The organism is Erysipelothrix larvae (assembly GCF_001545095.1).
Taxonomy (GTDB): Bacteria; Bacillota_I; Bacilli_A; order Erysipelotrichales; family Erysipelotrichaceae; genus Erysipelothrix; species Erysipelothrix larvae.
This window is the reverse complement of sequence record NZ_CP013213.1, coordinates 2,246,656-2,304,084: the sequence shown is the minus strand read 5'-3', so window position 1 is coordinate 2,304,084 and position 57,429 is coordinate 2,246,656. Positions and strand designations below refer to the sequence as shown.

Here is a 57,429-nt window from a genome sequence, read left to right as displayed (position 1 = left end):
TATTGCATTTTTCATGATGATCATTTCTCCAATTTTTGATGCAGACGGCAACATGATTGTTCAATTTGGAAATTTAGGATCTGGAGGGATGATTGCTTCATTGGTATCAGGTGTCTTTGTATCATTGGTTATGAATATATTTTCAAATCTTTCATTTTTCAAAGAAGACTCTTCATTACCAGACTTCATTACAGTATGGTTTGATACATTAATTCCTATCGCACTCATTATTTTATTTGGTTGGGCACTAACAGAGTTAGCGGGATTAAACATATTTGATCTAATTTACCAAATGTTCTCACCATTTATCAAAGTTGGTCAGTCATTCTGGGGCTTTGTAATATTAAACTTCTTGGGATACTCCTTCCTTTACACTTTTGGTATCTCAACTTGGCTTCTCTATCCGATTATGTATGCAATCACAAATCAGGCATTTAGTGCAAATCAAGCACTAATCGCTGCCGGGGGTAGTGCTCAATACATTCATACATTAGGAACTACAACGTTCTTTAGTATTGGTGGAGGAGGAATGACTTTAGCACTTAACATAATGATGCTAAGAGCGAAGTCAAAAAAGGTTAAAACAATTGGACGATCCACAATCGTGCCATCAATTTGTAATATTAATGAACCAATTATCTTTGGAGCTCCAGTGGCATTTAATCCAATTCTAATGATTCCAATGTGGATAAATGGATTAATTGCACCGGTACTCACTTATATTCTGATGAGTTTAAATATAGTCCCAATTCCGACTCGGTTGTTTGGCTTTTGGTACTTGCCTGGATTTATCAGTGCTTACTTTGAATCCGGTTCATTTGTATCAGTAATTTATTGGTTTGTACTATTTGCGATTTCGTGGGTGGTATACTATCCATTCTTTAAGGTATTTGATAATCAATCGCTTGCTGAAGAAACAGCAAAAGCTAATTAATAGAATCGGGGGTAAGTTATGTTAACAAATGAGAAATTAAACCAAACAGCGATGGAAATCATTCTCCATGCTGGGAATGGTAGAAATAAGATTCATCAAGCACTTAAACTTGCGATTAGTGATACTGATGCAAGTCATAAAGACAGCGTTCAAACGCTTTTAAAAGAGGCAGGTGAGGATATCAATAAGGCACATCGAGTACAAACGCAAATCATGCAAGATTATATCGAACAAGATGTTTCGCCAACAATTTTATTCTCGCATGCACAAGACACACTAATGACAATCATTGCAGAAAAAAATATGGCAAAATACATGATGGAAATAAATTACAAGATCGGGGTGAAATAATATGTCAAAATCACAGTTTCCTAATGGATTTTTATGGGGAGGTGCAATTGCTGCAAACCAAGCAGAAGGTGCATGGAATATTGACGGAAAAGGTCCATCAATAATGGATATAGAAATACTTCCAGAAAAATATTCACTTACATCGATTTTAGGATATTCGCATGATGATGATTCAATAGAATTTGCACTAAAAGATGACGATAGCTTGTATCCAAGAAGGCGAGGAATCGACTTTTATCACACATATGAAAGTGACCTTGAGCTAATGAAGGAAATGGGTTTCACAACATTTAGGACATCGATAAATTGGCCGAGGATTTTCCCAAAAGGAATAGAACAAGAACCCAACAAAAAAGGATTGGAATTTTATGATCGATTAATCGGGAAAATTGTAGATTTAGGCATGGAACCAATCATCACAATCTCTCACTACGAGATGCCTGTGTACCTAGTGAAAGAATATAATGGATTTGCTTCTCGCGAAGTAATTGATTTCTATCTTAACTTTGCTACAACGATTGTAGATAGATACCATGACAAAGTAAAATATTGGATTCCGTTCAATCAAGTAAATTGTTTAGACGGTTGGGGAGAGTATGGGTCACTTGGATTAAAAAGAGGCTATGACATTCAGACAGTATATCAAGCAGTTCATCATCAGTTTGTGGCTGCAGCAAAGCTAACAAAATATATCCATGAGAAATGTCCAGAATCTAAAGTCTCAGTGATGTTAGGTGATAATACTGCATACCCTGCAACTTCTAAACCAGAGGATGTCTTTGCTACAACTCAGAGAAATCAAATGCAACAATACTTCTTCTCAGACGTAATGATAAGAGGTTCATATCCAGGGTATGCGAAGCGCTATTTTAGTGAAAAAGGGATTAGTTTATGCATAACACAAGAAGATGCTGAATTGTTGAAACAAAACCCTGTAGACTTTCTCACATTCTCTTATTACTTTACCGGGACTATTGCTTATGAAAATGGTGATATTGTTTCAAAATCCAACCCATATCTAGAAAAGAATAAATGGGGATGGGCAATTGACCCTTTAGGTTTGAGAAATGCATTAAATCACTATTGGGACCGATACGAAAAACCGATATTTATTTCAGAAAATGGATTTGGTCATGAGGATATTATAGAAGATGGTAGAATTCATGATACTTATCGAATCAATTATTTACGAGAGCACATCAAGTCTATGAGAGATGCTATTGGAGATGGTGTTGAAGTGTTTGGATACACATCCTGGGGACCGATTGACATCGTGAGTGCTTCTCAGGGTGAAATGAGTAAAAGATATGGGTACATATACGTTGATCTTGATGACCGTGGATTAGGGACTGCAAAAAGAATTAGAAAAGACAGTTTCTATTGGTATAAAGGTGTTATAAAATCAAATGGGAAAAACCTATAAGTACCTGTGATAAATAGAAATTAGTTAAACCCTATGGAAATGGAACTGGTAGAATAATCTAGTGTTCATGCCATGGGGTTTTTATAGATTTTAGTATAGGGTTTCTAATAAATCAGAATACTATACAGAATATTTTCTACTAAGTAAAAAAAGACGAAAACCATAGACATATATATATTCAAAGAATATATTTTTCTGTTTATGATAATACGTCTTTTTTCTTTAAACTGAGTGGTATTTATATCGTAAAGTTGATGCCTTGATTACTCTACGTTTATGAAAATCGATGATTCTAAGATAAGATTTTCATTCGATATTCGTGAAATTACCACGGTTCCTTTCTTTAAAGCAGTTACCACCCCTGAAGCGTCAACTTCCGCAACACTTGGATCACTTGTTACCCAATGATATGAGTAATCGGTAGCGTTCGTTGGATAGCTAATTGTTTCAAGAGTTTGTGATTCTCCAATTTTCATTTGGTGGGATCCCTTAACGGTTAACATTTGTGTTTTTACTGTTTCTGACAATTCAGCAGATTTAAGGAATAGTTGCCCTTCGGAATTTGAGAACTCGATGCTAATAATGACTAAATTCACATTAGGAGCGGTTACAAATGTTGTTAGGAATGTTTCGTAATTTTCGTTAATTAAAAGATTGTTTTTAAGCTGTGTTGAATACGTTTTTATTTGTGCACCAAGACGATCAAACTGCTGGATCCGCAGTGTAAATTCACTGGAATCAACATTATTTCCCTTAACATCAAATGCTAGTTTGTAAGTTTTATTTCCTTCTAGTTGAAGGAGTTGATTCAGTCTTGCATAACCATTTCCCATCAAGTTGGAAATTGATATAGCATCATTTTCTTGAATCGCTGACACAGCAGGGTTATTGCTTACAACACTCCATCCAGGTTTAATTCCTCCGTAAGCATCTGTATTAAGCGTGCTCGTGAGCAGGTTTGAGCTGTTCTTAATTGTTGTATTAGCGGGTTCACCATAGACCATGACTTCACTCAATACAATTTCACTTGAAGATTCGATGGATACTTTCACAAATTTAGCATATTGATTACACTCAATTTCAACCAGATCAGCCATATCAAAGGCAGTGTTATCAGTATAGTTTTCACCATCTAGAGAGAATGAAAGGGCAGATGCATCGACCTTTTTGTTGTTAGTATAAAGCTTAACATCAGATAAGTGATAGATTCTGTCGAGTTCAAGTGTAATTTCCACTTCTCCTACAGTCTTCCAATTGTTATTTGTAATACCATCAACAAGTATATAGTTATCTTGTTCTGATTCAGGTAAAACAGTTACGAGTTGTGCAAGTGCGATATTTCGATCTTTAGGTGCTACGGTTTCGACTGTAGCATCGTCAAGTAATTTAAGATCACTGTATAACATTTCATGATCAGATAAATCACTGGAAATAGATTTAAATCCATCAATTTGAATGTTTTTTGTGACGAGAATATTATCTATTGAATATGACTTCATTGCAGGGTCAGCTTCTTTATCTGGGAAGGTTTCGATCCAACGATCTTTATATCCGTTAACATAAGTAAACTGTTCTGCAAACATTTTATATTCTCTGTTATTCTGATCAGCATTAAAGTCACCAACGATAATCTTGTATTCATTTTCATCGTTGTTTACACGGTCAATTAGTTCTTGAAATTGACGTTTTCGCAAACTTTCATTTTCCCAACTTAAATGAACGTTATAGAATGATACAACTTTTCCTTCTTTTTCAAACACTACTTTTTCAATAACTTTTGTAGCATTGCTACTTGTTGATTCAACTGGAATAGATGCAGATTGAAGAAAAGCGAAAGAAGATACAATACCGAGTCCAAAATATCCATTCGCATAGTCCCTTCCTTTAGCCCAGTGTAAATGCTCGTAAGTCTCGCTTTTGAATTCAGAAAGCATATCATAATCATTTCGATCATTATTGATATCCACCTCCTGCAAACCTACGATTTCAATATTGTTTGAAGTAATCTGGTCGAGCATATCAGGTACGCTGCTATCAGGGTTTGCTCCAATATTCCACGTTGCGACTCTTAAGGTCGTTCCTTTATTATCAGATGAATCGTGAGACTGACAACCTACTAGTAATAGGCAGCAACTCAATAGAAATAATGCGTATCTCTTCATAATTATCCTCCCTTGCTTATGAAAGCGCTACGATTAATTTTATACTAACACATAAGAAACGATATTACAACATCAGAATATAAAACTATAAATATGAAATATCGTTTCGTAAGTTATATATAATAGGGTATTATCTTAATTTTTTCTGGGTCAATCACTTTTTATGTGGGATTGCCTGTGAATGACATTTGTAAAATAATAACAACTTGAATGAAAAAAGACCTTACTGTAGAATTTATTTTGCAGAATAAACAAACAGGAAGGTCCATACATGAATTATACACAGACACTAACCCAATCACAAGAACTATGTTTAAATCATTTCTTAATCCCTAATACACTCCGTGGATTTCATAACACCAACACCACAATCGAAACAACAAGATCCCAAAGAGATGCTTATTGCATGCATGGTATTTTAGAAGTTCAAGAAACAGATAAAGTATGCAGCGGTTGTGGTAAGGTGATGCATATAAACAATCGTAAACCGTGCACACTAAGGCATTTAAGTATTGGTGCAACACTGATGCATGTTCGTTTTGATAGACCCCAATTCTATTGTGTTTCTTGTAGGAATTCAAAGATGCAGAGTGTACCGTTTAAGGCTGAAAACCACTTTATTACTATTGAACTTGAAAACTATACAAGAGACCTACTCAGTATTGGAACATATACCCTCAAGCAAGTCGCTGAGATTACAGGATTAGGGAAAAACACTGTTAAAGCCATCGACCTCAAACGCTTGAAAGAACTCTATACAATTGATGGCGAGGTACTAAAGAAACCAGAGGACTACACACGATACCTAGGCATTGATGAGTTTAAACTCCATGATGGACATAAGTATGCAACCCATATTATCGATATGGAAACGGGTCACATTTTATGGATTGCACACGGAAAGAAGAAGCAAGTCGTCTATGATTTTATAGAGCATGTTGGCCTAAAGTGGATGGATCACGTTGAAGCTGTTGCATGCGATATGAACTCAAATTACCAAGAAGCGTTTGAAGAAAAATGCGAACACATCCAAGTTGTATTTGATCATTTTCATATCATCAAAAACTTTAATGATAAGGTCATCAACGAGGTTCGCAAGGATGAGCAAAATCGTTTGAAGAATGAAGGGAATATAGAGGCTGCTGCGGCACTTAAGAAGACAAGATACATCTTAATGTCATCACGAGAAACGCTCATTAGAAAAGACAATGAAGCCAGAAATGGAAAGATTATCAAGGAAGGCAGTTCTTTATTTAATATACCCAACATTACGCGTAAAGAAGGTCATGAAGTACGTTACGATGAACTATTGAAAGAGAATGCATTAATCTTCACACTGGATGTGGTAAAAGAGAAATTGCGCTACGCATACACCCTTAATGATGAGAGTAAAATGGCAGATGAAATCAGTTCAATTGTCGAAATCTGTCAAGCTACAAAAAACAAACACTTTCAATGGTTTGGACGACTCTTAGACAATCACTTTGAAGGAATCATCGCTCATGCAACTATTAAGATTTCTGCGGGTAAAATAGAAGGTATCAATAATAAAATCAAGACTCTACGAAGACAAGGTTATGGTTACCCTGATGATGAATACTTCTTCTTAAAGTTAATTGATGCAAGTAGGAAAACCTATGTTAGGAATGTGCCATCCCACAAGATTTGTGATTGAACCTTTTTTCTACTATTTGCTTGGATATTTTAGTAAAGAGAAACTATTTTAGCAATTTAAAAAAATAATATTGAGTGAATTATTTTGGATGGAAAAGAAAATTTCTCAAAACAAGAAATTTGATTTCATATAAAAAAATATTGATAGACATATTGTAATGGCGTTTCATCTGTGTTATATTAGACATATAGTGAAAGCGCTACACTATAACATTAATAATGTTAAGGAGGAAAGTATGGGAGACTTAAATATCTTTATAATTGCAGTTCTCGTAATTTATGTTGGTATCGCTGTAATCGATCAAATATCAATTCAATCTGGACTGTATTCGCCACTATTTGCAGCAACATTTACAGGGTTTATGCTCGGAGATCTTCAAACAGGTCTAATAATAGGAGCTACATTGCAACTAATGACACTTGGTGTAGCAACTTATGGAGGAGCGACTGTACCGGATTATCTATCTGGGGCAATAATGGGAACCGCATATACAATAATATCTGGTAACGGGGCAGAATATGGCATTGGTTTAGCAATTCCTATTGGTCTTTTATTGACACAATTGGATGTACTTGGAAGAATGTCAAATACAATAGTTCAAAGAAAAGCGGATAAAGAAGCATTAAAAGGGAATGCAAGAGGTGTTGAGATTGCGAACTTACTAGGATCAATTCCATGGATGTTATCTCGTATGATACCCGTATTCGTTGGATTAGCATTTGGTGAAACTGTAGTAGTTGCGATTAATAGTTATATCCCAGCATGGTTTATGACTGGTTTAAAAGCAGCGGGTCAAATCTTGCCAGCAATGGGTATGGCAATCTTACTACATTACTTACCAGTAAAACGTTATTGGGCTTATTTGGTTATTGGATTTGTAGTCATTGCTTATGGATCAAGTATGTTCTCACTATTAGCGGTTGCATTACTTGGTTTAGCACTAGCAGGAATTCATTTATCGAGACAAGGAACACTTGTTGGACAAACAGGATTTGGTGGAGATGATGAGGAGATTGAAATCGATGGCTAATCAACATAATAAACTTACTAAAAGTGATATAAATAAAGTATACGTTCGAAATCTATTTGGTCTACAATTAGGATGGAACTATGGAAAAATGCAAGGTCTTGGTTATGCTTATGTAATCATGCCAGCATTGAAACGGCTCTATGGTGATGATCCTGAAGCAATGAAAAAAGCATTGGATATGCATCTTGCATACTTCAATACAACACCTGCAATGTCCCATCTAATTATTGGGGCAGATATGGCAATTGAAGAAGAAATGGGTATGGAATCTGAAGAAGTTGTTCGCGGTCTAAAAGCCGGGCTCATGGGACCATTTGCTGGTGTAGGGGATACATTATTTATTGCCATCTACCGAGCAATAATATTCTCAATTGCATCATATATGGCACTTGATGGAAATGCATTTGGACTTGTAATTCCTTTAATTGGTGTTATCGCTGTCATGTTTGTAAGATATAGATTTACTTATCTTGGTTATGAACAAGGACGTAAAATTGCTACAGAATTTGGCAATAAGCTACGTTCACTTACTGAAGGAGCATCCATATTAGGGTTAACGGTTGTAGGTGGTTTAGTTGCATCAGTTATTACCTATAAAATTGACCTAACATTTAATGTTGGGGAAGTATCGATGGTAGTATCAGAAATGCTTGATAAAATCATGCCTGGGTTAATACCAGTGCTTATAGTTTTCATGTCATATAAATTGTTAGATAAAGAAAAAATGACTTCAACTAAACTAATCTTTGTACTTATTGGATTAGGAATGGTACTCGGAAATCTTCAGAATATCTTGAATATTATTGTTGGAATATTTAGTTGACTAATTTAGGAGGTAACTTATGAATATCGTAAATGCAAGAGTAGACGAAAGGCTAATACACGGTCAAGTCGCAATGGTATGGACTAATACGATTAAAGCAGATCGTATTGTGGTCGTGAATGATGAAATTATCGGAGATGAAATGCAGATTGCAGCATTGAAGATTGCAAAACCAGCAGGTGTCAAACTATCCCTTTTATCAAAAGAGAGGGCCTTAATACGCTTAAGTGACAATAGTTATGATGGACAGAATATATTTTTGATAACTAAAACTGTTGCGGATATGGTGTTCTTAGCAAAGAACCTCAACCTAAAATCAATCAATATTGGGAATGTTGCTGCTAAAGATGGAAGCAGATCAATCAAGAAGTCAGTAAGTCTGACTGAAGCAGAAATATCACAATTACAAGATTTGGTAAATGATGGTATAATAGTGACAGCTCAAATGTTACCAACAGAGACAGACTCATTAATTACAACAATGTTTTAGATATAGATAGAGGAGGTGGCCTAAATGAGTATATTATTTCAGGTTAGAAGTGAATACCAGAAATTAAGCAAGACTCAAAAGCAAATTGCCGATTTCATGTTCTTGCATGTTGATGATTTTGTGAAACTAACAGCGCAAGAGATTGGTGATAGAAGTTCCACTTCCTCTGCTTCAGTTGTACGCTTTGCCAAGTATTTTAATTTTGAAGGTCTAGAGGAGCTTAAACGACAATTAGTAATTGACTCGAATGTAGGCATTGTACCGATAGACCCTATAATCATGCAAAATGATAGCACCGAACAATTAGCAGAAAAACTAGGGGTTGTTATTGAAAATGGGACTAAAGATTTCTTTTATCAACTTGATGTTGAAGCGTTAGATAAAGCGATTGATATAATACAAAACTCTAATAGAATATTTATTTTTGGAGTTGGTGCATCATCGCTTCCTGCTTACGATCTATATCATAAGCTCAATAGAGTTAATAAGTCAGCAATTTTTAACTTCGATAGTCACATGACTTTGGAGTTTATTAATTATGCAAAGAAAGGTGACGTAATAATTGCATTTTCATACAGTGGAAGAACGCTTGAAGTTATTTACCCTGCTGAAGTTGCAATAAAGAACGGAGCAAGTGTCATTTCAGTTACTAGAGATGATAAATCACGTCTTGCTCAAAGCTCAAGTGTTGTCTTGAAGATACCTGATTCAGAAAACTTAGTAAGAATTGGTGCAATTACTTCAAAGATCAATGCAATGTTAATGGCTGATTTACTCTATTTCGGGTATATAAATCCACGTCTTAGCGAAATAGAGGAAGGAATCGTTTCTACAAGTAAACTAACATCACTCTTGAAATCAAAGGAGTAATGAATGAACAATAAAAATATGATTGCTGATCTATCTACAGAATCAGTAAATGAGGAATCGAAATCAATCGATGTTTTTAGTGCGCAAGAAATTGTAAAAATTATCAATGAACAGGATAAAGTTGTTGCAAATGCAATTCAACCAAGTATTGATAAAATCGCATGTGCCTCAATTGAAATATCAAAAAGATTTAATATGGGTGGAAGAATAATCTATATTGGTGCAGGTTCATCAGGACGTATTGGCGTACTCGATGCAGTTGAGTTACAACCAACATACAATGTTCCCAGTGAAAGAGCATTCGGAATAATTGCGGGCGGAATAGGTGCAATGTTCCAAGCAGTTGAAGGAATTGAAGACAATTATGAAGAGGGTGAGAATGACATTCTACAAGCAAATGTTTCCAAACTAGATGTAGTTATTGGAATTGCTGCAAGTGGAAGAACGCCATATACACTCGGTGCACTGAATAAAGCAAACGATTTAGGTGCATACACAATTGGAATAACAAATAATCTTAATAGTGAAATGTCAAAGATAGTTGAGTGTTCAATTGAAGTTCCCGTTGGATCAGAAGTAGTCTCTGGATCAACACGCATGAAAGCTGGAACATCTCAAAAGATGGTAGTTAATATGCTGTCCACAACAGCAATGATCTTATCTGGTAAGGTCTATGATAATTATATGGTTCATGTCCAAGCTACAAATGAGAAACTCGTATTGAGAGCAATAAATATGATACATGCGATTACTGGGCTATCCATTGAAGACTCAACTGTCCTGTTTAATAGTGCAAATTATTCAGTAGCCAACTCAATCGTTATGGAGCTTGGTGATGTAACTTTGGAAGTTGCAGAACAGGCATTAATAAAAGAAAATGGAAATGTTAGAAAAGCAATTCAATTTGTAACGGGGTTATCAAAATGAATAGACAACTTTTAATTATTAGTCATGGTTATCTTGCAGAACATTTTTTGAATGCTGCAAAAATGATTGTTGGAGACATATCGAATGCAGAAAGTATTTGCATGACACATGATATGGGACTTGATCAGACCTTAGAGAAAATAAGTGACTATTTCAATATACATAAGAATGAAGAAATATTAGTCCTAGCAGATTTGTTTGGAGGGACTCCTTTTAATGCAGCAGTAGTTGCAAAAAAAGACAGACAAGATATTGAAATTATTACCGGTGTTAATTTAGGGATGATCATAGAGTATGTTACTTCACAAAACCTAGGACTACAAGAAATCTCTGACCACTTAAAAGAAGTTGGGAGAAATGGTGTTCAAGGTCAAATGTATGACTTTGATGACGATGAGATAGATTTTTAGTTCATTCCAATTATAAATATTTATTCTGAAACTGATTAAACAGAAAAGGGGTGAATCATGACATTGATTTATGGTGTTGTTGTTTTGATTGCGACGACACTTGGAGCAATGAGTGGAATGGGTGGCGGGGTAATCATAAAACCTGCACTTGATCTTATTGGGTATCATGATGTCCAAAGTATTGGTTTTTATTCTTCTTGTGCAGTTTTGGCAATGGCAATAATAAATATGATTAAAAGCTTTAAACGTGAAAAAAACTTTGACTACAACACAGTAGCTTTAATATCAATGGGTTCGATAATTGGTGGTTTCCTTGGGTCGAAGATACTAAATCTTTTACTCATGAGATATGGAGAACGTACTGTACAGTTGTCCCAGTCAATACTTTTGATAATCATTCTACTACTGGTTGTAATACTAGTTTCTACCAGTATATTATCGTATAATTTCAAATCAAAGCTTCTTGTATTATCAATAGGAATCGTTTTAGGGATGCTTTCTGCATATATTGGGATTGGTGGAGGTCCTTTAAACGTTGCAATATTTTGCTTGTTCTTTTCTGTTGATTTTAAAACAGCTACATTTTACTCAATTGCGACGATTTTTTTTACTCAAATATCGACGCTTATTACCATCGCAACAACGAAGGGATTATCCAGTTTTGACCTAATATTTCTATTTTCAATTATCCCATCCGCATGCATTGGAGGGTTCTTAGGATCAAAACTTAATTCTTTATTATCAAGCAAGGTACTAAAAATAGTGTTCAATTGTATACTACTATTATTAATCGTATTAAACTTATTCAACATTATTAACAAATAGAATATATAGAATAATCAGATGTGTCTTTCACATCTTTTTAATATTAATTTCAAAGAATAATGAAGAACCATATATATGCACATCCTTTCTGAATATTTATGTTGTGATACAATAAATATAGTAGGAGGTATTGATATGAAACATATGAGCTATACATTAAGTGAAGATGGTAACAGTACTTTAGATGTCTATCTTCATAATCAATCAAAAGAAATGCGTCCTGTAAATAAAAGACCATTAGTACTCATTTTCCCTGGGGGAGGTTATAGTTTTTGTAGTGATAGAGAAGCAGATCCTGTAGCATTTAAGTACCTAGGTGAAGGGTTCCATAGTGCAGTACTTAGATATTGTGTAGGGGACCAAAGAAACTTCAAAACGGCATTAAATGAAGCATCCACATCAATTAATATGATTCGAACACATGCAAAAGCATGGAATGTTGACCCGGACCGGATATATGTACTCGGATTCTCCGCTGGAGGCCATCTTGCAGCCGCTGTGTCAAATTTAGGCGAACATAAACCAAACGGATGTCTATTAGGTTATCCTGCATTACTTGGCTCTTTCGCTTATCTTATGAACATTGATGCTCCATCATTAGAAACCTGTGTTACAGCACTTACTCCACCAACCTTTTTATTCACAACCTTTGGAGATGATTTAGTTCCGGTTGAAAATACAATAAAATATATGAATGCACTTGAGAAGCATGATGTGCCTTTTGAAGCACATATCTTTGAAAGAGGAGCACATGGATTGTCAGTGGCAGATGCTTCAATCATGAATGATGCAACACAAGTTGAAGCACATTTTGCACGGTGGTTTGATTTGAGCGTTGAATGGATTCGCCTTCAAAACGAACCTACACCAGCAATCCCAGATAACACACTACAAAAACTCATGGAAAATAGCGAAACTAAAGAAACACTCTTAGAACTAATTCCGCTTCTAAAGGATCCAGAGATGATCAAAATCGTTCGAAATTTCACCCTGCAACGTGTTCTTGAATTTTATTTTGGAACACTAGAAAAAGGAGATGCTAAGCGCGCACGTGACCTTATACACAAATCCGTATTAAGAGAATATTTATAAACTTACTGCAGGATCGACAAGCATGATTCACAAGTATCCCCATACTTCTTTATTAATCGATTCTTTTTAAGGTTTGAAATAAGGACTTTGTTGAGTAGTGGAGATTTATTTGCATATGAATTCAGAACTTGAAAACCAAGTGCAGGACATGCAGCAACAATAACACTCGGTGCAAACATAAGTCCTTTTTGGTATGCATCAAAGGCTAAATCTTTTTTGGTGAGTTGTTGTGAGACTATAAGGTACCGGTCAAAAGACTGTTTCAACAGATGGATTGCGAAATTGTGTTGATGCGATTCCTTCAGAATTTCTGGGTGTGCAGCGGTTGAGAGAAATGCGCGCAATTCTAATAGTGTAGGATGGTCATACGAAGCATACAAAGAAACAAACTGATTATAATCATGACGGGCAACGATTTTCAAACTTTCTTGAATGATTTCACGAACACGCCATCGTGGATCGTTCATTGCACATTGGAATACTGGATACACACGAGATCTATATTGATTATTAATGGCAAAATATCCAAACCCCCAAAGTCCAGATAAAACGAGAATTGTTTCTGCATCGTCTCCAGTTGAAGGTGTCTTCCATAGCTTAAATAGAAACTCAAAATGAGCATCATCTTGTTGGAGATTTGAGAACACGGTGGCAAATTCCTCAATTAATTCTAAGTTACCACGCGGTCCAGGGAGATTTGAATGAAGAAGCAGTGTTCCTATAATCTCATCGTGATTGCTAATATCAATGTTACTGTGAAAGTACTTCATGGTGGTTTCTCCTCTGATAATAAGTATTTCCTTTATAATAACAAAAAAGATTATCTAGTAAAATAAGCAAGATAATCAGTTGAAGAATTATTTGATATTATTAATTATTATTTGTCACTTGAAGACAATATTGAATGTAGCGTTGACGAATGTCAGTATATCTCCCTCTAGAAACGCTGATTAACTGATTGTTATTATATAAGTGTATCGTATTTTTACAGATTGATTTAATGTGCTTCATGTTTATGATTGTACTACTATTTGGTCTAATAAATTGTGTAGGATTGAGATGTTTATAGATTGATTTAAGAGAATGCCCACAGATATTTATCGTATCATTTTCTAGGTAAATGATTGGTTTGCGATTTACATATTGAATCAAAACAATATCTTCGCAGTTAATGTCGGCTGGACCATACTCGGTTCTTAAAGTAACCTTTTGGAATATCTTTGAGCACAGGTGTTTCAAAACATCTCCTAATACAATCGGTAAGTCAGCTTTTATCGATTCCTTGAGAATATAGTTTGATATATTATGTTCAAATGCCTCGTTAATATTTCGACAATTTGATGTTAAAAAGACAATATAGGTATCCGGATGCGATGTAAGAATTTTATTTGAAAATTCGAGTCCATTTATGTCCGGGAGATCAACCTCAAGTAGAATAAGATCTGGTTTCACTTGAGGGAAATCGTAAAAAAAATCATCGCTAGTATTGTAGGTATTTAAAGATAATCTTGTAGAACAAGTATAGTTTTGAGAGTTGAGGTAAGAATGCACAAACTCCTGTGTTTCTATATCCCTGTCGATCAGTGCTATGTTAATTGTCATTAAGCGATTCCCCTTTCGCTGTATTACTCATAATTTTACCATATTATTGTCCGAATCATTATGATAAAATTAATTTATAACTACTAATTAGTGGGTTTGATGATGTTTCTTTCCAACAAATCAATCTGCAATATGCTACAATTGTGGTAGGAAAATTAGTTTGTTTTTAGTGCATGATGGAAGTAAAAAAATGGAGGGGAAAGAATGAAAAGAGAAGTTTACTTAACACAAAATATGAGCGACTATACACGTGCTTGTGATAATTTATCAGCACAGGGTATCAAATATTCAACAAAAGTACGATCGCAAAACTCACAATCATTTAGTCTGTTTTCAAGTAGAAGAAGTACGCTGGGTACTGCATTTGAGAATTCAAACCTACAAAATATGTACTATATTTATGTAAACCGTAAGGATTATAAACAAGCTTGTTCTGTGCTAGGTGTGAATAAACCTTTCTAAATTAGCGAACTGTATTCTCAAATAAAAAATGTCTTCATATAACCTATTTGATTTTCAAGAGATTAATGGTATTATAATACAGCGCTTAAGTGATAAAATGTGCAAACGTCTACAGTTTATCTGTTATAATAATTCTATGGGGCTGTCATGGTTTCGACAGGTTCTCGTCTGATTCAGATTGCAGTGGAGTGGTTGCCTTACAACCAAACAAAATTAACTGGAAACAGTAGACTACAATTCGCTGCTTAATACGCTTTAAAGCTGCAGTGTGATCTTATAAGTTTTAGTCTTTGGGCAAGTAAGATCAACTAACCTACAAAGAATAAGCTGTGTGTCGCTCGAACGCATGGACGAAAATCTAAGAGCACATCAAAGATCGCTGTTTGTTCGTTTGCAGCCCTTTGATTATCTCAAACGGAATAAACTGTAGACATCTGAATGTGGGACATTGCTTGGACGCGGGTTCGACTCCCGCCAGCTCCACCATATGATTAAATTCAAAGCACTAGTAAGCGAATTTCGCAGGTTCTTGAAATTCTGGTGTTGGTGAGAAATCATCAACATCTTTTTTAATGTTAATCAGACAATAGAAAAAGACATAGATTTACCTTATACTTAAGTTACTACACACAAGAAAGGAACAAATCTATGTCCATCTCTAATTGTATACGTTCGCTCTTAAATATTAAAGACCCAAACATCATTTTTTCAGATAATTGTGTTTCTCAAGAAACAGTTAAGGGTAAAACCGCTCATATATGCAAAGCAATACTGTCTGTAAACACGCCTCCTCATTGTGTACACTGTGGGTGTATCAATGAGAATCACTCAATTTATAAAAATGGGATAAAGACTGTTTCTATTAAACTACCAAATGCATCAAATACTCCGACAATTCTCAGACTAAAGAAACCTCGGTTTTGTTGTAAGAAATGCAATAAAGGTACAATCGCTGAAACTACATGTGTAAAACCAAATCATTCAATATCAACAAATACTTTTCATGCAGCGATACTTGAATTGAAGTCCAAACGTTCTGTAAAAGATATTGCAAAGAGTTTAAATATCTCTCATACAACAGTCAATAATTGGCTGGGAAACATTCGTGAAGATTTTGTTGTCTCTCTATTGTCCCTTCCTGAACACCTTGCATTTGATGAGTTTAGATCCGTCAAATCTGTAAAAGGTAAAATGTCATTCATTTATATGGATGCAGACTCTGGGAACGTGCTCGACATCGTGCAAAACAGGCTGTTAGGCCATTTAAAGAGCTATTTCAACACATATCCAAAGGAAGTCCGTGATTAAGTTAAAACCATTTCAATTGATATGTATGAGCCGTATATTCAACTTATCAAATCATGTTTCCATAATGCTGAAATCATTACGGATCGTTTCCATATCGTTCAGCACTTGAATCGCGCACTCAATTCGACACGTGTATCGGTCATGAATGATACACCAGACTCAAAGACAAAACTGAAGAACTATTGGAAGCTTATATTAAAAGATAATCTCAAGCTTGATAGTAATGACTGCCGTCACTATCGATGTTATAAACACTTGATGAGTGAATCAATGATCGTCGATGATTTATTGAGAGTTGACAAGACGTTTGAGGAAACGTATTGGGTACATCAACGCTTAACTCAAGCAATCCGAAATAAAAATATAACTTCACTTTTAGAAATCCTGAATGACCCTCCAAAGAACATCTCAATCCAGATGAAAAAAGCAATTAAGACGCTAAAAAAATATGAGACATCAGTCTCAAATGCAATAAAGTATCCTCACTCTAACGGTCGTCTAGAAGGAACCAATAATTTAATCAAAGTAATTAAACGGATTGCCTTCGGTTATCGAAGCTTTGATAATTTTAGAACAAGAGTACTCTTAATTTGTAATACTATGGTAAGATTAGAAATGAAAAGTACTCACTAGAAATCATAGTGAGTACTGTAACTTAAGATTCTATGGATTGAACTCCACCAACACCAAATTTTAAAGAACCGATTTATTTCGGTTATAGGGTTACATTGACATTAGCCCGTTGAGAATCAGTGGTCTCAAAGAAGGCTTCTTTCTTGAACCTAAATAAGGTTGCAACAATGTTCGAAGGGAACATATCAATCTTATTGTTAAGTCTGTAAACAGAGTCATTGTAAAACTGACGCGAGTACGCAATTTTCTTCTCAGTATTTGATAATTCACTTTGCAAGTCAAGAAAGTTCTTATTTGCCTTCAGGTCAGGATAACTTTCTGATAGCGCAAATAATCTAGACAAAGCACCAGAAAGTGATGCATTTGACTGAAGTGCATCCGAAGTATTGTCTTTAGTATGTATGTAGTTGTTTCGTGCACTGATGACATCTTCTAATGTATTTTTCTCATAACCAGCATACCCTTTAACGACCTCAACAAGATTTGGAATGAGGTCAAAGCGTCTTTGTAGTTCAACATCAATTTGACTCTTTTGATTTTCAACCATATTTCTACGTTTCACAAGACTGTTGTACATAACCAAAACATAAATGGCAAGAGCGAATAGTATTGCCCCAATAATATAGCGTTCCATAGGTTTTCTCCTTTGTAGAAATACTAACACGAATACATATAAAAAACAATTTGAAGACCATTTTGTTCACCTTGCCGATAAAGACAAATGAAGGATTTTCATTTCATTTTTTGATGCCCTTAAAGTATAATGATAGTATTGAAACAGACGTGTTACTAAAAAGGGGCAGATGCATGAAACTATTAACAATACCAAAGGATCAATATGAGGATTATCGACTCGATGTTATTTTTGATGGCTACAAATGGGACCCTCAGTTCCTTGATAACAATACCATTGCACGACATGTTCTTGTTTTAAGTAAACAAGAGCATCAAGAACTTAAGTCCCTGACGGAAAGTCTGAGTAAAGAAACGATTGAAGCTGAAACAATCATCAATCAAAATCTGAATCTCACCAAGAAACTAGGGTTGTCGCGTAAGATAAAAAAAGACATTAAGAACATGACTAACTATGATCCACATCTGCACATTCGCTTAATGCGTTATGATTTTCATCCTGTTGTTCAAGGTGGGTGGGCACTGAGTGAAGTTAATAGTGATGTTCCAGGTGGTTTTGCAGAAGCGTCCCTGATGCCGCAAATTGCATCCAAATATTTCCCGTCTCATACATTCACAGTTCATAGTTTTGGTGAACGTATGGGAGAAGCTGTCAAAGAAAAGGTACGTCGAGGGGGTCGGATTATGATGGTCCATTGTACCTCTTATAGTGATGATCGCCAAGTCATGCAATTCTTAGGCGATCAACTTAAAGCCTCAGGCTATGACATTATCTATGGTGCGGCTGACCATTTAAAATTTGAGAATACCCAAGCTATGAGTATTCTTGATAATCATGAAGGGAAAATAGATGGGATAATACGGTTTACACCACTTGAATGGCTTATTGATATTAAACCCAAACATTGGGGTGGTTACTTTAATACACTGACACCTTCATGCAACCATCCAATTGCGGAATTTGCTCAATCCAAACAGTTTCCACTTATCTGGGATGATTTAGCCCAAGTAGGCGTGGATCTACCAACTTGGAAGAAATTACTTCCAGAAACTGTGACAGTTAGAGAGGCCAAAGGAAAAGAAGGGTTCATCTATAAACCCGTTTGGGGAAGAGTGGGTGAAGGCATTACCATAAAGGAAGCATGTCGTGGGGATGAGTATGATAAAATCATGAAAGACGTTAGAAGACATCCAAAGCGATATATTGCACAAAAGAAATTTGAAAGTAAAGCATTAATTGATGACGAAAACAAACCGTATCATGTCTGCCTTGGTGCTTATAGCATCAATGGGAAAGGTGCAGGGTATTATGCAAGAATCAGTGAGTCACCACGGATTGATTCACATGCCCAAGACATACCCGTCTTGGTTGAAGGGGAATAATCATGAACGATAAAGACTATTATAAACGATGGGCACCCTTTGGTATGCGATGGGTTGATTGGGTTCGTCCTGTTCTATTTATCGGATTGAGTGAACGAGCAAAGGACACACTTAACGTCAATTTTTCAATCCCAAAGATTCACTACATTGAAACGCTCAAAAAGGATACAGCAATACTCCTTGATATGCCAAGCTATGAAGGTGTTTTAGAAGGGTTGGCGTGCGCAACCCTAGGGTATCGGCCCATTGTACTTTATAATGGTACAACACAACAAGACCAAGCAATGTCACTGGTTGATAATGCGGATATCCAACATGCACTTATATGGGGAACACCCTACCTAGAAACTTTAACCATAAGGCATGATGCGCCACCTGTATTCATGATTGATACGAATCGAATGCTTCGTTACAAGATGAACGCTTCTATATTTGATAACAGTTGGGACTTATACAATCAAGACATCCCATCGCCGCAATATTTTAAGCAACAGGGTATTGATAAGATTATTATACGATCTGAGAAACTACAACGAGATCTTGCGAAGATATTCTATGAGTTTCAAAAGAAAGGAATCACGATATATATTACGGATGGTTATGATGCACCGAAAGTCATTGATATTCCCAAACCACCTAAGAAGGACAACTTCCATTAAAAAAACAAGGCTATAAACTGACCTTTCAAATCTTAAAAAAGATGGGTACAGGTCATTCGCCTTGTTTTTAAATTAGTTTTGAGTATTAGTGACCACCGCCACCGCCACCGCCTCCACGGCCTCCGCCACCATAACCACCATGGCCTCCGCTTCGGGCTGTGAATGAAGCAGAACGCGTTGCACTGCTGAATGAATTTCTACTTGTAGCATAGAATGCACGTGTTCTAAAGTGCGGGTTTCTAAGTATTGGACTTGAATTCATGACTGCTTCTGGACATCGTATCTCAAGAGCCTTCACGACTTTCTCAGAGATACCAAATGCTGTTGCATAGATTAAGTATTTTTCCCAAAGAGCAAGTTCCAATATCGTCCGTTCTTTCATCAAGGTTTCGCTGTTTAAGAACTTATACAGACCATGCCATTTTTCATATTCGTCTTGACCAAACTGGGTGAGAAGAATATAGTTACGGGATACAAATGCCATATACAAGCCAGATAGGATAAAGCCAAATCCGAGAATGAAGAAGGCACCATATGCTAACTCCAATCGTGTTTGATAGATTGAAAGGTTTCCGATAATCATCACAAGGATTCCAATTACCACAAAGGTAATTGCAAAGCCCAACATGGTATATTTCGGTGACTTGTAATTCTTGTTTTTAAAGTAACCGTCAACGATACCAATACGATCGGTTGATGTTTTCACATCCTGTACAAAACGATTGGTGTATTCATAGTCGCTAGAGATTTTATTTTGGAATGCTTGTTGTGTGATTTCTCCACTTTTTGCATGCCTTAATATTAAGTTGAAGTAGCGTTCTTCTACAGGTGAAAGCACCGGTTTTTGAACGGGGTTTATCTGTGATTCATTCGGTACGTCATTGCGAACATGAATCTTGACATTCTTTTGACTCCATCCCTTTGAAGGATTGATCTGTTCTACATCAACATACCCTTTATGCACGAGGCTTAACATAGCCGCTGCATAGCCATCACCAATGTTATCTTTAGTATAAGTTTTCGCAAAGACAAGCTTACGTGCGAAGTTTGCATCTAAATCATTCGGGATATCTCTGAAGTAATCAATATGCATTGAAGGTTTGTACATCGGATTTGTTTTCTTGACAATAAAGTTGATGAAGAGTGCAAGGATCATCACACCAAATGTCCCAATGATTGATCCAACAAAGAGCTTCATTCTATTTTGTGCCGCAACAATTGGTAATTGTTCAAACTCAGCTTGTGCTGCCCGAATACTTGGGAGCATGTCTTGGTCAAAGTAATTGTTTTGCGAAGCGAATTGAGTAAAGACATGACGGTCTTCACCAAAGGCTATAAGTGCAAACTCAATATATTGATTGAAAGATTTGAAAGTTAATTGCGATTCATCGAGTTCAAAGAAGAATGTATGATATCCTTCGTTTTTTGATGTGGATTCTTCAAATGGGAATTCATGTGCATTGGTACCATACGTAAATGCCTCATAGTTCCCCTCACGTGGCATCTTATCAAGCGGGAAAAGGATTTCCCCTTTTACTGAGTCCAGATAGTTGATTGAATCACCATAATACAGGGACAGGTATAGTTCAGAAGCATCGTTGTAACGAAGGGCTGCATTTGACATTTCATATTGAATTTCAAACACAGGTGTTTCGCGGTATAAACCATCTACATAGATTAAGAGGCATTCGAAGTTAGTATAGCCATCATATGGCCCCTTGCTGTGGAACCATTTTCCAGGTCCATACTTGCCGTCATAACCCACAAAGTCTTCATCATCCCAATAGAGCTTCGGACTTTCTTCAAAGACTTGAACTGAGCCATCCTCAAAGATTTGTTTCACGGATATCACATTGTACTCCACTTTAACACCATCAACATAGGACTCAGGCAGTTCACGCCAAAGTTCCCAAAATCCATTGTCTTCGTCTGCAGCATGAATATCAAAAGTGAGTTGTTCTGTGATGACAACTTTACCATTACTACCCGCTTCATCCACAACTACGGCGGAGTAATCGAGGCCAGTAATTCGGGCGAAGTCATACTCCGAGCTCGAACAACTTGTAATACCAACTAATACAACAACCGTAATCATTGCATAGATTAATTTTCTTAATCGTTTCATAGCATCCCCTTTAAGTGTATCTGTACTTACTTCCTTTAGTTACCAATCATTATACACTAAAATACTTGCTAAGTTGATAGTAAAGAAGTATCTGTATTGAAAACATTCAACCTATGCCAATTAACGGATTACATGAAAATGATTGCGGACAAACCCTTGACTTAGAGCAGACTCAAGGGTTTATACTAGTTACAACAGCCATACTCATTAAGAGTAACTTAAGGAGGTTTATGATGAAGTATATGGATAAAGACGTTTTTACTAAAGTGGATACCTTTGGAGTGGGTGCATACAATGAAGCCTATAAAGCATACTTTACGAAAGATTCATTCTTGAATCCCATCCATAACCATAAAGGTGAACCAACAGGTGTAAGCAATGTTACATTTGAGCCAGGATGTCGAAATAACTGGCATATCCACCATGCTCAATCAGGCGGAGGACAAATGTTAATCTGTACCTTTGGAGAAGGATGGTATCAAGAAGCGGGTAAAGAAGCAATAAGTTTACATGAAGGCATGATTATCACAATCGCAAGTGGTGTGAAGCATTGGCATGGTGCCAAAAAAGACAGTTGGTTCTCACACTTAGCGTATGCCATCCCAGGTGTTGAAGCATACAACGAATGGCTTGAAGTTGTTTCCCAAGAAGATTATGATGCACTTTAATTAGTGGTACCGACACGTTTGACGATAATTCATTATCTAATGCGTGTTTTTTTTATATTTTGCTTGACCCTCTAGGGACTATAACCTTTATAATGGATTAAGAGGTGATCGCATGAATATACAAGAGGTATCAAAACGAACACAGCTTTCAGACAAAACGATTCGTTATTACGAATCAATCGGGCTGATCCGTATCAAGCGTAAAGATAATAGGTATCGAGAGTACACCCAGTCAGATGTAAAAAAACTCAATGCGATCCGATTAATGCGATATGTATCAATCAGCATTGAAGATATTAAGCGTGTCATGGAAAATCCAGAGTTATGGCACACTGTTATGAATCAATATAAACATGAGTTTGAGAAAATGCAAAAAGAAGACGAGAAAAAAAGGTTGCTTTTTGATGTCCTTAACGAGTCTTCTTATGAAGCGCTCTTTGATCAATCAGAACACATTATTGAAACCCTTCATGATGAAGATTTGTTCGAATTGATAGATTACATCAAATCACCAAGTCTATTCTCAACAATCATCAGTACACTCATCCTCTCAGGTCCTGTTTTAGGGTTAATCTTAGTTACGTATACGGATGTGACCTTTTCTAACCAACAATTGCTTGTACCATTTGCACTCTTTACCACCATCTTGCTAACTGTAATCTGGGTGAATTATTATAAGAATCGAAATCCAAAACTTCAACGATCAAATTCATTGGTAAGTATTGTACTATTTGTGGTGGCACTGATTGTGGTTTTCGCTATTTTTATCATCGCAACATTGATTCAAGAAAAACTCATCTTAACGCCACAAAGTATCTTATATACACACAACATCCTGTATCTAAACCATGCATTTATTGGATTCACTGTGATTCAAGTGCTCGTGATTATCTTCGGGGTATACTACAGTCATAAAAAAGACATGGACTTTGAAATCTTCAACGAATGTTTTAAAGTCATATGTAAATATTGGACAATCGTGGTTAGTTTTAACCTTATATTTCTCTACATCTTTTTCACCAGCGTCAGTGTGGTAAACGTAGATGGATCGATTGTTCGCTTCTCTGCACTCAACCCACGTGGAACACACGTTGATGTGGCATCTGTCAATCGTGTTTCAGTTGGTTTTACGGACGGTTTCTTTAAACAGTATAAGCCTGAATTTAGTATGGTTCTCACAACGGATCAATTCTCAATCGATATTGGTGGTGCAAACTTTGTTTCAGGTACCTCTGATACCTATGTTGAATTAGAACTACTCGATACCCTCTACATGTCCAAAGGCATCCAAAAAATCGTGAAGAATCAAGACGTTTCTGCATGCACCATTGACATCCATTATTGCAATCGGTTCATGCGCATCATTAAGAACCAATAAGTGTAAATCTCACCTGTAATCATCGTCTCTCGCCGTTTGACTCTTATGCGTTATTAGTTCCTTCAATTTTACATTGAGTCATAATTTCGGTACAATTGAACAAAGATGTTGAATATTTAAGGTGGGGGAAATATATATGAGACACAAATCACGACGATTTTGGATGGTTGGTGGGTTTCTTGTTATCATACTGTCAATGACAATCTGGGTTGGTTCTCAAAAGATTATCGCGAATCAATCCATAAGAACAATGAATAAATGTGATATAACTCAAGTAGAAGCAAAGTACAATCTGTACCTTTCACACCAAGGCACACGCTGTGTAAATATGGAGAAAAAATCAGGAAAAGGCAAACCTTGGACACAATCAATCGTTATAAAAAATGCACACGAACCTTTGAAGCCTGATTCCTTTATACTGGAAATTCCCATTACTGGGGATTTTGGCGTCATAAAGGATCCGAATCCAAAACGAGTGCTTGAAACGTTCACATACAAAACTGCTTTATACAATGTATCGGTTCAGTTTGTTACAATTAAGTGGGATAAACACCATCTTGCCGTGTATTTTTCACTTGAAAAACCAGATCAGAACATCCACGGATTGTATGTCATTGAAAGTGATGACAATCGTGAAATAACTGATGTTCAAATTACAGAAGCAAAAGCAGTCATTACATCAATGCTTAAAGACAAAAAAACACCAAAGGTTCAAAAATGAACCTTTTTTACTGGTCTTGTGTATAATCACACCCATCGACGTCAAATCCATTAATGTTGAGAAATTCTTTTTTAAAGGCGTCAAAGTTCACAAGGTCTTTGAAATTCTCGGGTGTAATGCGGCTCAAAATATCGTGAACTTTTGATTGAACCTGAGGATCCATTTCAAATTGATCCAAGCGATAAAAACCATCATCATCAATCTCAGGTGAATCGCCATAAATCATCTCCTTAAACAACCGATACGTGTGTTCCACTGTGGTTTCGTGTGTGCCTCTTTCTTTCATGACCTGAAAGAGTGCACTTGCATAAAGAGCCATCGTTGGAATAAACACAGAAGCCTTAGTAACCACCGCTTTAGATGCACTAATAACTGCCTTTCCGTGAAGTGGTGCTAAGATATCGTTGACATCTTGATTGGCGCGATTTAAATCCTTTTTCGCAGCACCAATGGTTCCGTTTTTATAGATCGCATGGGTACTTTGTGCTCCAAGATAGGTATAGGTTACAAAGGTGCACCCTTCACTGAGTACCTGTGCTTTGGATAAGGCCTGTGCCCACAATGCATAATCTGCACCTCCCATGACCGTTACTGTATCCTCAATTTCCTGAGGCGTTGCCGGTTCAACGGATTCATATTTCAAAGTTTCACGGGCAATGTCAACGGTGTACCCACTGTAAGTTTGTTGAATGGGTTTTAATGAAGATACTGTTTTTACGTGGGTATCAGGATCAATCCGAATCCCGCTTGCGACGGAATACACCACTAGATCAATGGTTTTATTGCAGGATTTAAAATGGTTGATGACTGCATCTTTGGTTTCATGTGAAAAGCAATCAGCATTTAAGTCATCACACAACAATCCCTTTTCTTGAGCGATTTCATGAAAGAAAAGATTGTTGTAGTATCCAGCTGAACCCGATGATTTACCTTTAGGTCCGCGTTCAAAGCTCACATTGAACGTATACGCATGGGCTTTAAACGCAAGCACAATCCGTGTTGCCAAACCATAGCCAGAACTACCTCCTAATATCAATACATTCAATGGCCGATCAAGGATTTGTGGCATATCATTTAATGATTCAATTTGGTTTAAAATGTTTTGTTTACACCCCATTGGATGGGCGTTTAATGCGATGTTATCGCGAATAATCGGTGTGTGACTCATGATTCATCTCCTTAACAAAAGTATTGCAATAACTATTATAATATGATTTACTTTGAATATCAAACTATTTTACTTGGAGGTTGATATGGATTTAAAAGCAATAAAAAAACTCGTAGAAGTTTTAGAGGATTCATCGCTCGAATCCCTCACATATAAAGACGAAACATTTGAAGTAGAGATCAAAAAACCCAAAGCACACAATGTGTATGTGGAAAAACCACCACTCACACAAACCCTTCCACAACACTATCCTGAGGATACAGCTGAGGCTAACGTAAAAGAAATGGTTCCATTGGGTCATGTAATACGTTCACCATTAGTGGGTGTGTATTATTCCAAGCCAACGCCTGAATCCAGTGAGTTTACAGCTGTAGGCAAACGGGTCAACAAAGGTGATGTGGTGTGCATTATTGAGGCCATGAAAGTAATGAATGAGATTAAGTCGGATGTAAGTGGGACACTTCTTGAAGTACACATTAAGGATGGAGATAGTGTTGACTTTGATCAACCGCTCTTTACGATACAAGAAGTATGATTCAAAAAGTACTCATTGCCAATCGTGGTGAAATCGCTGTCCGCATTATACGCGCATTGCGGGAACTGAATATCAAATCCGTAGCTGTGTACGCTACTGTTGATAAAGACTCCTTACATGTGATGCTTGCGGATGAAGCAGTATGTATTGGTGACCACAAACTTTCAAACTCTTATCTCAATCAAAATGCAATCTTACAAGCTGCAGTGAATACGCATGTTCAAGCCATCCATCCAGGGTATGGGTTCTTGAGTGAAAATGCACAGTTTGCGAAAGCGTGTAAACAACTTAATATCAAATTTATTGGTCCCAGCCATGAACTCATTGAAATAATGGGAGACAAACAAAGTGCACGCGAAACGATGCGCAAAGCAGGGGTGCCCATTGTTCCTGGATCAGATGGACTTGTTGATACGCTGGAAGATGCTTATTACGAATCCAGCAAAATTGGATATCCTGTGCTTATTAAAGCTACCGCGGGTGGTGGTGGTAAAGGGATGCGTGTGTGTCATACACAAAATGATCTTAAAGATGCATACAATCAAGCCCGACGTGAAGCACGAAATGCCTTTGGGGATGATTCGGTTTACCTTGAAAAATATGTAGCGAATCCACGCCATATCGAAGTTCAAATATTAGGAGATTCTCATGGTAATGCCATCCATCTGTTTGAACGAGAATGTTCTGTGCAGCGCAATAATCAAAAAATGATTGAAGAAGCGCCTGTACAAAACTTAAGCACGCAAACCAAAGAAAAGTTATACGCAGTATCCTTAAAAGCCGCGAAGGCAATTCGGTATGAGTCCTGCGGTACCTTAGAGTTTATTATGGACACAGATGAACGGTTCTATTTCATTGAAATGAACACGCGAATTCAAGTAGAACATCCCATCACAGAAGCAATCACAGGCATCGATATTATCAAAGAGCAGATTCACATAGCTGAAGGGAAAAAACTATCCTTTATGCAATCACACATCAAAGCGCTGGGACATGCAATCGAAGTGCGTGTTAATGCAGAAGATCCCTATGATGGCTTCAAACCCCAATCGGGACGCATCCAAGGCATTCATTTTCCTGGAGGGAATGGTGTCCGCATTGATTCCTATGTTTATCAAGGATATGCCATTCCACCCTTTTATGACTCAATGATTGCGAAAGTAATCGTGCACGCTTTTAACCGCGATGATGCAATTGAAAAAGCCATTCGCTGTATGGAAGAAATGGATGTGGAAGGCATCACGACCAATCAAGAATTCCAACTTGAAATCTTACTGAATGAAGCATTTCTGGATAACAAATACGATACGTCCCTGGTACGACATGTATTAGAAACGAGGGTAAAATGACAATGTTTAACAAGCTCAAAGGAAGAAAAGAGAAGGTAGATTCCTATAAAGGACACGAAATACTTGAAACTAAAGTCGAAGTGCCAGATGGTATGTTTGAAAAATGTCCCCACTGTGGCCATGTTGTGGAAACCTCAAAACTTCAACACAATGCATGGGTGTGTGATCAGTGTAATTATCACTACCGTTTACACATCGCACAACGCATCCACCTGATCTTTGACGAATTTAAAATATTTAATCATATCTTGAAATCAAAAGATCCACTCAACTTTCCAGGATATCAAACAAAACTCAATGGACTCAGTGAAAGCTTGGGAGTTTATGATGCAGTCGTTTGTGGTGAAGCAGTGTTGGATGGTAGAGCAGTGATTGGTGTTGTAATGGATACAAACTTTATGATGGGATCCATGGGAAGTGTAGTGGGTGAGAAAATCACACGAGCTTTTGAACGCGCACACCATCAAAAAAAGCCATTAATCCTCTTTAGTGCATCCGGAGGTGCACGGATGCAAGAAGGCATTATTAGCCTCATGCAAATGGCAAAAACAAGTGGTGCTGTAGGAAACTTCAGTAAAAAAGGGGGCCTATTCATTAACGTGCTTACCGATCCAACGACAGGAGGTGTCACTGCAAGTTTCGCAATGCTCGCAGATATCATCCTTGCTGAACCGGGTGCGCTAATTGGATTTGCAGGACCCCGTGTTATCAAACAAACCATGCAAAAAGACCTACCAGAAGGATTTCAACGGGCTGAGTTTCTCCAAGAAAAAGGCTTTGTGGATAAAATTGTGCCACGTCATGATTTAAAACGAACCCTATCACAGCTCTTAGCGTTTCATGAGGTGAAATCATGAGTCAACGCATTAAACACCTTGAAAAAGAAATCAAGGCCATTAAAAACGAAAACCTAGATACCTCACACCTCGAGCAGTCCCTTAAAATTCTCAAACAAGAAGTTCAATCCAAACTCAGTGCTTGGGATAAAGTACAACTGGCACGTTCTTTAGATAGACCCAGCAGTAAAGACATGATAGCCGCAATCTTTAGCGATTATATCGAACTGCATGGGGATCGATATTATGGTGATGATGGCGCGATAACGGGGGGGATTGCGATGCTCAAGGATCAACCTGTAACCGTCATTGGAATCGTAAAGGGAAAAGATACTGAAGAAAACATTCGTGCTCACTTTGGCATGGTTCATCCCGAAGGCTATCGCAAAGCACTGCGTTTAATGAAGCAGGCTGAGAAGTTCAAACGCCCCATTGTGACGATTATTGATACACCCGGTGCATTTCCAGGCATCGAAGCGGAAGAAAGAGGTCAAGGGGAAGCAATAGCGCAAAACCTCATGCAGATGATGGACCTATCCGTTCCATCAATATCGATTATCTTAGGGGAAGCAGGAAGTGGCGGTGCTTTAGCACTGGCCGTAACTGATAAAGTATGGATGTTTGAAAACGCCATCTACTGTATCCTATCACCTGAAGGATTTGCATCCATTTTATTCAAAGATGCATCAAAAGCAAGTGATGTTGTTGAGATGATGAAAATTACCAGTCAAGATTTATATAAGTTGGGCGTAATCGATGCCATCATTTCTGAAGAAAATGGGTTTGACTGCGCATCGAAGCTGCTTCAAGAAAATTTATATAAAGAATTTAAGACATTATTAAAACTCAAACCAGATCGCCTCAAAAAACTAAGATATAAACGATTCAGGATGATGGGAGATGTGATTCATGAACACTAAGATTATTAGCACCGGAAGCTATGTACCCCAAACGGTTGTCTCAAACAAGGATTATGAGAAAATCATGGATACAAGTGATGCATGGATTGTACGTCGAACAGGGATTAAAGAACGTCGGTTTGAATCCATGTCAACGGTTCATATGGCAACAAAAGCAGCCCAAGAAGCACTGAAATCATTGGATGTAAATACCCTTGATTGCATTATTGTGGGAACCTACACTCCCGATTCATTCATCCCAACAGTCGCAAATCAAGTGCGTGAAAATCTGAATGTGACACGCCCTATTCCATCCTTTGATATCAATGCAGCCTGCTCTGGATTTATTTATGCGCTTCAAACTGCCAATGCATACATACGCTCAAAGATATACAAGCGTATCCTGGTGATTGGCTGTGATTTCAATTCACGTATTTTAAACTACGAAGATCGAACCAGTGCAATTTTATTTGGCGATGGTGCAGGGGCTGTTGTTGTAGAAGCAGGCGAAACAGGGATCGTTGATTGTATTATTGGCGGTGAAAGTGATACGTATGAGACCATCACCCTTCCTAACAGAACAGACCGCCGCGCACCTTTTATCAATCGAACCATACAAGAAGATGCTTATTTCTCAATGAAAGGAGCCGAAGTTTTTAAGTATGCTGTGCGTGTTATGAACTCCAGCATCCAAGAACTCCTTGATCGAAATAATCAATCGATTGATACAATCGATGCAATCATTGTCCATCAAGCAAACAAACGAATCTTAGAAAGCGGTGCACGGGCTTTGAATTATGACCCATCCAAACTATTATCGAATGTCGAACGTTATGGAAATACGTCTTCAGGAAGTGTTCCCATACTGCTTGATGAAGCCAACAAACAAGGTCTTTTAAAAGAAGGCATGCGCATCATTTTAGTAGCATTTGGTGGGGGTCTCACCTATGGTTCTGTGCTTATTGATTGGTAAGAACAGACGAAAATATATTGACAATCAAAGTAAATGAGTATATAGTTTGAATGTCAAACTATTATTAGGAGGAACTTATGAAAGCTAAAGTTAAACAAATAGTCTCAGAAATATTAGATGTAACCGTGGATGAAATCAAAGATGATGTGTCAATCCTCGATGACTTAGGCGCGGATTCCATAGCAGTGATGGAAATTGTAATGGAACTTGAAGGTGAATACGGTGTCGATGTGCCAACAGAAGATGTTGTGAATCTCAAGACTGTAAACGATATTGTTGCCTACATTGAGTCAAAGGTTTAATGAAAAAAGGATTCATATTTGCTGGCCAAGGTCAGCAATTTCTTTTAATGGGACACGATCTCTATGAAGCAGATCAAGATGTGAAGGATCTCTATGATACGGCAACAAAAATCCTGGGGTATGATGTACTTTGTTTAGATGAAGCATCACTTCAAAAGACATTGTATACACAACCAGCCCTTTATGTACTTGGTCATGCACTGGATCACTTATTAAAAAAAGAAGGAATCTTTCCTGATGTAGTTTCAGGCTTATCTTTGGGGGAATATAATGCACTAACCAGTAGTGGTGTTATCTCATTTGAAGATGGACTTAGACTCATTCAAAAACGCGCGCACCTGATGCACCATGCCTTTGAACCGTTTAGTACAGCGATGGTTGCATGCTTAAAAACGGATTTACAAACCATTGAAGCATTGCTTGAAAAAACACAGGTCGAAGTCTGTAACATCAATACACCCAGTCAAATTGTAATTGGGGGAATGAAACAGGATATTGAAACCATACTTCCCCAATTAAAACACGCCAAAGTAATCGCAATTCCCCTTAAAGTATCGACAGTGTCCCATATGTCATTGCTTTGTGAGGTAAGCGATGCGTTGAAAGAAGTTTTAAGAAACCAACGCTTCTTAACCCCACATGTGATGTTTGTGAATAACATCGAAGGGGTTTTACAACATGAAGGATTTGTAGAGTCACTATCCCTTCATATTTCACGACCAACGCAAATGGTTAAGGTGATTCAAACAATGAGACAACAGGGTGTTGAACACTTTATAGAAGTTGGACCCAAGGGATCTATTTCCAAGTTTATCAAGGAGATCTGTGGGGAATCTGTCAAGATATCAAATGTTTATGATATGCAAACCTTAAGGAGTGAATGTGAATGAATCGAAAAATAGCGGTAGTAACCGGTGCAACAAAAGGCATCGGATACCACATTGCCCAACAACTCGTGGCAGATGGGTATTATGTCATAGGGACCTATGTTTCAAATTATGACCAACACACCCTTGAATCCTTGGAAACAGAAACTTTTGAATTGCGTCATGTTGATGCAACTGATTATGATCAATGCAATCAACTGTGCACAGAAATACAGCGTGAATTCACCACGATTTCAGTCCTGGTGAATAATGCGGGCATTGTTCGAGATGGCATTGTACTCACAATGACACAGGATGACTTTAATCAAGTAGTTGATACCAACTTAGGGGGTTCATTCAACATGGTCAAAGCATTTTCAAAAAGTATGCTACGACAAAAAGCAGGATGCATTGTGAACATCACATCGGTCATTGGAGTGATCGGAAATGCAGGACAATCCAATTATGCTGCAAGTAAAGCAGGACTCATTGGATTCTCAAAAAGCATTGCGAAAGAATTCGCAGGACGCAATATTCGTGTAAACTGTGTTGCTCCAGGATTCATTGAAACAGAAATGACAGATTCACTCACCCACGATATCAAAACGGAAATTCTGAGAAATATTGCATTGAAGCGATTTGGCACACCTCAGGATGTTGCGGATGCAGTGAGCTTTCTTGTCAGTGAGAAGGCACAATATATCACAGGGCAAGTCATTAATGTCTGTGGTGGAATGGTAATGTAAGGAGTCGATAAAATGAGAAGACGGGTTGTAGTAACAGGCATGGGCATTGTCAGTCCATTAGGGCATACAGTAGATCAAGCCTTCCAAAATGCAGTTGAAGGTGTCAGTGGCATTGATGTCATTGATACCTTTGATACAAAAGAGCTCAAGGTGAAAATTGCAGCACAAGTCAAAAACTTTGACGCATCCAAGCACCTCAGCAAAAAAGAAATTCGACGTCAAGATCTGTTCAGTCAGTTTGCAGTCTATGCAGCATGTGACGCATTTGAAGATGCACAGCTTAAAGAACAAGTTGATCCAAAACGCATGGGTGTTTTGTTGGGAACAGGCATGGGTGGAACCCAAACCTTTGCACACGATTTAAACCGAGCATTTGAGTTTGGCATCAACAAAATCCCACCCATGTTTATTCCCATGATTATTCCAAATATGGCCAGTGGTAATGTCTCCATTGCACTTGGAGCGCAAGGACATACCTCAACAGTCACAACAGCCTGTGCTGCATCAACACATGCAATGGGAGATGCCCTTCGCATGATCCAACACGGTTATGCTGATGTTATGATCACCGGGGGATCTGAAGCAAGTGTCAACCCCTATACCCTTGCTGGGTTTAGTGCACTCACCGCATTAAGCCTGAATGAAAATCCGAAAAAAGCATCCCGCCCTTTTGATAAAAACCGAGATGGGTTTGTATTGGGAGAAGGCGCAGGCATTCTCATATTTGAAGCCTTAGAACATGCCCTCAATCGAGGTGCAAAGATTTACTGTGAGGTTGTTGGTTATGGATCAACCGGGGATGCCTATCATATCACTGCACCCAGTGGTGTTGGGGCTCAAGAAGCAATGCGATTGGCTTTAGAAGATGGGAGCTTAAAACCCGAAGACGTTACATATATTAACGCCCATGGAACCAGTACACCCATCAATGATAAATTTGAAACAGAAGCCATTAAACAAGTCTTTAAAGACCACGCACCTCACCTTAAAATCTCATCGACTAAATCCGTGCATGGACATTGTTTAGGGGGTACAGGCGGCATTGAGGCAATTTTAAGCATACGCGCCATCACGGATGGCATCATCCCACCAACGATGAATTATGAAACCTTTGATGATCAGTGTGACTTGAATTATGTACCCAATCACCCACAAAAAGGTGAGGTCGATGTGGTCATGTCCAATTCGTTGGGATTTGGTGGGCATAATGCAGTGATTGTATTTAGAAAGTATGGTGAACGTGATGTACTTAAATAGCAACGAGATTCAGAAAATCATCCCGCATCGTTATCCGTTTTTATTGGTTGATGCAGTCAAGGAAATGAATGAAACATCCATCATCGCAATCAAAAATGTATCCGCAAATGAGATGCATTTTATGGGTCACTTCACACAGAAACACGTGATGCCTGGAGTCTTAATTGTGGAGGCACTTGCACAGGCAGGGGCCATCGTCTTGCTTTCAAAAGAAGCATACAAAGGGAAACTGGCTTATTTTGTTGGAATTGATCAATTCAAATTTAAAAAACAAGTCATGCCTGGGGATACCTTAGAGTTACAGGTCGAACTCATCAAATTAAAAAGTATCATGGGCATTGCACAAGCCAGTGCTTTAGTGAATGGGGAAGTATGTGCATATGGAACACTTAAATTTGCAATTTCAGATTAAACCTGGGACAGACATTGTTTATATGCCGCGATTTATCGATAAGGTCGATGATGCGCGATGGATTACAAAAATACTGACACCAAAGGAACAAACGCTATTTTATAGGCTTCAATCACCCAAAAGAAGATTGGAATTTATCTGTGGTCGATTTGCTGCGAAAGAAGCGTATTCAAAAGCAAAAGGTGTGGGGATTGGTGAAATCGACTTTTTAGATGTGGAAATCTTGGCTGATGATTTGGGAAAACCTGTGTCAGAGTGTATGAATGTTTCCATCAGTCATGATCAAGATTATGCCCTTGCAATGGTGATTGTTTATGAAAACATTTAATATGATTGTGACATTTATGGTGCTGCCTGTGTATTGGATCCGAAGCCAATGGATTCGCAGGTTTTGTTCAGAACAAAAAGGAAGTAAAGAGCTGCAACTTTACCCCAAACATTATCTTGGTTTTCGAAGAATTCGTGTGGAGGCACATGGATACCAACCCGATGCGAACATTCCATGTATTTATGTATCCAACCACCAGTCCATGAATGATATTTTTGTAAGCATTGCAGCGGTGAATCGTCCGTTTCGATTTATTGCGAAAAAGGAGTTGTTCACAAATCTGATTACGGGAACATTTATGAAAATGAGCCGTTCTTATCCTTTAGATAGAGACGATCCCAGACAATCATTGAAGGTATTAAAACAAGCTGTGGATGATGTAAGCAAGGGAGTAAGTGCCCTTGCGTTTCCGGAAGGAACCCGTTCCCATGCAATAGATATGTTACCCTTCAAAGATGGAATATTCTCTGTCTTAAGAAAATCAAGTGCTCCAATTGTACCCATGTATATCAAAGAAAGTTTCAATGAACGTCAAAAGGTGATGCATGTATATTTCTGTGAGCCCATTTACCCAGAAACTTATAAGGAAATTAAAGGTGCTGCGTTAAGTGAATATGTATTCAAACGTATGAACGACATGAAAGAGTGGGTATACGAACACTAAGATTTTACTGGTCGATGTTTTATGTGTAGTTAGTAATGACACGCTACAGTTTCTTGTGATAAAATAAATTTATGTACAAGGGGGACATATGATATATATCGGAATTGTAGATGACCAACCTGCGCTTTTAAGTCACATCAGACATTGTGTCAATAAAACGCTCTTTAGTCTAAGCGTTGATTATAAGATAATGACATTTAAATCTTCTGAACAAGTACTAGATGTCTTACCTCAAATATCGTTTAGCCTGTTATTAATCGATATAGAATTACCAGGGATGAATGGGGTAACGCTCGCCAAGAAAGTTTATCAGCATTCCAAGGATTCGATCGTACTTTTTTTGTCGTCGTATGATGGCTATATGAAAGATGCATTCGGCTTAAATGTGTACAAGTATATATTAAAAGATAATTATGAAGAAGACTTGCACCGTTCACTCACAGAGGTGATTCACCTTATCGAAGGCCGACCTCTTAAAGCTTTTAAAACCCCCAATGGTGTCATCCATCTGTATCCAGATGAAATTGTATTCATCGAATACATTGATCGAAACCCTTATGTATATACCACAAAACTCAAAGCCATTAAACTCAGTTCAGCCAGTCTCATATCAATCTACAAAGCACTGGATGACCCACACTATGTCATGATAAACAGTCAAACAATCGTGAATCTTCACCATGTATTTAGTGTTAACTATAAGTTTATTTTGATGAAAGGGTATGACAGAGAGTTTAAAGTATCCCGAAGCAAACGCAGTGCTTTCATCGAAAAATACGAAGCTTTTTTGCTTGATGGTAATACATTATGAACGGGTCTTTGTTACTCTATTTCATGGACTACATCCTATCAGCATTGTTTACACTTTTATTATATCGATTCGGGGCATTATTCTTACGCAAGCGTCATTTAAAAGATCATGAAATATGGTTAGTATCTGCAGTGTTTTCAGTGCTGGTTTATCTTTTTTTAATTAGCCCAGTCACATTGCTGCAAGAACAACTCTTTATCTTCCCACTTTCATTTCTCTTTCTTTCCATTCTATTTAATGACAGAAAGTCCATAACATTATTAGTGACGACGACCTTTATTATTTTATTAGTCGTGTTGTCTGTGTGTTCAATTTTAATCACATTGGATTATTTAAATTTAGACTTAAAGGACTTTTATGCACAGGGGCGTGTACGAACCTATTCATTGTTGATTTCCCGGGGAATGATGCTGATTGGTGTTGAGTTATTAAGCCGTGGGTGGAAAAAACGATGGACGAATCCATTTTTAACATCTCGCGGTATCATCTGGTTTTTTATCTTTTCATTCCTTTTGGTATCGTTCCTTTTTGAATCGTTTTTTGAAAATGGGGGTGTTGATGTTTATTATACGATGCCCTATATGGTTGCAATCTTCGTTCTATTTATTGCAATTTCACTCATCTTAATTGCACAATTTATACGAAATAAATCCAAACTTATCGAGACACAAGACTTATTAGAGGAAGCACATTTCCAACAACAAGCCTCCAGCAAGACCTTGGAACATTATTTAAATATTATGCAAACAAAGCATGATTTGAAGAATCATTTAATTGTTGTTCGACACTTAATTGAAACCGATAAGAATCATGAAGCCCTTGAATATCTTAAATCGCTGCAATCTTTGGATGCGTTTAAACTACACGTCTCTACTGATAATGCCATAATTAACGCCATATTAAATGCAAAGATTTCGAATAATTTAGACATCAACTTTAAGGTAACTTTGACCTTTGACACATTTTCTTTTAAGCCATTGTATCTTTCCACTATTTTAGGGAATGCTTTAGATAATGCGATTGAAGCTGTGAAACACTTAGAGGAATCAAAACGACGGATTGAAGTTGTGATTGGTGAGAATGATCAATATGGAAAAATCACGATTACCAATCCATATAATGGAAAGCTCAGAATGATTGATGGTAAGGTTTACTCAACGAAACTCAATAATGGAGATGGCACTGGATTGTCCAGCATCCATAAAGTCGTGGACGAAATGGGTGGGAAGATTGAAATTAAAACGGACAACAATCAATTTCAAGTTTCAGTTTTATTAACAAAATAAGGATTAAATATCTGAATCATTAGGAAATGGATGCTGTGTGTATTGTAAAACAATCTCAAGAATCAAAAAAATGTATTATAAATGACTAAAATCATCAAAATCGGGTCAATAATGAGTCAAAATATCACGATTCGCATGCATAATTTTGGGGTGTGCGTGCAGAATTCACAGAGAAACATGTATAATTAACAGTGCAATAAAAAAATTTAATGATAAGTCCTATTATGTTAGTGGGGGGAATAGTACTTCGATCGGTACTATCTCAACATAATCATCACATACAAGGTGGGGGTATGTGACTGATTGACTCGCAAAGGCTGCACATGAGTATTGGTAGAGCTCATTAATGCAGCTTTTTGTTTATAAAAAAAGCGTTGGTTCACAGTGATGAACCGACGCTTTGTCTATTTAGTGGGGAATCCAATCGAAGGCATCCCGAGGTGCCCCATCTTCAAGTAAAATAATACCGCGGTATACAAAACCACATTTCTCAAGAAGGCGCTTCATTGGAAGGTTCTCACGATGTGTATCAATTCGGATGGTGGTATTTGGGTAAAGGGATTGAATTGCTTCAAACAAATGTGTGCCAACACCGTTATTTACACGATTTTGGGCAGTAGCGACGCGGTGCAAGGTAAGATAGTCACCCTCACTACCCCATGCCCCATCAATTGACCTATAACAAGGTTCTAAAGTCTTGATCACTGTTGTGATCGCGACAATATGATGATCATCGCATAAGACATACAAGGTCTCATTACTAATGTCAGACACTGTTGATTCCCTGTTAGGATAGCCATTTTGCCACTGGTCGATTCCCATTTCCTTTAACCGCAATTTTGCATCTTCAATGATTTTGTCGATTTCGAAAACATCTTCAATCACTGCTTTTCTAAATATCATAATCGTCCCTCACAATCTTTAAGTCTAGTATACGTTTTTTTTATGGAGAATAGAAGTAAAAAATTCTTATTGGTATTTATGATATAATATCAAAAAAATGGAGGCGTTATGGAGATATTGAAACTTGAAAATGACCAACTCGAGAAGACGCGTATTTTTCTAAATACTTTATTAAAAAAACATCAAGACACGCTCAGTCGGCCTGGGTTCACTCAGGTTGTGGAATTTGGATATTCCTTTAATCATGAGGGCAGGATGCTTGGCGCAATCCTTTGCAAACAAACAGATGAAGTGATTCATATTGAATTGTTGGGTGTAGATGAACGTGATCGTGGGAAACACATTGGGTCACGTTTGATGGAATCTGTAGTATCTTATGCGAAAACGCATGGATGCACACGCATTACACTCACAACACAAGATTATCAAGCAAAGGGTTTCTATGAATCCTGTGGTTTTGAGGTGTTTGGGTTCTTGGAAGATACACCAATACAGGGCACAACCAAATACTACATGACAAAAAAATGTGACTTATAGAGCCACATTTTTTTTATGCACAACCAGAACTTCAAAGGGCTGCAATACAAGCGTATTTGAAAGTTCTGTTCGCCCAGTGTTTGAGAGGATGATTGATGCATCTGTTGCATCAAAATCGAGTGTGTCGGTGGTGTTTGACATATTACCGACGACATCGATTGTTTCATCACTTAGCATTCGAGAATAGATAAAGCGCGTTGGGTGATTCAATTCACTGAAATGAATCGATCCTTCCTTGAGTATTTGCGAGCTTTTACGAAGTGCAATTAAACGCTTCATATAATGATAAACTGACGCAGGATCCTTTAAGTTATCTTCAACTGTTTTCAGTTGAGGATGTTTAGTGAAACCAAGCCAAGGGTTTTGTGTTGAGAAACCATAGAACTGATCATGATTCCAAGGCATTGGTGTGCGTCCGTTGTCTCTGGATCGTTTGTTGAGAATATCAAGCACAGTCTTTTCATCCTGTGTTTGAATCAACTCGCGGTACATATTGAGTGATTCGATATCACGATAATCATCAATCGTGTTGAAATAGGCGTTTGGAAGCCCAATTTCTTCACCTTGATAAATATAAGGAATCCCACGCATTAAAAACATGAGCGTTGAGTACAGGGTTGCGGATTCAAATGGATAATTGAGATCATCACCAAAACGTGAATTTGCACGTGGCTGGTCATGATTGTTTAAAAACAGTGCCATGTAAGCATTGTGTGCTTGCATTTCAAGTTGCCATTCAGCCAATAAGGTTTTAAACTGTACAAAATCAGGGTCTTTGAGTTCCCACTTCCGGTTATTTTTGTAATCCACTTTTAAGTGGTGAAAGCCAAACACAGTTCCCAATTCATGGCGTGTTGGATCTGCATATTTCACCGCATGATCAATGGTAGTTGATGAAAGTTCGCCTACAGTTAAGATGTCTTCATACGTTCCAAATGTATGTGTATTGAGGGCATGAAGGTGTTCGTGTACTCGCGGTCCATCCGTATAAAAACGGCGGCCATCCCAAACATCATCATCTTCGAATACGTCGGGTTTGGATACAAGATTGATGACATCAAAGCGTAAACCTGTGATCCCTTTTTCTAGCGAGAAGTTCACAACCCCACATAACTCCTCAAAGACCTCGGGGTTTTCCCAGTTTAAGTCTGCCTGAGTTGGGTCAAAAAGGTGAAGATAATACAAATCGAGCGATTCTACATACTTCCATGCACTTCCACCAAATTTTGATTGCCAGTTGGTTGGCTTTTCTTTAAAGAAATAGTAATCCATGTACTTTTTATCACCTTTGAGTGCTTTTTGAAACCATTCATGTGCTGTTGAGGTATGATTCAGTACAAAGTCAAACATAATATCAATGCCACGTTTTGATGCTTCTTCAATTAACACATCAACATCATCCATGGTTCCAAAGAGTGGGTCGATGTTGCGATAGTCTGCAACATCATACCCATTATCATTTTGAGGCGACACAAAGACTGGTGTCGTCCAAATCATATTAATGCCTAAATCTTGGAGGTAATCCAGTTTTTCAATAATCCCTTTGATATCACCGATTCCATCATCATTGGTATCCTTAAATGATTTTGGATAGATTTGATATACGAAGCGATTAAGCATTGGCTTCCTTACGTTTTCCATAAAGCACAGTGAGTGTGAATGGAATGACGATACAGAAGACAATCGCAATGATAAAGAAGAGTGGCCAGCGGTTAAAGTTGAAGGATAAGAATCCTGGGATACCACCAACACCAATTGAGTTTGCCATCAGTTCGAAGCCTACTGATACCATACCTGCTAGACCTGAACCAATCATTGCTGCAAAGAATGGATAGTTGTATTTTAAGTTAATCCCAAACATCGCAGGTTCTGTGACACCTAAGTAACATGAAATCATAGCAGGAAGTGAAACTTGTTCTTCTTCCTTATCACCGCGGTGTAGCCACCAGATACCAAGTACAGCACTCCCTTGTGCAATATTACTGAAAGCAATCATTGGCCATAATAAGGTACCACCAAAGTCAGATACAAGTTGTAAGTCGATGGCATTGGTCATGTGGTGAAGTCCTGTGATGACAAGTGGTGCATAGAAGAAACCAAAGAGTCCAGCGAATACAGTTCTAAATTGTGATGTCAGTCCTGTATAAACAACAGTAGAAATCCAGTCCCCAATTACCCATCCAATCGGTCCTAAGATGAGGTGTGCTACAAGAACAGTCGGTACGAGTGCAAATAAAGGTACAAAGACCATTGAGATTGCATCTGGGATGATCTTCTTGAAGAATCGTTCAAGATAAACTAGTGTAAATCCTGCAAGCATCGCTGGTATTACTTGGGCTTGATACCCAATCATGTTAACGGTTGCGAACCCAAAGTCCCAATGTGGGATGTCAGCTGCAGCAGTTCCTGCAACGGCGTATGCATTAAGAAGTTGTGGTGAAACAAGCGTAATCCCTAATACAATCCCAAGAATTTGAGTTGTACCCATTTTACGTGTAATCGACCATGTAATTCCAACAGGGAGGAAGTGGAAAATCGCTTCCCCGATCAGCCATAAGAAATGGTTAACCCCACTCCAGAATTGGCTCACATCTACAATTGTGTTATAGATTGGTGCGCCATTTTGTGTTGTCTGGAGTACACCATCTATTATTTTTTGTCCAAGCGCTTGAATTTGAACCCCTTCAAGGATGTTTCTAAACCCAAGAATTAACCCCCCAACAATGATTGCTGGGATTAATGGTGAAAAGATTTCTGCAAGATTACTCATTAAACGTTGCAGTGCATTTTGATTTCCCTTCGCAATTTCTTTCACGCTATCTTTTGAAGTGCCTTCAACACCAGAGATCGCGACGAAGTCATTGTAGAAGTTGCCAACGTCATTACCAATAATCACTTGATACTGACCTGCTTGCGTAAATGTCCCCTTTACAGAAGTCAGTGCTTCAATTGATTCAATGTTGGTTTGTTTTGGATCTTTCAATACAAACCGTAAACGTGTAACACAGTGTGTCACAGCGGATATATTATCCTTACCACCAAGATACTCAAGCAGCTTGGTCGCATCATTTGTATATTTCCCCATAATTCTTCCTCCTCTTTCATGGGATCGAAATGGCTGTGAAAATAATAAAAGACCTCCAAGGTGCACTCAAAAATGCACACAATGAAGGTCTTGCCCATTTTATAGGTTACAAGCCAAGATATCAACGGCTATGCTCAAGTCTGTTGAGATGAATCGTTAGATATACTAATTCTTGTGTATTAATCTTCACATCAAATCGATGTTCTACGAGTTTCTGAATTTGTTTCGCGCATGTGTATGCACTTTCAAACTCGTCAAACACATTATATAGGACTTTTTCAGAATCGTCAACTTGGTTACTTCCAAGAACACGAATCAGAAGCATTTTAATATGGATCATAATTCGTTGTGTTTGGAGCTGATCAAGCTTTAATGGAATTAAATAATAGTCTCTGACAACGTTTAAACAATCAAAAATTGCATCCGTCATCCGTGAAGTTTGGTTATTTATATCACTGTTTGAACCATTCACAACGTGCATTGTTAGAAATCCAATTTCATCTTCAGGTAAGGTTACATGGAATGTTTCATTGATGCGTCGTAAGAGATTCGCACTGAATTGATAGGCATCATCATAGAGAATTTTTAAATCGAAGAGCATCATATTTCGAATGTCTTGCCCACTTTTAATCCGTTGGAGTGCAAAATAAATGTGGTCGACAATGGTGATGTATGCATGGGGGTCAAGTGCTAATCCAGTTTCTTCTACAGTTGCGCTGATAAGACGATAGAGATTGAGAAAGTCAGCTTCAGGGATTTCCATTGCGAGTTGTGTTGTCTTTACAAGGTCTTCACGTTGTAATTCAAATACTTTCTCTATTTTATGATGAGGGACTGCTTTCATCGGACGCGCGTCAAAACCAATTCCCAATCCAACAACAATGACTTCATTGAAGCCATGCGTTGCGAGAACTACATTATTATTGAGTACTTTTTTAACACGATAAATGATTTGTGACATGAATCCACCTCAATATCATTTTAATTCAAAGCAAAATTTATGTCCATACATAGGCTACGTAAAGTAAAATATCATATAAAATATTTTTATATCATGAGACACAACGCTTACCTTGGTGAAGGTAGGTGAGATATGAGGGCTATTTTTGTATAAAATCATTTTCATGCAAGGATAATATCGCCATAAGAAAAAAGGAATGTGACGCGGCTTACAACTTCGTGATATAATTCTAATCAATAAAATAAAAGGAGAATAATAATGTTATTATATGAGTTTGATGCGGATCCATCAGCGGTGATTAATCCTTCTGATTTAGTACAGCCGATTGAGGGGTTCCCTGAAATTATGGTATCATGCTTTGCGAAAGAAACCTTTGATCGACTCAAAGAAGAACATACCACTGAAATCATTGAGTCCATTGATTTTGCGAATTTAAAAAATCCAGTCTATAAGATTACCCTTGAAGGCGTTGATATTGGACTTGTGAACGCCTATGTCGGTGCTGCAGGGTGTGTGAGTATGTTTGATTATTTGATTGCCTGTGGGATGAAAAAGCTTATTATCTTCGGAACCTGCGGTGTACTTGATAAGCATATTGAAGATGCTTCAATTATCGTTCCAACCGATGCACTTCGCGATGAAGGTGCAAGTTTTCATTATGCACCACCTAGTGAAGAAATAGAAGTGAATGTTGGATATTTCGATTCATTGATTGAATACCTAAATACACACAACGTGAGCCATACGATAGGGAAAGTATGGACGACGGATGCTTTTTATCGTGAAACACGAAATAAGATGCAACGTCGCAAGGACGCAGGTTGTATCTGTGTGGATATGGAATGTTCAGCACTCGCAGCATTGGCTCAATTTAGAGGCATTGATATCGTACACTTTTTCTATTCTGCAGATAATTTGGATACTGAGTGCTGGGATATTCGAAGTTTAGAAAACAATGAGAAATTGGATGAAAAACACAAAATTGGCGAATTAGCACTTGGTTTTGCAGTGCACATCGCCAATGATGATTAAAGAATTTCTTTTGAACGATTGAGACCTAAGATTCCTTCAATGAATACTTCGAATCCATAGAATAACAAGTAAACCGCTACAAAACTCACGGTATAGAGTAGTGAAGTAAGTGGGTTGAAGAGTAGGTAAATTGATAGTACAATTCCTAGCGCTGATACGATGAGTGAGAACCAGTAACTTGCAGTGCCACTGTAATGACGAATCAGTGGGAGCTGTGTGATCTTAGAAATACAGGTTGACATAAACCAAATTGGGAAAAGTAGGCTAATCATGAATGCTGTGGATGTTGGATTCATAAACATAATCACCCCAGCAACAATACTTATAATACCACCAATCATACTGAGTGATGGTGCATAACCGAATTTGGAATCAAATACAAAGTACATTGCGATATCAATGATACCCGAAATAAGGGCATAAAGCGCAAAGGCAAAGCCTAAGGTGCTGATGACAGTTGAAGGATTCATCAGTGAATATACCCCCAATACCACCAGTAGTGCTCCAAATATAATCCGTGTAATACAAATGTTCTTAACAATCTTCTTGATGTTCATCGTTTTGTTCCTCCTTAATATTGGTGAGTGATTCAATCTCGTTTAAGAGTGTATCGATATGCTTTTGATAGATACTATTGAGTTCTAATGTTTTATTCCCAAGCTCTTGCTTCAGGGACGCTATTTTTTCCTTGTGAGCATAAATCAATGCTTCGATATCTTGTTTCATCACAATCACCTCTTTACAATGCTATTATGGAACATATATGATAAAATATGAAGAATCAAAAAACTGAGATTGTCCGAAATCGGACACATTAAAGGAATCTGTCTTGAAAAGGAGACCATTATGACACACAAAAAAGAACCGAAATCAAAATTTCGATTAAGAAATGCGTTAAATGAACTCATGGAGAAACAGCATTTTACACAGATCAGTGTCAATGACATTTGTGCTCAAGCATATGTCGGAAGGTCAACATTTTACGAACACTTCCAAGATAAGTACGACTTATTGATGTACTCATTGAATACCTTTTATGAAGAATTAAGCAGTCATCTTGAGAATGAGACTGATGTAAGACGCATTGAACTTGTCCTTGAAGCGATAAAACTCCAATCACAGTTTTTGAAGCGCCTTTTAAGGTCAGATTTAAACCATGAAGTGAATCAAATCATTCGGAAGGTATGGAACGACAAGATTGAGAGTCGGGTTCAAGAAGGCTCTCATCTTGATGAGTTTTCCATTCGATTTGCAGCGGGTGGGGTTGTGTTCATGATTCTACGTTGGATTGAAACAGACTGTGATGAACCGGTTGAAGACTTTGCGAAAGCATTGAATGATATCTTTAAACGCCTCGAACACTAAAAAAGACACAAGTCCCACGCTTTGGGTTTGTGTCTTTTTGATTTTATGTGAAGGGAGGTTATCGTTTCATAAACAGGTAGCCAGCGTAGATTCCAATGAATGAAATCACGAAGTAAATAGGCGCACCTTCTTGGGTAACCCCACCATAAATTATTAATAATGAACCAATACATGCTAGAATTGGGTAAATAAACCCATGACTGATTCCAAGTTCTTTGGTTTTAATTTCATCAATAATGAGACGGACAAATAATGCGATGTAAAAGAAGTAAGTAAGGACAATCGGTAAGGCATCGATTTGTAGACCTCTGAAATGTAACGGACCCAGTTCAATACCAAAGACACTCAGTGCGTGAAATGACAGCCAAACTAAACATAAGACTAAGGATAAGAATGCTGACTTCATCGGAATATCATATTTCTTATTTACATGGACGAATTGCTCAGATTTTGGGAAAGAACCGCGCAGTGAGAGCGAGTAAGGAAGTCGAATGTATCCTAATACAAGTCCGTTAACGGTTCCAAGTATTGAGATGATGACTGCGATATACACAAGTTTTCCTCCAAATGGACCAAACATTGACTCCGCTAAAACACCTACAGATTGATCTCCAAGATCAATCACATTTTGTGGGCCTAAAAAGGCGGTGATCCCTAAAAAGTAAAAGAGATACACTGCAAGAATAATGAGGGGTGCGATTACCAAGGCTTTGCGTAAGTTCTTTTTAGGATTTTTGATTTCGTGGGCAATTGCAGGTGCTACAAACCATCCATCATAGGAGAAGGCAGTTGCGACAAGACCTGTGAAAAATCCTGTAGTCAGTGCTTCATTGATTGAAGGACCACTTGCCATATTGCTCATGTCACCAAAAATAAACCCGAGGGTCGATAGTAAGAGCAATGCAGCTACTTTAATGACGAGGGTTATATTTTGAAATTTACCTGCTGCAATTGTATTTATGATGTTTAGGCCATAAATTGCAACGACAACACAGATCGAGATGATCCATAATCTGATATCAAAGGGGTTTGTAATTCCAAAGAGGTGACCGGTATAAATCGCAGCTACCCAAGCAAGAATCGCGATAATTGCAGGGAAATAAAACACCGCTTGAAACCATCCAGCAAGATACCCCATTGTTTTCCCCCAAGCAAGTTCAATATATGTGATGAGTCCCCCGGCTTCGCTTGTTTTCTTAGCGTAGTTTGACACACTTAACCCCCCAAATATGATCCCGATAGCACCTACGATAAGAACCATCGCACCCAAGAAAACATTGCCATTGGTGGCGATGAGTATGTCGTCTGTTTTAAAGAAGATACCCGATCCAATAACAACCCCAACGATCATTGAGATTGTTGTAAACAGGCCAAACTTCTGCTTCTGATTTTCCACTGTCATTCCTCCATTTAAAAACAAAGTGCATATTAACATGCACTTTGATTAAGAGAATTATATGCGAATTCCTATTATATTACAAATAATATTTGCGATTTGTGGTGATAAAGGGGATTCAATATTGTATTTAGGCTTTGATATAAAAAATATAGATAAGATTTATTAATGCCGATAAAAATATCTTTGATGGGTCAAAGACATCATGCGCTTATTTTTAAATATGCTCTTGGATGAAGTCACGCGCTTTCTCAACTTCATTTTGCGTTAATTGATGACCGGTTTCACTGGTAAAAACCGATACTTTGAGGGATGCTGCGTTCATTTGGTCAAGAATTGCATTAAATCCGTGTTCATCGATGTAAAAGTCATTGTGACCAAACGATGCGAAAACAGGGAATTTTTGAGGGATAAATGGCAGTTCTTTAAGGGTCGTGGATGGGTGAAAAAGGATGAGTGCATCAACATCAAGGGCATAGGTTTTCAACATACTTTGAAGCAGGTTTGCTCCATTTGAATATCCTAAGAGAATCAGTGACTTATCCTTGAGATTTTCTTTGTTGATACAATCTTGAATCGTATCGTAAACGACCTGTGTTGCTTTCGCAAGACTCTTTGTATCAAAGGTCCCATCGCTATAGCGTTCAAAAAATCGGGTCATGCCGTTCTCAGTTACATCACCTTGAAGCCCAAGTAAACTCGCATTTGGATCAAGCATTCGTGATACATCGAAAAGTTGTGTTGCGTGGCCACCGGTTCCATGCAATGATACGATGAGTGTATCATTGGTGCCCCGTTCAAATACATGAATCATGAGATATCCTCCTGTGCTTTTTTTCCAAGTTTCTTTAAACTATCGATTAATGCTTGTTCTTCGTGTACTTCTAATATATCGAAAAGTGTCCGCATTTGGTCGTAGTGTTCTTTGTATATTACATTGAATTGATGGCTTCCTTGAGGTGTAAGCTCAAGGGTTTGGATGCGACGATCTGTTTCTTTTTTCCTACGGTGGATTAGATTTTTTTGTGCCAGGATATCAAGAACGTAGGTCAGTGAACTGTTTGGAATCAGACAAGTGCTTCCGAGTTCATGTGTTGTTAAGGAACCCTTTGTATTGAGTGCTTCAAGGACCATAAATTCATTAAGGTTCAAAGAGGAATTCTCTAGGGTTTGTTTAACTTTGTTCAAGACACTTTGATGGGCCTTGAAAAGTACAATCAATGCTTTTAAATCAGTGTTCATCAAAGGTCTCCTTTATAAATACTTTGTTGCTTCTGACCGTGTCAAAGTGATGAAGGTTTTCATTTATGGATGCTTCATATTGTCGAAGATGAGGCGGAAGGGTTAAGGTTTCACCCAAGATTTCATAGTCTTCTTGGTCATCAATAAAACCTGGACCATCTGTTGCGAATTCAAAAAGAATATTTGGAATGAGTCTTACGTAAACAGAGCCAAAGTAGAAACGTTCTACAAAACCAGAGTGTGGTAAGTTGAGTTGATCAAGCTTGGATTCCCATTGTTCAAGATGGTTTTTGTCTTCAACACGAAATGCTACATGGTGTACACCCCCATACCCTTGTTGGGCGAAGTCTGAAGTTTCATCAACCTTAATAATAAGAGAAGCACCATTCCCACCCTTGCCCATTTCATAAAGGTGTAAAGCACCGTCTTGATGTACATGGCGCATGTTTAAGATCCGTGTTAAGACGATATCTGTGTACTCAAATTGATCAACAGTTAAGAAGACTGGACCTAAACCCGTAATCGCATATTCGTCAGGAACGGGCCCTTTATGCCATGGCTCTCCAGAAGCAACACCGGGTACATGTTCATCAGAGAACAGTGCATAATGTTGATTGTCAAAATCTTCAAATGTCATATAATGACGTCCGAAAATACGTTTGATGGGTGAGTGTGTAATTGAATAATGATCAAACCGTTTAACCCAGTACTCAAGTGCTGCATGGCTTGGTACCCTGAAACTTGTTTTTGAGATATCGTTGGTCCCAACTCGATGTTGGTGGATTCCTTTAAAATCAAAGAATGTCATATCTGTCCCGGGTCTTCCTCTATCATCCGCGAAATATAAATGATAGGACGTTAAGTCGTCTTGATTCACGTTTTTCTTTACCAAACGCATCGAGAGAATGTGAGTGTAAAAGTCGTAGATTTTCTCTGCACTGCTGGTGATTGCGGTAACGTGGTGTATGCCAATAAGTGGTTTAAGATTGCTCATGATTGATCTCCTTTTGATAGATTTATAACCGTTTGTTTGTAGTGGTTTAATTGTCTTTGCTCATCAGGTGTTAACGTACGCTTGCGTTGTATTGATAGGAGCGTTTGGATTTTTGACCTGAGGGTCTGTTTGGTTTGAAGTAATTCATATTCATGCCGATTTCGATAGCCATAATTGCCTAAAGCATCGATGGATTTAACTTCAAGAGGCATCAGTGAAACAGAAGCAAGGTCAAATGAATGTTCAAATTGCGGTGGAATTTTAAAGGTTGTACCCAGTGTTTCAAGTGATTCGTCCACAAGAACGCCAGGTCCCATTGTCGCAAGTTCAATTAAGATACCACCTTTTTCCCTAAAGTAAATTGACTTGAAGTATTTTCGATCTTTGATTTCAGTGGGTCTGTACCCTTTTTCTTGGAGTATTTTGACCCAGTCTTCGAGATCTTCTTCAAGGATTTTGAAAGCAATATGGTGTACAACGCCAACTCCAGAAGTCCCCGCATTGCCTAATTTCTTTTTAATTTCAAGAAGTCCACCCAAATCATCGTGAATTTTATAGCGACTTATTTCATCGTCTTCATCGATTTTTTCATATCCTAAGCAATCAACAAGCAATGATTCTGTGAGGAGTGGAAAGCGTGAGAAGAGTGTTGCGCTGTGAATTCCGATGAGATTGTTGGGTGGTGCAACACCGTTGAATGACCACCTGTTATCGGGTCCGCTCTTTGTTTCAATGAGTTCAAGTTCAAGACCTGTAGGATCTTCGAAGGCTAAACGACGCGAACCAAAGCGTGTATATTCATAATGCGGTATGTGAAAGTGTTTGAAACGATGCTTCCAAAAGGTAAATGAATCGGGTCTTACGCCATAGGTTACAAAACCCACTTGCCCCGTTCCAACGCGTCCTTGTGTCGTGTCTACTTGTGGGAACGTTGTGATAAGACCTGAGGAACCATCGTGATTACCATAATACAGATGATAGTTTTCTTTGTGATCAAAGTTTAGGGTTTTCTTTACAAGACGTGTTCCTAATACGCCTGCGTTAAAGTCGATATCTTTTTGAGCATGTCCCACAACTGATGAGACATGGTGAATGCCATATGTTTTTACCATGCGAGATTCCTCCTTATAGCCTCATTATATTTCGAATTCGAAATAAATACCAAGGATATGCTTATCCAAAGGCAAAGAAAAGGACAGGTTATCGTACCTGTCCTTCACCGCGTATTTTATATTTATAGGAGGTCAGTTCCTTAAGACCCATTGGTCCTCGTGCATGGAGTTTTTGGGTGCTGATGCCAATCTCTGCACCCATGCCCATTTCAAAACCGTCCGTAAAACGGGTGGATGCATTCACATATACACAGGCTGCATCAATATCATTTAAGAATGTTTCAGCATGGGATGGATTTGTAGTGATGATGGCTTCTGAGTGTTTGGTATTGTGGGTATTGATGTGCTCAATGGCTTCTTCCAAGGTATCAACAACCTTAACAGAAAGTTTAGTATCTAAGTATTCGGTATAGAAGTCCTCTTGTGAAGCAGGTTGAATCCGTGGATCAATGCTGATAGATCGCAAATCACCATAAAAGGTTACCGTACGTAATTGATCGATGATTTTTGGTAAAATAGCGTGCGCTTTTTGATGGATGACTAAAGACTCAGCAGCATTACAGACGCCCAATCGTTGTAGTTTAGCGTTTTCAATGATTTGAAGCGCGAGGGTTTCATCATAGGATTCATCGATATAGATGTGACAATTACCGGCACCTGTTTCAATGACAGGGATGGTTGAATTTTGGATGACTGCTTGAATTAATCCCGCACTTCCCCGTGGAATTAAGACATCAATTGCGTCATTCATTTTCATCATTTGAAGGGTTGACTCACGGTCTGTTGATTTGATTAATTGGATGATATGTGGATTGGTGTTGTGCGAAATCAGCACTTTTCGAATAATTGATTCCAAGGTAATGTTTGTGTTCAATGCTTCTTTACCACCTTTTAGTACAACCGCATTGCCTGCTTTAAAACACAAAGCAAAGGCATCCAGTGTTACATTAGGGCGGGATTCGTAAATGATTCCAATTACACCCAACGGAACGGATATTTTTTCGATATTCAGGCCATTTTCTAACTGGGTTGTATTAAGTGTGACACCCACTGGATCATCCAATTCGATCAATTGGTCACAGCTTTCTTTCATTGCTTGAATGCGGGTATCATTGAGTGTGAGACGATCAATAAGTGGTTGTGACATTTTTGAATCATGGGCATTATAAACATCGATTCTATTGGCGTTAATAATCGTTTGCGTGTTATCAACTAAGGCTTGACCCATATCACGTAGGATTGCATTCTTTTGAGTTGTTGATAAGTGTTGACAATCGTGTGCTGCTTTTTTTGCATTGTATCCAAGTTCATTCATGAGCATCACTTCCTTTAATGTAATTGAGTAGGTCAAAGTTTGGGAGTGGATTTGCACTAAAACAGGTTCCAATAGGTTCTCCATCAACAATTCGGTAAATGTTAAAGACATCATGTCCGCTGGCAAGAACCATATCCGCACCCGCTTCTGTCGCGATTTTTGCTGCTTTGATTTTGGTGTTCATACCACCGGTCCCAACACCACTGGATGAAGAATCTTTTCCCATTTTAAAATGTGTGTCATTGATTTTTTCTACTTCAGAAATAAGGGAAGCTTTGGGATTTGTAGTAGGGTCATCGGTATAGAAACCATCAATATCCGATAAGATGATGAGAAGGTCTGCATGAATGAGTGCAAGGACAAAAGCGGATAATGTATCGTTATCTCCGAATTCAATTTCGTCGGTTGCAACGGTATCGTTTTCGTTCACAACAGGAATCACCCCCATATTCAAAAGTGCATTGAACGTATTTTGGGCATTTTGAATGCCATCTTTAAACATAAGGTTGTGTTTTGTGAGTAAGACTTGTGCACAGTTTTGATTGTATTCTGAGAACAAACGTTGGTAAATCATCATGAGTTTTGCTTGTCCAATGGCTGCTAGAGCCTGTTTTTGAGGTAGGTGAGAAGGATCTTCTACCATACTCATCACTTTGCGTCCTACTACTTGTGCACCCGAAGTGACCAATACCACATCTTTCCCTTGGTTTCTTAAATCCGAGAGAACCCGTACAAGTCGTTCAAGTTTCCGATAGTCAATGTTTTTTGATTCGGGATGGGTAAGCGACGACGATCCAATCTTCACAACAATCCGTTGCTTATTTTTCAGTGATGTTCGATTCATAAAAAAACCCCCTTGTTTAGTTAATAGAATTATAGTGGAAAATATGCTTACTTACAATTAAAAAATCCTTGATTTCTTAAGAGAAATGCTGTGCATAAAATTCGCTTATGAAAAAGCGTGGTATAATATGGCTAATACGAAAGGAGGGGGAATTATGCAGACAACTGTGTTTAGAAACTGTAATTATATTGATCTCAATGAATCGGGATACACGGTAACTTTATGTGATATTTTAGTGGATCATCACGGTCTGATTAAAGAGATGGCTCCACATATTAATGTCACAGAACCAAGTTGTGTAGAAGTTTCAATTGACAATAAATATATTTTAGCTGGGCTTATTGATGCCCATGTTCACTTGTTTTCAAGTGGTGGTAGACTTTCGGTTTCAGATAAGCCTGGAATTATGAAAGTGTTAAATCGCTTCTTAAAAACAAAAGTCGGCAAGAATTATATCCGAAATACAATGCATAAGAATGCACATACGCAACTCCAATCGGGTGTCACAACCCTAAGATCAGTGGGGGAATTTCAATATCAAGATGTGACGCTGCGTGATGAAATTATAAATGGAGATAGAGATGGTCCCAATCTTTATGTTTCGGGGTATTTCATCAGTATTAAGGGAGGCCATGGAGCTCCCTACTTAGCACTTGAAAGCGACGGACCATGGGCGTGTCGAAAAAGTGTACGAAAGAACTTACTTGAAGGCGTTGATTGGATTAAGATTTGTGTCACCAGTGGTGTTACTGATGCACGAAGAATTGGTGAAGCAGGAAGGCTTCAGCTTAATTTAGAAGAGATTGAAGCAATCTGTGATGAAGCACATCGTGTAGGTGTTATGGTAAGTGCACACGTTGAAAGTAGCGAAGGTGTTAGAATCGCTCTTTTAGGGGGTGTGGACACCATTGAGCATGGAGCGGTGCTGGATGATACAATGATTCAGTTATTTAAAAATAATCCGAAGGCATTAAGAGGGTTTACTGCGTTGATTCCAACATTCTCAGCAGCCTATCCTTTTGCACTTCTTGATAAAGAAAAAACGGAGTTATCGGATGTTGTGTACTATAATGGTAAACGCATCTATGAAGAAATGATGGAAGGGTTTAAACAAGCCATTGATCATGACATTACAGTGGGTGTTGGAACGGATGCATCGATGTCTTTTGTGAAACATTACAATTTCTATCGAGAATTGGATCATATTGTAAGATATGGTGGTGTACCGGCGTATAAAGCGCTGTATATGGCAACACGTGTCAATGCATGTGTCTTAAATGATCAATTTATTGGAAACCTTGATATTGGAAAGCGTGCAGATTTTATCGTTCTTAATGATAATCCTGCAGAAAATGTCCAAGTGCTTAAAGAAATTGAAGCGGTCTATAAAGATGGACAGAAAGTCATACCAATTCCAATTAATAAAGATGATGAGATCGACGGACTGCTTGATCTTACATAATTGTGCCATAAAACAAATTATTTACAATCTATAATATCAATAATCAGCTGTGATTTATTCATCGAGTGTTCATTGACACTTTGAGGGTAGTAGTGTTAGAATTTCACAGTGATTTTAGGCATACCTTTAGTAAAAAAAAAGAATGGAGAATACATGAAAAAATTTAAATTATCGAAACTTGTTTTAATTGCGTTATCTTTAATGATGATGCTTACAGCATGTGGAAATCAAAACGATGCGAACAATTCAAACGGAGGTCAAGGTTCAACAGTGGATATCACAGATGTTCATGGGGTTGTGAGTGTTCCTATAAACCCAAAACGTGTTGTTGCGCTTGATAACAGAACCTTCGAGACCTTGTCAGATTGGAAGATTGAGCTTAAAGCGGCACCTAAAGATGTGATGCCTTCTGACTCAACCTATGTTTTGGATGAGTCTGTGCAAAATATTGGAAATCATCGAGAACCAAACCTTGAGATTATTGCAGCTGTCAATCCAGATCTTGTAATTGTTGGACAACGCTTTGCGAGCTATTATGATCAAATTAAAGAACTCGTACCCAATGCAGCAGTTGTTGATTTTAGTTTTGATGTTTCCAAAGACGCAGCGACGCCGGGTAAAAACTTAGTGAATGGTCTTAAAGATTCAACAATTGCTTTGGGTAAGATCTTTAGTAAAGAGTTAGAAGCCAATAAGCTTGTCTCAGACTTTGATGATGCCATTGAATCTGTGAATAAAGCCTACAATGGAACTGACACAGTGATGGGAGTTATTGTTTCTGGAGGTAACATTGGGTATGCTGCACCAGGTTCTGGACGTGTATGGGGACCGATGTTTGAAATCTTCAATTGGAAACCTGCACTGGATGTGGACAATTCGACATCGGATCACCAAGGCGATGATATTTCGGTAGAAGCAATTGCGCAAAGCAATCCTCAATGGGTGTTTGTACTTGATCGTGATGCTGCAACCAGTGATGCATCGCAAGCTGTTCCTGCTCAGGATGTGATTAATAATGCGCCTGCGCTTCAAAACATTGATGCAATTAAAGCCAACCATGTTGTTTATGCACCAAAGGATACGTATACAAACGAATCCATTCAAACCTATCTTGAGTTGTTTAACAATCTCGCAAAAGCATTGGCTGAATAAGTCAGTTTAAAGGAAAATCTGATGTTTTTAAACTTTAAAACAAAAGAACGTGGGGCTGGGGTTTCTCAGCCTCTTCGTTTACATCGAAGTAAACTATGGACCAAGTCCTTTGTTTTCTTATGCGTTTGTGTCATTATATTGGGATTAATCTCTCTTTTTACAGGCGCTTATGATATTGTGGGACAAGACGATGGATTACAGATGTTTTTTATCACCCGTGTTCCACGCACCCTTTCATTAATGTTAACAGGGGCTGCGATGTCTATGACTGGACTGGTGATGCAATTGATTACGCAAAATAGACTGGTTGAACCGACTTCAACAGGAACAATTGAGTGGGCTGGACTTGGGCTTCTGATGGTATATGTCGTGTTTCCAGCTCCTAGTTTAGTGCTTCGAATGGGTGGAGCAATTCTCTTCTCATTTGTCGGAACCATGATTTTCTTTTTGTTTTTACGACGTGTTCGACTGCGTTCCTCACTCATTGTTCCCATCGTTGGCATGATGTTGGGTGCAGTAATATCTGCATTTTCCACCTTTATTGGCCTTGCATTTCAAATGACACAGAGTATTGAAGGGTGGTTTGTTGGATCCTTTGCGAATGTGCAAATGGGAAGGTATGAAACACTGTGGATTATTCTGGCTGTTGTGATCTTTGTTTATGTGTATGCCGATCGCTTAACGCTAGTGGGACTGGGAGAAGACATCGCAACAAACCTAGGGGTCAATTACAATACGGTGATTTTATTAGGTGTCGCAACAATTTCACTTGTCGTGGGCGTAGTGTCTGCTGTGATTGGGAATCTTCCGTTTTTGGGGTTGATTGTGCCAAATATTGTATCACTGGCTCGTGGGGATGATCTTCGAAGTAATTTACCTTGGGTTTGCTTATTAGGGATGGGAATCATCACTGCGTGTGACATTATTTCACGAACATTGATTATGCCTTTTGAGGTGCCTGTCTCATTGATCCTTGGAACCTTTGGTTCGTTTGTGTTCATTGTCTTGATACTTAAGCAAAGGAGAAACCGATGAATCAGCTCACAATTAAACGATCTGCGAAAGCATTTAAAAATGCCAAAGATCAACGCAATTTTTGGATTGTATTGAGTGTTTTATTTGGGTTATCATTGCTCGCAACGTATGGATTGTTGGTTTTCAATAATCCAGTACCCTTTGACTCACCTTCATTCATCCCCGTTGTAAGACGTCGCTTCACTGCGGTTGTGGTAATGCTAGTTGTATCACTATGTCAAAGTCTATCAACGGTTGCCTTTCAATCACTCACCAGCAACAAAATCATTACTCCCTCATTATTAGGGTTTGATGCACTCTATGCAACCATTCATACCACGACGATTTTCCTATTTGGATCTTCAGTCTTCATTAATTTTAGTGGATTAGGTCCCTTTATATTGCAAATTGTGCTCATGGTCATGATGTGTTTAATCCTCTATGGATGGCTTTTATCAGGTAAGTATGGAGATCTTCAACTTATGCTTTTAGTGGGTGTTATTATTGGGACGGGGCTACGTTCACTATCATCGTTTATGCGAAGATTGCTTGCACCTTCCGAGTTTGATATCCTTCAAGCACGCTTATTTGGATCGGTGAATAATGCAAATATCGAATCATTATACCTAGCGATCCCGCTGGTCATATGTGTGGGGATCTTATTATTTATGTTCTCACATAAACTGAATGCATTATCTTTAGGCAAAGATGTTTCAACTTCAATTGGTGTGAATCACCAACGCAGTGTTATCTATGGATTAATTCTCGTGTCTATTTTAATGTCAATCTCAACAGCTTTGGTAGGGTCGCTAACATTCTATGGATTCTTAGTGGCAACGTTAAGTTATCAAATGTCCAAAACTTATGATCATAAACATATTTTTCTGATGGCGTTTGTGATTGGATATCTTGTGATTACCGGTGCTTATTTTATAATGAATCACGTGTTTAATGCCCAAGGTGTGGTCTCGGTGATCATTGAAATGGTTGGGGGCATCACATTCTTAATGATGATCCTTAGAAAGGGAAGCTTATGATATCAATACGAAATGCAAAAAAGACTTATGATAAAGTTGAAATTGGTCCACTTGAGCTCGATATACCCAAAGCAGGCATCACCTCCATTATTGGACCCAATGGGGCTGGTAAGTCTACGACCCTTTTGATGGTTGGACGGCTCTTAAAAATGGATGAAGGTTCAATCAGCGTAGCAGGATTGGACGTATCGCTGACAAAGTCAGAAGAACTTGCGAAAGTTCTTGCGATTTTAAGACAAGAAAATCATTTTGTAACCCGTCTGACAGTAAGACAGTTAGTTGGATTTGGGCGGTATCCATACACAAAAGGGAATATCACACAAGAAGATGAAGTCATAATTTCTAAGTACATTGATTTTCTTGATTTGACAACACTTGAAGATCGATATTTAGATGAACTATCAGGGGGGCAAAGACAGCGTGCTTATGTCGCAATGGTACTGGCCCAAGAAACAGAGTATGTTTTATTGGACGAACCGCTCAATAATCTCGATGTATCTGGATCGGTTCAAATGATGCGCCATTTAAAACAAGCTGCCCACGATTTTAATCGCACGATTGTCACTGTTTTACACGATATCAATTTCGCTGCTAAGTACTCTGATCGAATATGTGCGATGAAGGATGGTAACATTATTGCCTTTGGACCGGTTGCTGATATCATGGATTCCACATTGCTCACTCAATTATTTGAGACAAACATTGAGGTGATTAAAGGCCCCTATGGTCCCCTTGCGATTTATGAGTAAGTCGTATCCTGAATTATCTGTTGATATGAACCATTAACCGCAATCCTTAAGTAAATTAAGCAGGATATGCTCATGATGAAAAGATCGTAGGAAGTGCTTTGGCATAATTCTCAAAGTAAATCAAGCATCAGGGTATCATCGAAACCAGAGTTCATCAATCCTTACCTTGTGAAGTAGATGATAAGTTGTTATAATTGAGTAGAAAAAATAGTG

The 57,429-nt window shown here is 38.0% G+C and carries 61 protein-coding genes and 1 other RNA gene (1 of these 62 only partly in view); 43 read left to right on the top strand and 19 right to left on the bottom strand.

The window, feature by feature from the left end; genetic code table 11:
- The 3 genes in view from AOC36_RS10695 to AOC36_RS10685 are tightly spaced (at most 18 nt apart) and all read left to right on the top strand, a layout consistent with a single transcriptional unit that may run on beyond the window.
- Nucleotides 1-934, top strand: the 3' portion of a protein-coding gene (locus AOC36_RS10695; protein WP_067634135.1) for a PTS sugar transporter subunit IIC. Its footprint begins 302 nt before the window's first position; only the last 934 of its 1,236 coding nucleotides appear in the window; its start codon lies beyond the left edge, outside the window; it ends in the stop codon at nt 932-934.
- Between the two features lie 18 nt (nt 935-952).
- Nucleotides 953-1,285: a PTS sugar transporter subunit IIA gene (locus tag AOC36_RS10690; RefSeq protein WP_067634133.1), complete on the top strand. Its 333-nt coding sequence runs from the start codon at nt 953-955 to the stop codon at nt 1,283-1,285.
- A gap of 1 nt (nt 1,286) precedes the next feature.
- Complete coding sequence (locus tag AOC36_RS10685; RefSeq protein WP_067634131.1) at nt 1,287-2,708, top strand: glycoside hydrolase family 1 protein; 1,422 nt, start codon at nt 1,287-1,289, stop codon at nt 2,706-2,708.
- Between the two features lie 263 nt (nt 2,709-2,971).
- Here AOC36_RS10685 and AOC36_RS10680 read toward each other — a convergent pair whose 3' ends face one another.
- Nucleotides 2,972-4,870 carry an endonuclease/exonuclease/phosphatase family protein gene (locus AOC36_RS10680; RefSeq protein WP_067634129.1) on the bottom strand — a complete coding sequence of 633 codons (1,899 nt, stop codon included), beginning with the start codon at nt 4,868-4,870 and terminating at the stop codon, nt 2,972-2,974.
- 271 nt (nt 4,871-5,141) lie between these two features.
- Between AOC36_RS10680 and AOC36_RS10675 the strand changes: the two genes are divergently transcribed.
- The 9 genes from AOC36_RS10675 to AOC36_RS10635 all read left to right on the top strand — a co-directional run bounded on the left by AOC36_RS10675 (nt 5,142) and on the right by AOC36_RS10635 (nt 13,012).
- Nucleotides 5,142-6,545, top strand: coding sequence for an ISL3 family transposase (locus AOC36_RS10675; RefSeq protein WP_078055020.1), 1,404 nt, complete (start codon nt 5,142-5,144; stop codon nt 6,543-6,545).
- Nucleotides 6,546-6,780: 235 nt separating this feature from the next.
- Nucleotides 6,781-7,575, top strand: a complete 795-nt coding sequence (locus AOC36_RS10670) for a PTS mannose/fructose/sorbose/N-acetylgalactosamine transporter subunit IIC (protein ID WP_067634127.1) — start codon at nt 6,781-6,783, stop codon at nt 7,573-7,575.
- Nucleotides 7,568-8,398 carry a PTS system mannose/fructose/sorbose family transporter subunit IID gene (locus tag AOC36_RS10665; protein ID WP_078055163.1) on the top strand — a complete coding sequence of 277 codons (831 nt, stop codon included), beginning with the start codon at nt 7,568-7,570 and terminating at the stop codon, nt 8,396-8,398. The genes AOC36_RS10670 and AOC36_RS10665 overlap by 8 nt, the downstream gene beginning before the upstream one ends.
- Before the next feature lie 19 nt (nt 8,399-8,417).
- Nucleotides 8,418-8,888, top strand: a complete 471-nt coding sequence (locus tag AOC36_RS10660) for a PTS sugar transporter subunit IIB (protein ID WP_067634123.1) — start codon at nt 8,418-8,420, stop codon at nt 8,886-8,888.
- 24 nt (nt 8,889-8,912) lie between these two features.
- Entirely contained in the window at nt 8,913-9,758 is an 846-nt protein-coding gene (locus AOC36_RS10655) for a MurR/RpiR family transcriptional regulator (RefSeq protein WP_067634120.1), read from the top strand.
- Nucleotides 9,759-9,761: 3 nt separating this feature from the next.
- Nucleotides 9,762-10,685: an N-acetylmuramic acid 6-phosphate etherase gene (gene murQ / locus AOC36_RS10650; RefSeq protein WP_067634118.1), complete on the top strand. Its 924-nt coding sequence runs from the start codon at nt 9,762-9,764 to the stop codon at nt 10,683-10,685.
- The gene (locus tag AOC36_RS10645) at nt 10,682-11,095 is read left to right on the top strand and encodes a PTS sugar transporter subunit IIA (protein WP_067634116.1); all 414 of its coding nucleotides are present in this window, start codon (nt 10,682-10,684) and stop codon (nt 11,093-11,095) included. Before murQ ends, AOC36_RS10645 begins: the two co-directional genes overlap by 4 nt.
- A gap of 57 nt (nt 11,096-11,152) precedes the next feature.
- Nucleotides 11,153-11,920 (top strand): sulfite exporter TauE/SafE family protein, encoded by a 768-nt coding sequence (locus AOC36_RS10640; protein ID WP_067634114.1) that lies wholly within the window; start codon nt 11,153-11,155, stop codon nt 11,918-11,920.
- Between the two features lie 135 nt (nt 11,921-12,055).
- Nucleotides 12,056-13,012 carry an alpha/beta hydrolase gene (locus AOC36_RS10635; protein ID WP_067634112.1) on the top strand — a complete coding sequence of 319 codons (957 nt, stop codon included), beginning with the start codon at nt 12,056-12,058 and terminating at the stop codon, nt 13,010-13,012.
- Nucleotides 13,013-13,014: 2 nt separating this feature from the next.
- Here AOC36_RS10635 and AOC36_RS10630 read toward each other — a convergent pair whose 3' ends face one another.
- Both AOC36_RS10630 and AOC36_RS10625 read right to left on the bottom strand, forming a co-directional pair.
- A complete protein-coding gene (locus AOC36_RS10630) occupies nt 13,015-13,782 on the bottom strand; it encodes a hypothetical protein (protein ID WP_067634110.1) in 768 nt (255 codons plus the stop codon).
- 100 nt (nt 13,783-13,882) lie between these two features.
- The gene (locus AOC36_RS10625) at nt 13,883-14,614 is read right to left on the bottom strand and encodes a response regulator transcription factor (protein WP_067634108.1); all 732 of its coding nucleotides are present in this window, start codon (nt 14,612-14,614) and stop codon (nt 13,883-13,885) included.
- A 204-nt stretch (nt 14,615-14,818) separates the two neighbouring features.
- Between AOC36_RS10625 and AOC36_RS10620 the strand changes: the two genes are divergently transcribed.
- From AOC36_RS10620 to AOC36_RS10605, 4 genes are all read left to right on the top strand, one after another.
- Nucleotides 14,819-15,076, top strand: coding sequence for a hypothetical protein (locus AOC36_RS10620; protein WP_067634106.1), 258 nt, complete (start codon nt 14,819-14,821; stop codon nt 15,074-15,076).
- A 138-nt stretch (nt 15,077-15,214) separates the two neighbouring features.
- Nucleotides 15,215-15,562: a transfer-messenger RNA gene (ssrA, locus tag AOC36_RS10615) on the top strand.
- A 162-nt stretch (nt 15,563-15,724) separates the two neighbouring features.
- Nucleotides 15,725-16,384 carry a transposase family protein gene (locus AOC36_RS10610; protein WP_067634103.1) on the top strand — a complete coding sequence of 220 codons (660 nt, stop codon included), beginning with the start codon at nt 15,725-15,727 and terminating at the stop codon, nt 16,382-16,384.
- Between the two features lie 21 nt (nt 16,385-16,405).
- Entirely contained in the window at nt 16,406-17,017 is a 612-nt protein-coding gene (locus AOC36_RS10605; RefSeq protein WP_067634101.1) for a transposase, read from the top strand.
- A gap of 82 nt (nt 17,018-17,099) precedes the next feature.
- Here the strand turns inward: AOC36_RS10605 and AOC36_RS10600 are convergent, their stop codons facing one another.
- Nucleotides 17,100-17,651 (bottom strand): LemA family protein, encoded by a 552-nt coding sequence (locus tag AOC36_RS10600; protein WP_067634099.1) that lies wholly within the window; start codon nt 17,649-17,651, stop codon nt 17,100-17,102.
- Nucleotides 17,652-17,824: 173 nt separating this feature from the next.
- Between AOC36_RS10600 and AOC36_RS10595 the strand changes: the two genes are divergently transcribed.
- Entirely contained in the window at nt 17,825-19,033 is a 1,209-nt protein-coding gene (locus AOC36_RS10595) for a glutathionylspermidine synthase family protein (RefSeq protein ID WP_067634096.1), read from the top strand.
- A gap of 2 nt (nt 19,034-19,035) precedes the next feature.
- Nucleotides 19,036-19,692, top strand: coding sequence for a hypothetical protein (locus AOC36_RS10590; protein ID WP_067634094.1), 657 nt, complete (start codon nt 19,036-19,038; stop codon nt 19,690-19,692).
- 85 nt (nt 19,693-19,777) lie between these two features.
- On the opposite strand, the gene AOC36_RS10585 is transcribed toward AOC36_RS10590, so the two are convergent.
- On the bottom strand, nt 19,778-21,817 hold the full coding sequence (locus AOC36_RS10585; RefSeq protein ID WP_067634091.1) for a DUF2207 domain-containing protein: 2,040 nt from the start codon (nt 21,815-21,817) through the stop codon (nt 19,778-19,780).
- A gap of 230 nt (nt 21,818-22,047) precedes the next feature.
- On the opposite strand from AOC36_RS10585, the gene AOC36_RS10580 reads away from it, so the two are divergent.
- From AOC36_RS10580 to AOC36_RS10570, 3 genes are all read left to right on the top strand, one after another.
- Nucleotides 22,048-22,485: a cupin domain-containing protein gene (locus tag AOC36_RS10580; protein WP_248845111.1), complete on the top strand. Its 438-nt coding sequence runs from the start codon at nt 22,048-22,050 to the stop codon at nt 22,483-22,485.
- A 112-nt stretch (nt 22,486-22,597) separates the two neighbouring features.
- Nucleotides 22,598-23,863 carry a MerR family transcriptional regulator gene (locus AOC36_RS10575; RefSeq protein ID WP_067634087.1) on the top strand — a complete coding sequence of 422 codons (1,266 nt, stop codon included), beginning with the start codon at nt 22,598-22,600 and terminating at the stop codon, nt 23,861-23,863.
- Nucleotides 23,864-23,999: 136 nt separating this feature from the next.
- On the top strand, nt 24,000-24,584 hold the full coding sequence (locus AOC36_RS10570; protein WP_067634084.1) for a hypothetical protein: 585 nt from the start codon (nt 24,000-24,002) through the stop codon (nt 24,582-24,584).
- A 7-nt stretch (nt 24,585-24,591) separates the two neighbouring features.
- Here the strand turns inward: AOC36_RS10570 and fabV are convergent, their stop codons facing one another.
- Nucleotides 24,592-25,752: an enoyl-ACP reductase FabV gene (gene fabV, locus AOC36_RS10565; RefSeq protein WP_067634082.1), complete on the bottom strand. Its 1,161-nt coding sequence runs from the start codon at nt 25,750-25,752 to the stop codon at nt 24,592-24,594.
- A gap of 85 nt (nt 25,753-25,837) precedes the next feature.
- Between fabV and accB the strand changes: the two genes are divergently transcribed.
- From accB to AOC36_RS10495, 14 genes are all read left to right on the top strand, one after another.
- Nucleotides 25,838-26,287, top strand: a complete 450-nt coding sequence (gene accB / locus AOC36_RS10560) for an acetyl-CoA carboxylase biotin carboxyl carrier protein (RefSeq protein WP_067634080.1) — start codon at nt 25,838-25,840, stop codon at nt 26,285-26,287.
- The gene (gene accC, locus AOC36_RS10555; protein ID WP_067634078.1) at nt 26,284-27,636 is read left to right on the top strand and encodes an acetyl-CoA carboxylase biotin carboxylase subunit; all 1,353 of its coding nucleotides are present in this window, start codon (nt 26,284-26,286) and stop codon (nt 27,634-27,636) included. The genes accB and accC overlap by 4 nt, the downstream gene beginning before the upstream one ends.
- Complete coding sequence (gene accD / locus AOC36_RS10550; protein WP_099091547.1) at nt 27,633-28,493, top strand: acetyl-CoA carboxylase, carboxyltransferase subunit beta; 861 nt, start codon at nt 27,633-27,635, stop codon at nt 28,491-28,493. Before accC ends, accD begins: the two co-directional genes overlap by 4 nt.
- Entirely contained in the window at nt 28,490-29,392 is a 903-nt protein-coding gene (locus AOC36_RS10545; protein ID WP_078055161.1) for an acetyl-CoA carboxylase carboxyltransferase subunit alpha, read from the top strand. The genes accD and AOC36_RS10545 overlap by 4 nt, the downstream gene beginning before the upstream one ends.
- On the top strand, nt 29,382-30,344 hold the full coding sequence (locus AOC36_RS10540) for a beta-ketoacyl-ACP synthase III (protein WP_067634076.1): 963 nt from the start codon (nt 29,382-29,384) through the stop codon (nt 30,342-30,344). The genes AOC36_RS10545 and AOC36_RS10540 overlap by 11 nt, the downstream gene beginning before the upstream one ends.
- Before the next feature lie 77 nt (nt 30,345-30,421).
- The gene (locus AOC36_RS10535; protein ID WP_067634073.1) at nt 30,422-30,646 is read left to right on the top strand and encodes an acyl carrier protein; all 225 of its coding nucleotides are present in this window, start codon (nt 30,422-30,424) and stop codon (nt 30,644-30,646) included.
- Nucleotides 30,646-31,536, top strand: coding sequence for an ACP S-malonyltransferase (locus tag AOC36_RS10530; protein ID WP_067634071.1), 891 nt, complete (start codon nt 30,646-30,648; stop codon nt 31,534-31,536). Before AOC36_RS10535 ends, AOC36_RS10530 begins: the two co-directional genes overlap by 1 nt.
- On the top strand, nt 31,533-32,258 hold the full coding sequence (fabG, locus tag AOC36_RS10525; RefSeq protein ID WP_067634069.1) for a 3-oxoacyl-[acyl-carrier-protein] reductase: 726 nt from the start codon (nt 31,533-31,535) through the stop codon (nt 32,256-32,258). Before AOC36_RS10530 ends, fabG begins: the two co-directional genes overlap by 4 nt.
- A 12-nt stretch (nt 32,259-32,270) precedes the next feature.
- On the top strand, nt 32,271-33,515 hold the full coding sequence (fabF, locus tag AOC36_RS10520) for a beta-ketoacyl-ACP synthase II (protein WP_067634066.1): 1,245 nt from the start codon (nt 32,271-32,273) through the stop codon (nt 33,513-33,515).
- A complete protein-coding gene (fabZ, locus tag AOC36_RS10515; RefSeq protein WP_067634063.1) occupies nt 33,502-33,927 on the top strand; it encodes a 3-hydroxyacyl-ACP dehydratase FabZ in 426 nt (141 codons plus the stop codon). The genes fabF and fabZ overlap by 14 nt, the downstream gene beginning before the upstream one ends.
- Nucleotides 33,896-34,255 (top strand): holo-ACP synthase, encoded by a 360-nt coding sequence (acpS, locus tag AOC36_RS10510; protein ID WP_067634061.1) that lies wholly within the window; start codon nt 33,896-33,898, stop codon nt 34,253-34,255. Before fabZ ends, acpS begins: the two co-directional genes overlap by 32 nt.
- The gene (locus AOC36_RS10505; protein WP_067634058.1) at nt 34,242-34,919 is read left to right on the top strand and encodes a lysophospholipid acyltransferase family protein; all 678 of its coding nucleotides are present in this window, start codon (nt 34,242-34,244) and stop codon (nt 34,917-34,919) included. Before acpS ends, AOC36_RS10505 begins: the two co-directional genes overlap by 14 nt.
- An 88-nt stretch (nt 34,920-35,007) precedes the next feature.
- On the top strand, nt 35,008-35,730 hold the full coding sequence (locus tag AOC36_RS10500; protein WP_067634056.1) for a LytR/AlgR family response regulator transcription factor: 723 nt from the start codon (nt 35,008-35,010) through the stop codon (nt 35,728-35,730).
- Nucleotides 35,727-37,016: a sensor histidine kinase gene (locus AOC36_RS10495; protein WP_067634054.1), complete on the top strand. Its 1,290-nt coding sequence runs from the start codon at nt 35,727-35,729 to the stop codon at nt 37,014-37,016. The genes AOC36_RS10500 and AOC36_RS10495 overlap by 4 nt, the downstream gene beginning before the upstream one ends.
- Nucleotides 37,017-37,424: 408 nt before the next feature.
- Here the strand turns inward: AOC36_RS10495 and AOC36_RS10490 are convergent, their stop codons facing one another.
- Nucleotides 37,425-37,919, bottom strand: a complete 495-nt coding sequence (locus AOC36_RS10490; RefSeq protein WP_067634051.1) for a GNAT family N-acetyltransferase — start codon at nt 37,917-37,919, stop codon at nt 37,425-37,427.
- A 108-nt stretch (nt 37,920-38,027) separates the two neighbouring features.
- On the opposite strand from AOC36_RS10490, the gene AOC36_RS10485 reads away from it, so the two are divergent.
- The gene (locus AOC36_RS10485) at nt 38,028-38,456 is read left to right on the top strand and encodes a GNAT family N-acetyltransferase (RefSeq protein ID WP_067634048.1); all 429 of its coding nucleotides are present in this window, start codon (nt 38,028-38,030) and stop codon (nt 38,454-38,456) included.
- On the opposite strand, the gene AOC36_RS10480 is transcribed toward AOC36_RS10485, so the two are convergent.
- The 3 genes from AOC36_RS10480 to AOC36_RS10470 form a co-directional block, all read right to left on the bottom strand.
- Nucleotides 38,451-40,076, bottom strand: coding sequence for an alpha,alpha-phosphotrehalase (locus tag AOC36_RS10480; RefSeq protein WP_067634046.1), 1,626 nt, complete (start codon nt 40,074-40,076; stop codon nt 38,451-38,453). The two genes, AOC36_RS10485 and AOC36_RS10480, sit on opposite strands and share 6 nt — an antisense overlap.
- Nucleotides 40,069-41,541, bottom strand: coding sequence for a PTS system trehalose-specific EIIBC component (gene treP, locus AOC36_RS10475; RefSeq protein WP_067634044.1), 1,473 nt, complete (start codon nt 41,539-41,541; stop codon nt 40,069-40,071). Before treP ends, AOC36_RS10480 begins: the two co-directional genes overlap by 8 nt.
- A gap of 121 nt (nt 41,542-41,662) precedes the next feature.
- Complete coding sequence (locus AOC36_RS10470) at nt 41,663-42,502, bottom strand: PRD domain-containing protein (RefSeq protein ID WP_067634042.1); 840 nt, start codon at nt 42,500-42,502, stop codon at nt 41,663-41,665.
- A gap of 258 nt (nt 42,503-42,760) precedes the next feature.
- Between AOC36_RS10470 and AOC36_RS10465 the strand changes: the two genes are divergently transcribed.
- Complete coding sequence (locus tag AOC36_RS10465; protein WP_067634039.1) at nt 42,761-43,534, top strand: nucleoside phosphorylase; 774 nt, start codon at nt 42,761-42,763, stop codon at nt 43,532-43,534.
- Here AOC36_RS10465 and AOC36_RS10460 read toward each other — a convergent pair.
- The gene (locus tag AOC36_RS10460; RefSeq protein ID WP_067634037.1) at nt 43,531-44,091 is read right to left on the bottom strand and encodes an HdeD family acid-resistance protein; all 561 of its coding nucleotides are present in this window, start codon (nt 44,089-44,091) and stop codon (nt 43,531-43,533) included. The genes AOC36_RS10465 and AOC36_RS10460 overlap by 4 nt on opposite strands.
- The gene (locus AOC36_RS10455) at nt 44,069-44,260 is read right to left on the bottom strand and encodes a hypothetical protein (protein ID WP_067634035.1); all 192 of its coding nucleotides are present in this window, start codon (nt 44,258-44,260) and stop codon (nt 44,069-44,071) included. The genes AOC36_RS10460 and AOC36_RS10455 overlap by 23 nt, the downstream gene beginning before the upstream one ends.
- Before the next feature lie 120 nt (nt 44,261-44,380).
- Here AOC36_RS10455 and AOC36_RS10450 point away from each other — a divergent pair, with 120 nt between their 5' ends.
- Nucleotides 44,381-44,899 (top strand): TetR/AcrR family transcriptional regulator C-terminal domain-containing protein, encoded by a 519-nt coding sequence (locus tag AOC36_RS10450; RefSeq protein WP_067634033.1) that lies wholly within the window; start codon nt 44,381-44,383, stop codon nt 44,897-44,899.
- Nucleotides 44,900-44,957: 58 nt separating this feature from the next.
- Here AOC36_RS10450 and AOC36_RS10445 read toward each other — a convergent pair whose 3' ends face one another.
- The 7 genes from AOC36_RS10445 to proB form a co-directional block, all read right to left on the bottom strand.
- The gene (locus AOC36_RS10445) at nt 44,958-46,295 is read right to left on the bottom strand and encodes an APC family permease (protein WP_067634031.1); all 1,338 of its coding nucleotides are present in this window, start codon (nt 46,293-46,295) and stop codon (nt 44,958-44,960) included.
- 217 nt (nt 46,296-46,512) lie between these two features.
- Nucleotides 46,513-47,109, bottom strand: a complete 597-nt coding sequence (locus tag AOC36_RS10440) for an alpha/beta hydrolase (RefSeq protein WP_067634029.1) — start codon at nt 47,107-47,109, stop codon at nt 46,513-46,515.
- The gene (locus AOC36_RS10435) at nt 47,106-47,537 is read right to left on the bottom strand and encodes a MarR family winged helix-turn-helix transcriptional regulator (RefSeq protein ID WP_067634027.1); all 432 of its coding nucleotides are present in this window, start codon (nt 47,535-47,537) and stop codon (nt 47,106-47,108) included. The genes AOC36_RS10440 and AOC36_RS10435 overlap by 4 nt, the downstream gene beginning before the upstream one ends.
- Nucleotides 47,527-48,531 carry a VOC family protein gene (locus AOC36_RS10430; protein WP_067634025.1) on the bottom strand — a complete coding sequence of 335 codons (1,005 nt, stop codon included), beginning with the start codon at nt 48,529-48,531 and terminating at the stop codon, nt 47,527-47,529. The genes AOC36_RS10435 and AOC36_RS10430 overlap by 11 nt, the downstream gene beginning before the upstream one ends.
- Entirely contained in the window at nt 48,528-49,643 is a 1,116-nt protein-coding gene (locus AOC36_RS10425) for a VOC family protein (RefSeq protein WP_067634023.1), read from the bottom strand. The genes AOC36_RS10430 and AOC36_RS10425 overlap by 4 nt, the downstream gene beginning before the upstream one ends.
- Nucleotides 49,644-49,731: 88 nt before the next feature.
- The gene (locus AOC36_RS10420; protein ID WP_067634021.1) at nt 49,732-50,958 is read right to left on the bottom strand and encodes a glutamate-5-semialdehyde dehydrogenase; all 1,227 of its coding nucleotides are present in this window, start codon (nt 50,956-50,958) and stop codon (nt 49,732-49,734) included.
- Nucleotides 50,951-51,802, bottom strand: a complete 852-nt coding sequence (proB, locus tag AOC36_RS10415) for a glutamate 5-kinase (protein WP_067634019.1) — start codon at nt 51,800-51,802, stop codon at nt 50,951-50,953. Before proB ends, AOC36_RS10420 begins: the two co-directional genes overlap by 8 nt.
- Nucleotides 51,803-51,956: 154 nt before the next feature.
- On the opposite strand from proB, the gene AOC36_RS10410 reads away from it, so the two are divergent.
- From AOC36_RS10410 to AOC36_RS10390, 5 genes are all read left to right on the top strand, one after another.
- Nucleotides 51,957-53,264 carry a metal-dependent hydrolase family protein gene (locus tag AOC36_RS10410; RefSeq protein ID WP_067634017.1) on the top strand — a complete coding sequence of 436 codons (1,308 nt, stop codon included), beginning with the start codon at nt 51,957-51,959 and terminating at the stop codon, nt 53,262-53,264.
- Between the two features lie 153 nt (nt 53,265-53,417).
- Entirely contained in the window at nt 53,418-54,416 is a 999-nt protein-coding gene (locus AOC36_RS10405; RefSeq protein WP_067634015.1) for a siderophore ABC transporter substrate-binding protein, read from the top strand.
- Between the two features lie 21 nt (nt 54,417-54,437).
- Nucleotides 54,438-55,451: an ABC transporter permease gene (locus AOC36_RS10400; RefSeq protein WP_067634013.1), complete on the top strand. Its 1,014-nt coding sequence runs from the start codon at nt 54,438-54,440 to the stop codon at nt 55,449-55,451.
- Complete coding sequence (locus AOC36_RS10395; RefSeq protein ID WP_067634011.1) at nt 55,448-56,467, top strand: iron chelate uptake ABC transporter family permease subunit; 1,020 nt, start codon at nt 55,448-55,450, stop codon at nt 56,465-56,467. The genes AOC36_RS10400 and AOC36_RS10395 overlap by 4 nt, the downstream gene beginning before the upstream one ends.
- Nucleotides 56,464-57,216: an iron ABC transporter ATP-binding protein gene (locus AOC36_RS10390; RefSeq protein WP_067634009.1), complete on the top strand. Its 753-nt coding sequence runs from the start codon at nt 56,464-56,466 to the stop codon at nt 57,214-57,216. The genes AOC36_RS10395 and AOC36_RS10390 overlap by 4 nt, the downstream gene beginning before the upstream one ends.
- The last annotated feature ends 213 nt before the right edge of the window (nt 57,217-57,429 follow it).

Excerpts from the sequence above, each read along its gene's own strand:
- AOC36_RS10690 (WP_067634133.1), top strand. The coding sequence starts at position 953 with ATGTTAACAAATGAGAAATTAAACCAAACAGCGATGGAAATCATTCTC.
- AOC36_RS10685 (WP_067634131.1), top strand. The coding sequence starts at position 1,287 with ATGTCAAAATCACAGTTTCCTAATGGATTTTTATGGGGAGGTGCAATT.
- AOC36_RS10680 (WP_067634129.1), bottom strand. The coding sequence starts at position 4,870 with ATGAAGAGATACGCATTATTTCTATTGAGTTGCTGCCTATTACTAGTA.
- AOC36_RS10675 (WP_078055020.1), top strand. The coding sequence starts at position 5,142 with ATGAATTATACACAGACACTAACCCAATCACAAGAACTATGTTTAAAT.
- AOC36_RS10670 (WP_067634127.1), top strand. The coding sequence starts at position 6,781 with ATGGGAGACTTAAATATCTTTATAATTGCAGTTCTCGTAATTTATGTT.
- AOC36_RS10665 (WP_078055163.1), top strand. The coding sequence starts at position 7,568 with ATGGCTAATCAACATAATAAACTTACTAAAAGTGATATAAATAAAGTA.
- AOC36_RS10660 (WP_067634123.1), top strand. The coding sequence starts at position 8,418 with ATGAATATCGTAAATGCAAGAGTAGACGAAAGGCTAATACACGGTCAA.
- AOC36_RS10655 (WP_067634120.1), top strand. The coding sequence starts at position 8,913 with ATGAGTATATTATTTCAGGTTAGAAGTGAATACCAGAAATTAAGCAAG.
- murQ (WP_067634118.1), top strand. The coding sequence starts at position 9,762 with ATGAACAATAAAAATATGATTGCTGATCTATCTACAGAATCAGTAAAT.
- AOC36_RS10645 (WP_067634116.1), top strand. The coding sequence starts at position 10,682 with ATGAATAGACAACTTTTAATTATTAGTCATGGTTATCTTGCAGAACAT.
- AOC36_RS10640 (WP_067634114.1), top strand. The coding sequence starts at position 11,153 with ATGACATTGATTTATGGTGTTGTTGTTTTGATTGCGACGACACTTGGA.
- AOC36_RS10635 (WP_067634112.1), top strand. The coding sequence starts at position 12,056 with ATGAAACATATGAGCTATACATTAAGTGAAGATGGTAACAGTACTTTA.
- AOC36_RS10630 (WP_067634110.1), bottom strand. The coding sequence starts at position 13,782 with ATGAAGTACTTTCACAGTAACATTGATATTAGCAATCACGATGAGATT.
- AOC36_RS10625 (WP_067634108.1), bottom strand. The coding sequence starts at position 14,614 with ATGACAATTAACATAGCACTGATCGACAGGGATATAGAAACACAGGAG.
- AOC36_RS10620 (WP_067634106.1), top strand. The coding sequence starts at position 14,819 with ATGAAAAGAGAAGTTTACTTAACACAAAATATGAGCGACTATACACGT.
- AOC36_RS10610 (WP_067634103.1), top strand. The coding sequence starts at position 15,725 with ATGTCCATCTCTAATTGTATACGTTCGCTCTTAAATATTAAAGACCCA.
- AOC36_RS10605 (WP_067634101.1), top strand. The coding sequence starts at position 16,406 with ATGTATGAGCCGTATATTCAACTTATCAAATCATGTTTCCATAATGCT.
- AOC36_RS10600 (WP_067634099.1), bottom strand. The coding sequence starts at position 17,651 with ATGGAACGCTATATTATTGGGGCAATACTATTCGCTCTTGCCATTTAT.
- AOC36_RS10595 (WP_067634096.1), top strand. The coding sequence starts at position 17,825 with ATGAAACTATTAACAATACCAAAGGATCAATATGAGGATTATCGACTC.
- AOC36_RS10590 (WP_067634094.1), top strand. The coding sequence starts at position 19,036 with ATGAACGATAAAGACTATTATAAACGATGGGCACCCTTTGGTATGCGA.
- AOC36_RS10585 (WP_067634091.1), bottom strand. The coding sequence starts at position 21,817 with ATGAAACGATTAAGAAAATTAATCTATGCAATGATTACGGTTGTTGTA.
- AOC36_RS10580 (WP_248845111.1), top strand. The coding sequence starts at position 22,048 with ATGATGAAGTATATGGATAAAGACGTTTTTACTAAAGTGGATACCTTT.
- AOC36_RS10575 (WP_067634087.1), top strand. The coding sequence starts at position 22,598 with ATGAATATACAAGAGGTATCAAAACGAACACAGCTTTCAGACAAAACG.
- AOC36_RS10570 (WP_067634084.1), top strand. The coding sequence starts at position 24,000 with ATGAGACACAAATCACGACGATTTTGGATGGTTGGTGGGTTTCTTGTT.
- fabV (WP_067634082.1), bottom strand. The coding sequence starts at position 25,752 with ATGAGTCACACACCGATTATTCGCGATAACATCGCATTAAACGCCCAT.
- accB (WP_067634080.1), top strand. The coding sequence starts at position 25,838 with ATGGATTTAAAAGCAATAAAAAAACTCGTAGAAGTTTTAGAGGATTCA.
- accC (WP_067634078.1), top strand. The coding sequence starts at position 26,284 with ATGATTCAAAAAGTACTCATTGCCAATCGTGGTGAAATCGCTGTCCGC.
- accD (WP_099091547.1), top strand. The coding sequence starts at position 27,633 with ATGACAATGTTTAACAAGCTCAAAGGAAGAAAAGAGAAGGTAGATTCC.
- AOC36_RS10545 (WP_078055161.1), top strand. The coding sequence starts at position 28,490 with ATGAGTCAACGCATTAAACACCTTGAAAAAGAAATCAAGGCCATTAAA.
- AOC36_RS10540 (WP_067634076.1), top strand. The coding sequence starts at position 29,382 with ATGAACACTAAGATTATTAGCACCGGAAGCTATGTACCCCAAACGGTT.
- AOC36_RS10535 (WP_067634073.1), top strand. The coding sequence starts at position 30,422 with ATGAAAGCTAAAGTTAAACAAATAGTCTCAGAAATATTAGATGTAACC.
- AOC36_RS10530 (WP_067634071.1), top strand. The coding sequence starts at position 30,646 with ATGAAAAAAGGATTCATATTTGCTGGCCAAGGTCAGCAATTTCTTTTA.
- fabG (WP_067634069.1), top strand. The coding sequence starts at position 31,533 with ATGAATCGAAAAATAGCGGTAGTAACCGGTGCAACAAAAGGCATCGGA.
- fabF (WP_067634066.1), top strand. The coding sequence starts at position 32,271 with ATGAGAAGACGGGTTGTAGTAACAGGCATGGGCATTGTCAGTCCATTA.
- fabZ (WP_067634063.1), top strand. The coding sequence starts at position 33,502 with ATGTACTTAAATAGCAACGAGATTCAGAAAATCATCCCGCATCGTTAT.
- acpS (WP_067634061.1), top strand. The coding sequence starts at position 33,896 with ATGGAACACTTAAATTTGCAATTTCAGATTAAACCTGGGACAGACATT.
- AOC36_RS10505 (WP_067634058.1), top strand. The coding sequence starts at position 34,242 with ATGAAAACATTTAATATGATTGTGACATTTATGGTGCTGCCTGTGTAT.
- AOC36_RS10500 (WP_067634056.1), top strand. The coding sequence starts at position 35,008 with ATGATATATATCGGAATTGTAGATGACCAACCTGCGCTTTTAAGTCAC.
- AOC36_RS10495 (WP_067634054.1), top strand. The coding sequence starts at position 35,727 with ATGAACGGGTCTTTGTTACTCTATTTCATGGACTACATCCTATCAGCA.
- AOC36_RS10490 (WP_067634051.1), bottom strand. The coding sequence starts at position 37,919 with ATGATATTTAGAAAAGCAGTGATTGAAGATGTTTTCGAAATCGACAAA.
- AOC36_RS10485 (WP_067634048.1), top strand. The coding sequence starts at position 38,028 with ATGGAGATATTGAAACTTGAAAATGACCAACTCGAGAAGACGCGTATT.
- AOC36_RS10480 (WP_067634046.1), bottom strand. The coding sequence starts at position 40,076 with ATGCTTAATCGCTTCGTATATCAAATCTATCCAAAATCATTTAAGGAT.
- treP (WP_067634044.1), bottom strand. The coding sequence starts at position 41,541 with ATGGGGAAATATACAAATGATGCGACCAAGCTGCTTGAGTATCTTGGT.
- AOC36_RS10470 (WP_067634042.1), bottom strand. The coding sequence starts at position 42,502 with ATGTCACAAATCATTTATCGTGTTAAAAAAGTACTCAATAATAATGTA.
- AOC36_RS10465 (WP_067634039.1), top strand. The coding sequence starts at position 42,761 with ATGTTATTATATGAGTTTGATGCGGATCCATCAGCGGTGATTAATCCT.
- AOC36_RS10460 (WP_067634037.1), bottom strand. The coding sequence starts at position 44,091 with ATGAACATCAAGAAGATTGTTAAGAACATTTGTATTACACGGATTATA.
- AOC36_RS10455 (WP_067634035.1), bottom strand. The coding sequence starts at position 44,260 with ATGAAACAAGATATCGAAGCATTGATTTATGCTCACAAGGAAAAAATA.
- AOC36_RS10450 (WP_067634033.1), top strand. The coding sequence starts at position 44,381 with ATGACACACAAAAAAGAACCGAAATCAAAATTTCGATTAAGAAATGCG.
- AOC36_RS10440 (WP_067634029.1), bottom strand. The coding sequence starts at position 47,109 with ATGATTCATGTATTTGAACGGGGCACCAATGATACACTCATCGTATCA.
- AOC36_RS10435 (WP_067634027.1), bottom strand. The coding sequence starts at position 47,537 with ATGAACACTGATTTAAAAGCATTGATTGTACTTTTCAAGGCCCATCAA.
- AOC36_RS10430 (WP_067634025.1), bottom strand. The coding sequence starts at position 48,531 with ATGAGCAATCTTAAACCACTTATTGGCATACACCACGTTACCGCAATC.
- AOC36_RS10425 (WP_067634023.1), bottom strand. The coding sequence starts at position 49,643 with ATGGTAAAAACATATGGCATTCACCATGTCTCATCAGTTGTGGGACAT.
- AOC36_RS10420 (WP_067634021.1), bottom strand. The coding sequence starts at position 50,958 with ATGAATGAACTTGGATACAATGCAAAAAAAGCAGCACACGATTGTCAA.
- proB (WP_067634019.1), bottom strand. The coding sequence starts at position 51,802 with ATGAATCGAACATCACTGAAAAATAAGCAACGGATTGTTGTGAAGATT.
- AOC36_RS10410 (WP_067634017.1), top strand. The coding sequence starts at position 51,957 with ATGCAGACAACTGTGTTTAGAAACTGTAATTATATTGATCTCAATGAA.
- AOC36_RS10405 (WP_067634015.1), top strand. The coding sequence starts at position 53,418 with ATGAAAAAATTTAAATTATCGAAACTTGTTTTAATTGCGTTATCTTTA.
- AOC36_RS10400 (WP_067634013.1), top strand. The coding sequence starts at position 54,438 with ATGTTTTTAAACTTTAAAACAAAAGAACGTGGGGCTGGGGTTTCTCAG.
- AOC36_RS10395 (WP_067634011.1), top strand. The coding sequence starts at position 55,448 with ATGAATCAGCTCACAATTAAACGATCTGCGAAAGCATTTAAAAATGCC.
- AOC36_RS10390 (WP_067634009.1), top strand. The coding sequence starts at position 56,464 with ATGATATCAATACGAAATGCAAAAAAGACTTATGATAAAGTTGAAATT.